This is a genomic window from Spirillospora sp. CA-128828 (assembly GCF_050945415.1).
Classification (GTDB): Bacteria; Actinomycetota; Actinomycetes; order Streptosporangiales; family Streptosporangiaceae; genus Spirillospora.
In genome coordinates this window covers 111,278-164,189 of sequence record NZ_CP191986.1, presented here as the reverse complement: position 1 = coordinate 164,189, position 52,912 = coordinate 111,278, and the positions used below count along the sequence as shown (strand labels likewise).

Annotated in this window: 60 protein-coding genes and 1 riboswitch (2 of these 61 cut by a window edge); of the genes, 26 read left to right on the top strand and 34 right to left on the bottom strand. The window is 71.1% G+C overall.

Going from position 1 to position 52,912, the window contains the following annotated elements; genetic code table 11:
* On the bottom strand, window positions 1–622 hold the 5' portion of the coding sequence (locus ACQPXG_RS00865) for a response regulator (RefSeq protein ID WP_433465652.1). Its footprint begins 110 nt before the window's first position; 622 of the gene's 732 nt are visible here — the first part of the coding sequence; it begins with the start codon at window positions 620–622; its stop codon lies off the left edge, out of view.
* Window positions 623–766: 144 nt separating this feature from the next.
* On the opposite strand from ACQPXG_RS00865, the gene ACQPXG_RS00860 reads away from it, so the two are divergent.
* From ACQPXG_RS00860 to ACQPXG_RS00850, 3 genes are all read left to right on the top strand, one after another.
* Entirely contained in the window at window positions 767–1,426 is a 660-nt protein-coding gene (locus tag ACQPXG_RS00860) for a hypothetical protein (RefSeq protein WP_433465651.1), read from the top strand.
* Window positions 1,427–1,477: 51 nt separating this feature from the next.
* Window positions 1,478–1,648 (top strand): hypothetical protein, encoded by a 171-nt coding sequence (locus tag ACQPXG_RS00855; protein WP_433465650.1) that lies wholly within the window; start codon window positions 1,478–1,480, stop codon window positions 1,646–1,648.
* An 87-nt stretch (window positions 1,649–1,735) separates the two neighbouring features.
* On the top strand, window positions 1,736–3,292 hold the full coding sequence (locus tag ACQPXG_RS00850; protein WP_433465649.1) for a long-chain-fatty-acid--CoA ligase: 1,557 nt from the start codon (window positions 1,736–1,738) through the stop codon (window positions 3,290–3,292).
* A gap of 14 nt (window positions 3,293–3,306) precedes the next feature.
* Here the strand turns inward: ACQPXG_RS00850 and ACQPXG_RS00845 are convergent, their stop codons facing one another.
* Entirely contained in the window at window positions 3,307–4,185 is an 879-nt protein-coding gene (locus ACQPXG_RS00845; protein ID WP_433465648.1) for an endonuclease/exonuclease/phosphatase family protein, read from the bottom strand.
* A gap of 238 nt (window positions 4,186–4,423) precedes the next feature.
* Between ACQPXG_RS00845 and ACQPXG_RS00840 the strand changes: the two genes are divergently transcribed.
* On the top strand, window positions 4,424–5,620 hold the full coding sequence (locus ACQPXG_RS00840; protein WP_433465647.1) for an RNA-guided endonuclease InsQ/TnpB family protein: 1,197 nt from the start codon (window positions 4,424–4,426) through the stop codon (window positions 5,618–5,620).
* A gap of 98 nt (window positions 5,621–5,718) precedes the next feature.
* Here the strand turns inward: ACQPXG_RS00840 and ACQPXG_RS00835 are convergent, their stop codons facing one another.
* From ACQPXG_RS00835 to ACQPXG_RS00820, 4 genes are all read right to left on the bottom strand, one after another.
* Window positions 5,719–6,264: an EF-Tu/IF-2/RF-3 family GTPase gene (locus ACQPXG_RS00835; RefSeq protein WP_433465646.1), complete on the bottom strand. Its 546-nt coding sequence runs from the start codon at window positions 6,262–6,264 to the stop codon at window positions 5,719–5,721.
* A gap of 26 nt (window positions 6,265–6,290) precedes the next feature.
* Window positions 6,291–7,211, bottom strand: coding sequence for a CU044_5270 family protein (locus ACQPXG_RS00830; protein WP_433465645.1), 921 nt, complete (start codon window positions 7,209–7,211; stop codon window positions 6,291–6,293).
* A complete protein-coding gene (locus tag ACQPXG_RS00825) occupies window positions 7,204–7,809 on the bottom strand; it encodes an RNA polymerase sigma factor (protein WP_433465644.1) in 606 nt (201 codons plus the stop codon). The genes ACQPXG_RS00830 and ACQPXG_RS00825 overlap by 8 nt, the downstream gene beginning before the upstream one ends.
* Before the next feature lie 69 nt (window positions 7,810–7,878).
* Window positions 7,879–9,105, bottom strand: coding sequence for an MFS transporter (locus ACQPXG_RS00820; RefSeq protein ID WP_433465643.1), 1,227 nt, complete (start codon window positions 9,103–9,105; stop codon window positions 7,879–7,881).
* Between the two features lie 55 nt (window positions 9,106–9,160).
* Between ACQPXG_RS00820 and ACQPXG_RS00815 the strand changes: the two genes are divergently transcribed.
* On the top strand, window positions 9,161–10,372 hold the full coding sequence (locus tag ACQPXG_RS00815; RefSeq protein WP_433465642.1) for an arginine deiminase: 1,212 nt from the start codon (window positions 9,161–9,163) through the stop codon (window positions 10,370–10,372).
* 163 nt (window positions 10,373–10,535) lie between these two features.
* Here ACQPXG_RS00815 and ACQPXG_RS00810 read toward each other — a convergent pair whose 3' ends face one another.
* The 4 genes from ACQPXG_RS00810 to ACQPXG_RS00795 all read right to left on the bottom strand — a co-directional run bounded on the left by ACQPXG_RS00810 (window position 10,536) and on the right by ACQPXG_RS00795 (window position 15,390).
* Complete coding sequence (locus ACQPXG_RS00810; RefSeq protein WP_433465641.1) at window positions 10,536–11,081, bottom strand: ATP-binding protein; 546 nt, start codon at window positions 11,079–11,081, stop codon at window positions 10,536–10,538.
* 370 nt (window positions 11,082–11,451) lie between these two features.
* Window positions 11,452–13,458: a PAS domain-containing protein gene (locus ACQPXG_RS00805; protein ID WP_433465640.1), complete on the bottom strand. Its 2,007-nt coding sequence runs from the start codon at window positions 13,456–13,458 to the stop codon at window positions 11,452–11,454.
* 77 nt (window positions 13,459–13,535) lie between these two features.
* Window positions 13,536–14,882, bottom strand: a complete 1,347-nt coding sequence (locus ACQPXG_RS00800; RefSeq protein WP_433465639.1) for a purine-cytosine permease family protein — start codon at window positions 14,880–14,882, stop codon at window positions 13,536–13,538.
* Window positions 14,875–14,991, bottom strand: a riboswitch (TPP riboswitch). It overlaps the preceding gene by 8 nt.
* A gap of 63 nt (window positions 14,992–15,054) precedes the next feature.
* On the bottom strand, window positions 15,055–15,390 hold the full coding sequence (locus ACQPXG_RS00795; RefSeq protein ID WP_433465638.1) for a rhodanese-like domain-containing protein: 336 nt from the start codon (window positions 15,388–15,390) through the stop codon (window positions 15,055–15,057).
* Between the two features lie 46 nt (window positions 15,391–15,436).
* On the opposite strand from ACQPXG_RS00795, the gene ACQPXG_RS00790 reads away from it, so the two are divergent.
* Entirely contained in the window at window positions 15,437–15,898 is a 462-nt protein-coding gene (locus ACQPXG_RS00790) for an SSI family serine proteinase inhibitor (RefSeq protein WP_433465637.1), read from the top strand.
* An 81-nt stretch (window positions 15,899–15,979) separates the two neighbouring features.
* Here the strand turns inward: ACQPXG_RS00790 and ACQPXG_RS00785 are convergent, their stop codons facing one another.
* Together ACQPXG_RS00785 and ACQPXG_RS00780 are read right to left on the bottom strand one after the other, a co-directional pair.
* Window positions 15,980–16,843, bottom strand: a complete 864-nt coding sequence (locus ACQPXG_RS00785) for a hypothetical protein (protein WP_433465636.1) — start codon at window positions 16,841–16,843, stop codon at window positions 15,980–15,982.
* A 52-nt stretch (window positions 16,844–16,895) separates the two neighbouring features.
* Entirely contained in the window at window positions 16,896–17,759 is an 864-nt protein-coding gene (locus ACQPXG_RS00780) for an Fpg/Nei family DNA glycosylase (RefSeq protein ID WP_433465635.1), read from the bottom strand.
* 194 nt (window positions 17,760–17,953) lie between these two features.
* Here ACQPXG_RS00780 and ACQPXG_RS00775 point away from each other — a divergent pair, with 194 nt between their 5' ends.
* The 3 genes from ACQPXG_RS00775 to ACQPXG_RS00765 all read left to right on the top strand — a co-directional run bounded on the left by ACQPXG_RS00775 (window position 17,954) and on the right by ACQPXG_RS00765 (window position 21,501).
* Window positions 17,954–18,160, top strand: coding sequence for a heavy-metal-associated domain-containing protein (locus ACQPXG_RS00775; protein ID WP_433465634.1), 207 nt, complete (start codon window positions 17,954–17,956; stop codon window positions 18,158–18,160).
* A gap of 63 nt (window positions 18,161–18,223) precedes the next feature.
* A complete protein-coding gene (locus ACQPXG_RS00770; RefSeq protein WP_433465633.1) occupies window positions 18,224–19,180 on the top strand; it encodes a hypothetical protein in 957 nt (318 codons plus the stop codon).
* Between the two features lie 32 nt (window positions 19,181–19,212).
* On the top strand, window positions 19,213–21,501 hold the full coding sequence (locus ACQPXG_RS00765) for a heavy metal translocating P-type ATPase (RefSeq protein WP_433465632.1): 2,289 nt from the start codon (window positions 19,213–19,215) through the stop codon (window positions 21,499–21,501).
* Window positions 21,502–21,553: 52 nt separating this feature from the next.
* Here ACQPXG_RS00765 and ACQPXG_RS00760 read toward each other — a convergent pair whose 3' ends face one another.
* Complete coding sequence (locus tag ACQPXG_RS00760; protein ID WP_433465631.1) at window positions 21,554–22,972, bottom strand: purine-cytosine permease family protein; 1,419 nt, start codon at window positions 22,970–22,972, stop codon at window positions 21,554–21,556.
* A 102-nt stretch (window positions 22,973–23,074) separates the two neighbouring features.
* Between ACQPXG_RS00760 and ACQPXG_RS00755 the strand changes: the two genes are divergently transcribed.
* A complete protein-coding gene (locus tag ACQPXG_RS00755) occupies window positions 23,075–24,631 on the top strand; it encodes a PucR family transcriptional regulator (protein WP_433465630.1) in 1,557 nt (518 codons plus the stop codon).
* 17 nt (window positions 24,632–24,648) lie between these two features.
* On the opposite strand, the gene ACQPXG_RS00750 is transcribed toward ACQPXG_RS00755, so the two are convergent.
* The 6 genes from ACQPXG_RS00750 to ACQPXG_RS00725 form a co-directional block, all read right to left on the bottom strand.
* A complete protein-coding gene (locus ACQPXG_RS00750; RefSeq protein WP_433465629.1) occupies window positions 24,649–25,515 on the bottom strand; it encodes a polysaccharide deacetylase family protein in 867 nt (288 codons plus the stop codon).
* A gap of 45 nt (window positions 25,516–25,560) precedes the next feature.
* Window positions 25,561–26,688 (bottom strand): alkene reductase, encoded by a 1,128-nt coding sequence (locus tag ACQPXG_RS00745; RefSeq protein ID WP_433465628.1) that lies wholly within the window; start codon window positions 26,686–26,688, stop codon window positions 25,561–25,563.
* Between the two features lie 40 nt (window positions 26,689–26,728).
* Window positions 26,729–27,325 carry a DUF1989 domain-containing protein gene (locus ACQPXG_RS00740; RefSeq protein WP_433465627.1) on the bottom strand — a complete coding sequence of 199 codons (597 nt, stop codon included), beginning with the start codon at window positions 27,323–27,325 and terminating at the stop codon, window positions 26,729–26,731.
* A gap of 112 nt (window positions 27,326–27,437) precedes the next feature.
* Window positions 27,438–28,046 carry a TenA family protein gene (locus tag ACQPXG_RS00735; protein WP_433465626.1) on the bottom strand — a complete coding sequence of 203 codons (609 nt, stop codon included), beginning with the start codon at window positions 28,044–28,046 and terminating at the stop codon, window positions 27,438–27,440.
* Window positions 28,047–28,222: 176 nt separating this feature from the next.
* Window positions 28,223–30,400 (bottom strand): bifunctional polysaccharide deacetylase/glycosyltransferase family 2 protein, encoded by a 2,178-nt coding sequence (locus ACQPXG_RS00730; RefSeq protein WP_433465625.1) that lies wholly within the window; start codon window positions 30,398–30,400, stop codon window positions 28,223–28,225.
* A gap of 2 nt (window positions 30,401–30,402) precedes the next feature.
* Complete coding sequence (locus ACQPXG_RS00725; RefSeq protein WP_433465624.1) at window positions 30,403–30,912, bottom strand: hypothetical protein; 510 nt, start codon at window positions 30,910–30,912, stop codon at window positions 30,403–30,405.
* A 115-nt stretch (window positions 30,913–31,027) separates the two neighbouring features.
* Between ACQPXG_RS00725 and ACQPXG_RS00720 the strand changes: the two genes are divergently transcribed.
* Together ACQPXG_RS00720 and ACQPXG_RS00715 are read left to right on the top strand one after the other, a co-directional pair.
* On the top strand, window positions 31,028–31,669 hold the full coding sequence (locus ACQPXG_RS00720; RefSeq protein ID WP_433465623.1) for an RNA polymerase sigma factor: 642 nt from the start codon (window positions 31,028–31,030) through the stop codon (window positions 31,667–31,669).
* Window positions 31,666–32,274: a hypothetical protein gene (locus ACQPXG_RS00715; RefSeq protein ID WP_433465622.1), complete on the top strand. Its 609-nt coding sequence runs from the start codon at window positions 31,666–31,668 to the stop codon at window positions 32,272–32,274. Before ACQPXG_RS00720 ends, ACQPXG_RS00715 begins: the two co-directional genes overlap by 4 nt.
* Before the next feature lie 6 nt (window positions 32,275–32,280).
* Here ACQPXG_RS00715 and ACQPXG_RS00710 read toward each other — a convergent pair whose 3' ends face one another.
* From ACQPXG_RS00710 to ACQPXG_RS00700, 3 genes are all read right to left on the bottom strand, one after another.
* The gene (locus tag ACQPXG_RS00710) at window positions 32,281–33,210 is read right to left on the bottom strand and encodes a DUF5996 family protein (protein WP_433465621.1); all 930 of its coding nucleotides are present in this window, start codon (window positions 33,208–33,210) and stop codon (window positions 32,281–32,283) included.
* Window positions 33,211–33,314: 104 nt separating this feature from the next.
* Complete coding sequence (locus ACQPXG_RS00705) at window positions 33,315–34,121, bottom strand: transporter substrate-binding domain-containing protein (protein ID WP_433465620.1); 807 nt, start codon at window positions 34,119–34,121, stop codon at window positions 33,315–33,317.
* A gap of 113 nt (window positions 34,122–34,234) precedes the next feature.
* A complete protein-coding gene (locus tag ACQPXG_RS00700) occupies window positions 34,235–34,819 on the bottom strand; it encodes a TetR/AcrR family transcriptional regulator (protein WP_433465619.1) in 585 nt (194 codons plus the stop codon).
* A 137-nt stretch (window positions 34,820–34,956) separates the two neighbouring features.
* Between ACQPXG_RS00700 and ACQPXG_RS00695 the strand changes: the two genes are divergently transcribed.
* Window positions 34,957–36,765, top strand: a complete 1,809-nt coding sequence (locus tag ACQPXG_RS00695) for a cellulase family glycosylhydrolase (RefSeq protein WP_433465618.1) — start codon at window positions 34,957–34,959, stop codon at window positions 36,763–36,765.
* A gap of 93 nt (window positions 36,766–36,858) precedes the next feature.
* Entirely contained in the window at window positions 36,859–37,419 is a 561-nt protein-coding gene (locus ACQPXG_RS00690) for a dihydrofolate reductase family protein (RefSeq protein ID WP_433465617.1), read from the top strand.
* A 7-nt stretch (window positions 37,420–37,426) separates the two neighbouring features.
* Here the strand turns inward: ACQPXG_RS00690 and ACQPXG_RS00685 are convergent, their stop codons facing one another.
* On the bottom strand, window positions 37,427–37,837 hold the full coding sequence (locus ACQPXG_RS00685; RefSeq protein ID WP_433465616.1) for a phosphoribosyl-AMP cyclohydrolase: 411 nt from the start codon (window positions 37,835–37,837) through the stop codon (window positions 37,427–37,429).
* A 55-nt stretch (window positions 37,838–37,892) separates the two neighbouring features.
* Complete coding sequence (locus ACQPXG_RS00680; protein ID WP_433465615.1) at window positions 37,893–38,675, bottom strand: helix-turn-helix domain-containing protein; 783 nt, start codon at window positions 38,673–38,675, stop codon at window positions 37,893–37,895.
* An 86-nt stretch (window positions 38,676–38,761) separates the two neighbouring features.
* Between ACQPXG_RS00680 and ACQPXG_RS00675 the strand changes: the two genes are divergently transcribed.
* Both ACQPXG_RS00675 and ACQPXG_RS00670 read left to right on the top strand, forming a co-directional pair.
* Window positions 38,762–39,196 carry a hypothetical protein gene (locus tag ACQPXG_RS00675; RefSeq protein WP_433465614.1) on the top strand — a complete coding sequence of 145 codons (435 nt, stop codon included), beginning with the start codon at window positions 38,762–38,764 and terminating at the stop codon, window positions 39,194–39,196.
* Window positions 39,196–39,555, top strand: a complete 360-nt coding sequence (locus tag ACQPXG_RS00670) for a hypothetical protein (RefSeq protein WP_433465613.1) — start codon at window positions 39,196–39,198, stop codon at window positions 39,553–39,555. The genes ACQPXG_RS00675 and ACQPXG_RS00670 overlap by 1 nt, the downstream gene beginning before the upstream one ends.
* 25 nt (window positions 39,556–39,580) lie before the next feature.
* On the opposite strand, the gene ACQPXG_RS00665 is transcribed toward ACQPXG_RS00670, so the two are convergent.
* Window positions 39,581–39,952, bottom strand: a complete 372-nt coding sequence (locus ACQPXG_RS00665) for a hypothetical protein (RefSeq protein ID WP_433465612.1) — start codon at window positions 39,950–39,952, stop codon at window positions 39,581–39,583.
* A gap of 77 nt (window positions 39,953–40,029) precedes the next feature.
* Window positions 40,030–40,608: a TetR/AcrR family transcriptional regulator gene (locus ACQPXG_RS00660; RefSeq protein WP_433465611.1), complete on the bottom strand. Its 579-nt coding sequence runs from the start codon at window positions 40,606–40,608 to the stop codon at window positions 40,030–40,032.
* A gap of 87 nt (window positions 40,609–40,695) precedes the next feature.
* On the opposite strand from ACQPXG_RS00660, the gene ACQPXG_RS00655 reads away from it, so the two are divergent.
* The 3 genes from ACQPXG_RS00655 (at window position 40,696) to ACQPXG_RS00645 (ending at window position 43,832) form a co-directional block, all read left to right on the top strand.
* Window positions 40,696–42,087: an MFS transporter gene (locus tag ACQPXG_RS00655; RefSeq protein WP_433465610.1), complete on the top strand. Its 1,392-nt coding sequence runs from the start codon at window positions 40,696–40,698 to the stop codon at window positions 42,085–42,087.
* Between the two features lie 20 nt (window positions 42,088–42,107).
* Window positions 42,108–42,737 carry a hypothetical protein gene (locus ACQPXG_RS00650; protein WP_433465609.1) on the top strand — a complete coding sequence of 210 codons (630 nt, stop codon included), beginning with the start codon at window positions 42,108–42,110 and terminating at the stop codon, window positions 42,735–42,737.
* Between the two features lie 81 nt (window positions 42,738–42,818).
* Window positions 42,819–43,832 carry an MDR family NADP-dependent oxidoreductase gene (locus tag ACQPXG_RS00645; protein ID WP_433465608.1) on the top strand — a complete coding sequence of 338 codons (1,014 nt, stop codon included), beginning with the start codon at window positions 42,819–42,821 and terminating at the stop codon, window positions 43,830–43,832.
* A 28-nt stretch (window positions 43,833–43,860) separates the two neighbouring features.
* On the opposite strand, the gene ACQPXG_RS00640 is transcribed toward ACQPXG_RS00645, so the two are convergent.
* Complete coding sequence (locus ACQPXG_RS00640; protein ID WP_433465607.1) at window positions 43,861–45,066, bottom strand: IS110 family transposase; 1,206 nt, start codon at window positions 45,064–45,066, stop codon at window positions 43,861–43,863.
* A gap of 206 nt (window positions 45,067–45,272) precedes the next feature.
* Between ACQPXG_RS00640 and ACQPXG_RS00635 the strand changes: the two genes are divergently transcribed.
* Together ACQPXG_RS00635 and ACQPXG_RS00630 are read left to right on the top strand one after the other, a co-directional pair.
* Window positions 45,273–45,644 (top strand): MerR family transcriptional regulator, encoded by a 372-nt coding sequence (locus ACQPXG_RS00635; protein WP_433465606.1) that lies wholly within the window; start codon window positions 45,273–45,275, stop codon window positions 45,642–45,644.
* Complete coding sequence (locus tag ACQPXG_RS00630) at window positions 45,641–46,135, top strand: GNAT family N-acetyltransferase (protein ID WP_433465605.1); 495 nt, start codon at window positions 45,641–45,643, stop codon at window positions 46,133–46,135. The genes ACQPXG_RS00635 and ACQPXG_RS00630 overlap by 4 nt, the downstream gene beginning before the upstream one ends.
* On the opposite strand, the gene ACQPXG_RS00625 is transcribed toward ACQPXG_RS00630, so the two are convergent.
* A complete protein-coding gene (locus ACQPXG_RS00625) occupies window positions 46,121–46,654 on the bottom strand; it encodes a GNAT family N-acetyltransferase (RefSeq protein WP_433465604.1) in 534 nt (177 codons plus the stop codon). The genes ACQPXG_RS00630 and ACQPXG_RS00625 overlap by 15 nt on opposite strands.
* Window positions 46,655–46,842: 188 nt before the next feature.
* Between ACQPXG_RS00625 and ACQPXG_RS00620 the strand changes: the two genes are divergently transcribed.
* Window positions 46,843–47,280: a nuclear transport factor 2 family protein gene (locus tag ACQPXG_RS00620; protein ID WP_433465603.1), complete on the top strand. Its 438-nt coding sequence runs from the start codon at window positions 46,843–46,845 to the stop codon at window positions 47,278–47,280.
* On the opposite strand, the gene ACQPXG_RS00615 is transcribed toward ACQPXG_RS00620, so the two are convergent.
* Genes ACQPXG_RS00615 through ACQPXG_RS00605 form a run of 3 tightly spaced genes read right to left on the bottom strand, consistent with a single transcriptional unit; the run spans window position 47,281 to window position 48,776 of the window.
* Complete coding sequence (locus tag ACQPXG_RS00615) at window positions 47,281–47,721, bottom strand: hypothetical protein (protein WP_433465602.1); 441 nt, start codon at window positions 47,719–47,721, stop codon at window positions 47,281–47,283. It lies immediately after the preceding gene.
* A gap of 3 nt (window positions 47,722–47,724) precedes the next feature.
* The gene (locus ACQPXG_RS00610) at window positions 47,725–47,937 is read right to left on the bottom strand and encodes a DUF397 domain-containing protein (RefSeq protein ID WP_433465601.1); all 213 of its coding nucleotides are present in this window, start codon (window positions 47,935–47,937) and stop codon (window positions 47,725–47,727) included.
* Window positions 47,934–48,776: a helix-turn-helix domain-containing protein gene (locus ACQPXG_RS00605; protein ID WP_433465600.1), complete on the bottom strand. Its 843-nt coding sequence runs from the start codon at window positions 48,774–48,776 to the stop codon at window positions 47,934–47,936. The genes ACQPXG_RS00610 and ACQPXG_RS00605 overlap by 4 nt, the downstream gene beginning before the upstream one ends.
* Before the next feature lie 244 nt (window positions 48,777–49,020).
* Here ACQPXG_RS00605 and ACQPXG_RS00600 point away from each other — a divergent pair, with 244 nt between their 5' ends.
* The 4 genes from ACQPXG_RS00600 to ACQPXG_RS00585 all read left to right on the top strand — a co-directional run bounded on the left by ACQPXG_RS00600 (window position 49,021) and on the right by ACQPXG_RS00585 (window position 52,364).
* Window positions 49,021–49,425 (top strand): ATP-binding protein, encoded by a 405-nt coding sequence (locus ACQPXG_RS00600; RefSeq protein WP_433465599.1) that lies wholly within the window; start codon window positions 49,021–49,023, stop codon window positions 49,423–49,425.
* 9 nt (window positions 49,426–49,434) lie between these two features.
* Entirely contained in the window at window positions 49,435–50,241 is an 807-nt protein-coding gene (locus ACQPXG_RS00595; RefSeq protein WP_433465598.1) for an ATP-grasp domain-containing protein, read from the top strand.
* Between the two features lie 91 nt (window positions 50,242–50,332).
* Window positions 50,333–50,905, top strand: coding sequence for an NADPH-dependent FMN reductase (locus ACQPXG_RS00590; protein WP_433465597.1), 573 nt, complete (start codon window positions 50,333–50,335; stop codon window positions 50,903–50,905).
* 1 nt (window position 50,906) lies between these two features.
* The gene (locus ACQPXG_RS00585; RefSeq protein WP_433465596.1) at window positions 50,907–52,364 is read left to right on the top strand and encodes a DHA2 family efflux MFS transporter permease subunit; all 1,458 of its coding nucleotides are present in this window, start codon (window positions 50,907–50,909) and stop codon (window positions 52,362–52,364) included.
* An 83-nt stretch (window positions 52,365–52,447) separates the two neighbouring features.
* On the opposite strand, the gene ACQPXG_RS00580 is transcribed toward ACQPXG_RS00585, so the two are convergent.
* The 3 genes from ACQPXG_RS00580 to ACQPXG_RS00570 form a co-directional block, all read right to left on the bottom strand.
* A complete protein-coding gene (locus ACQPXG_RS00580) occupies window positions 52,448–52,564 on the bottom strand; it encodes a hypothetical protein (protein WP_433465595.1) in 117 nt (38 codons plus the stop codon).
* Window positions 52,561–52,695 carry a hypothetical protein gene (locus ACQPXG_RS00575; protein ID WP_433465594.1) on the bottom strand — a complete coding sequence of 45 codons (135 nt, stop codon included), beginning with the start codon at window positions 52,693–52,695 and terminating at the stop codon, window positions 52,561–52,563. Before ACQPXG_RS00575 ends, ACQPXG_RS00580 begins: the two co-directional genes overlap by 4 nt.
* Before the next feature lie 74 nt (window positions 52,696–52,769).
* Window positions 52,770–52,912, bottom strand: partial view of an SDR family NAD(P)-dependent oxidoreductase gene (locus ACQPXG_RS00570; protein WP_433465593.1) — the final stretch only. It continues 664 nt past the right edge of the window; only the last 143 of its 807 coding nucleotides appear in the window; the start codon falls outside the window, past its right edge; the stop codon is at window positions 52,770–52,772.

The following is a 52,912-nucleotide window of genomic DNA, read 5'->3' as shown; positions in this document are numbered from 1 at the left end:
GGACGGTCACCGTGGACGAGTCGCCGAACGTCCAGTCCCAGACGCGTTCCAGCAGCTCGTCGCGGGTGAACGCCTGCCGGGGATGGCGCAGCAGGAACGCCAGCAGGTCGAACTCGCGGGACGTGAGCGCCAGCCGCTCCCCGGGCCCGCCGGGGCGGCGGCGATGCGCCTCGTGCGCGCCGACGTCCACGATCAGGTCGCCGTCGCGGAGCGGCCCGGACGGACCGGCCGGGACGAGCGCGCCCCGCGCCCGCCGCAGCACCGACCGGACCCGCAGCGCGAGCTCGCGCGGGCTGAACGGCTTCGTCACGTAGTCGTCGGCTCCTGTCTCCAGCCCGATGAGCCGGTCCGTCTCAGCGCCGAGCGCCGTCAGCATGACGATCGGGACGGTCGAGGTCTCGCGGAGCCGCCGGCACACCTCCAGGCCGTCCATCCCGGGCAGCATCAGGTCGAGGACGACCAGGTCGGGCGGCTGGTCGACCGCCTTGCGGAGGGCGGCCCGGCCGTCCGCGACACAGACGACCTCGTGCCCGTCACGGGCAAGGTAGCGGGCGACGACCTCGGCCACCGTGGGGTCGTCGTCGACCACCAGGATGCGGCCGGCGTGGGTCACGGAGTTCACCCCTCTCACGCTAAGCCGCCGAGGGCCCGCTGCTCCCGTCCCGTCATCACCCTGTAAGAAGTGACATGGCGTTGTAAGAAGTGACACGTCGTTCCGGGGGCCGGGCGACCTGCGTGATCGGACGAACGTCGCTTTAATAGCCCAATGGCGCAAACACGCACCGCGACCTCCAGTGGCGGGGTCATCGCACTCATCCTCATCGGCGGCGCGCTTGCCACCGGTGTCGCCGCCGTCTTCATCACCGCGCGGGCGTGGGTGTCGCCCACCATGGTCGGCTTCCGGACGTCCACGGCCTTCTTCCTGATCGCGTGCCTGTTCACCGGCCTCGTCCTCGGGGCCGCGGTGCTGCTCACCCGGCCTCGCGGGCCGCTCGCGCCGATCCTGGCGGCGGTCTCCGCGTTCGTCGCGATGGAGGTCGGAGTGCGGATCGGCGTGATCATCGGCGTCACGCTCTCCCTGCGGGGCGCGCCGGACGGCTTGATCACGGACGTGCTGAAGCCCGCCTTCACGCGGTTCCAGGCGTACGAGCTGCTCGCGTGCGCGGTGGCGGGCGGGCTCGCGACACTGCGCGTCCTGACGGCCAAGACCGGCGGCGCCGCCTCCCAGCAATGGAGCCCGCCGGGCGGGTCGTTCGGCGGGCCCGGCGGGCCGCCGTTCCCCGCGCAGCAGCCCGCTCCCGGGCAGCTCCCGTTCCCCGGGCAGCAGCCCGCGCCGTACCAGCCGCCCGGCCCCGCCCCTGGCCCGGGTCAGGGTCCGGCCCCTGGGGGGCCTCAGGGTGCGCCTCCGCCGCACGGCGGGGCCTAGGTCGTTCCCGAGAGTGATGACCCCGGCGGGGCGAACGCCTACCGTGGAGACATGGCTAAGACGATCCTGACCATCCTCGGTGTGATCCTCGCGATCTGGCTGGGGGTCACCGTGATCGGCGCGATCTTCTCGATGCTGAAGATGTTCTTCTTCATCGGACTCATCGCCGTCGTGGTGGTACTCGCCGTGACCGCGGTCTCCAAGATGTCGAAAAGCCGCTAGGCGAGCGCCCGGTTCCCCTTGCCGCCGCGTCGCGGGTGACCGCATGATGCCGGGACAACCAGGCGGTCATCGGCGAAGGGGCCCATCGTGCCAGGTCTTGACGGAGTGCTGCGCGAACGCGCGCTTGCGAATCCCGATCGCGTCGCGTACATCGCGGGCGACCAGGAGATCACCTACCGCGACTTCGACCGGCGCGTGGACCGCGTCGCCGTGGCCCTGTCCGCCGCCGGTGTAGGGCCCGGCGACCGGGTCGCGATCCTCGACAAGAACTCCCTCGAATACGCCGAACTGCTCTTCGGCGCCGCCCGGATCGGCGCCGCCCAGGTCCCGGTGAACTACCGGCTGGCGCCCGACGAGGTCGCCTACATCGTCAACAACGCGCAGGCCAAGGTCTTCGTCGTCGGCCCCGAGTTCGTCCCCGTCCTGGACGCGATCGCCGGAAAGCTGGAGCACACCGCGCACACGGCGGTCATCGACCCCCCCGGCCCCGCCTACCAGGACTACACCGCCTGGATCGACGCCGCGCCCGACTCCACGTCCGAGTACGAACCCGACACGGGGGACGTGTTCGTCCAGCTGTACTCGTCCGGCACGACGGGCCTGCCCAAGGGCGTCATGCTGACGCACGACAACTTCCTCGCGTCGCTCTCGGCGACCAACGACAAGTGGGGCATCGAGGAGTCGTCCATCCTCATGGTCGCGATGCCGATGTACCACGTCGCCGGCAACGTGCTCACGATCTCCGTCATCTACAACGGCCTCACCGGCGTCCTCACGCGCGAACCCGACCCGACGGCGATCGCGCGGGGGATCGAGCGGCACCGGGTCACGCACATCTTCCTCGTCCCGGTGCTGCTGCAGTTCATGCCGCTGATCCCCGAGGTCACCGCCTGCGACCTGTCGAGCCTCAGGCTCATGCTGTACGGCGCGTCCCCGATCAGCGAGGACGTCCTGCGCGGCGCCATGGCGATGCTGCCGGACGCCGGCTTCATGCAGGTGTACGGGCTGACGGAGGTCACCGGCGCTATCACGATGCTGCCCGCCGAGGACCACGACCCGGACGGCCCGGACGCACACCGGCTGCGCAGCGCCGGGCTGCCCAACCCCACCACCACCCTCAAGATCGTCGACCCGGGCACCCAGGAGGAGGTCCCCGCCGGCCAGGTCGGTGAGATCCTCTGCCGGACCCCGCAGAACATGAAGGGCTACTGGGGCATGCCGGAGGCGACCGCGACCGCCCTCTCCGCGGACAACTGGTTCCGGACGGGCGACGCCGGCTACCTCGACGAGGACGGCTACCTCTACATCCACGACCGCGTCAAGGACATGATCATCTCCGGCGGAGAGAACATCTACCCCGCCGAGGTCGAGAACGTCCTGATGGGCCACCCGGACGTCGGCGACTGCGCCGTCATCGGGGTCCCGGACGAGAAGTGGGGCGAGACCCCGAAGGCGATCGTCGTCGCGTCCGGCGACGTCACCGACCAGGAGATCATCGACTACTGCCGGGAACGCCTCGCCCACTTCAAGTGCCCCACCACGGTCGAGCGGCGCGCCGAGATCCCGCGCAACCCGACCGGCAAGATCCTCAAGCGCGAACTCCGCGCCCCCTACTGGCAGGGGAAAGACCGCGCAGTGCACTAGGCGGTCGTGGGCGGTTACTGGTAGCGGACCACCGCTGAGAGGGGGCGGTGGTCGGAGGTCTTGGTGGGGGCGGGGGGGACGCTGCAGGAGACGGCGGCCGACTTGGTGATGAAGAGGTAGTCGGTCTTCTCGACCGCGGTGCCCTGCCAGTTCTGCCGGGTCATCGCGCCGACCCGGGACGAGCCGGACTGGTCGCATTCCGCGTACGCCGTGTAGAGGGGGTCGAGCGACGGGCTCTCCGGGCGGTCGGCGAGGTCTCCGCCGACGAGGACGCGTCCGGAGCCGGCGAGCGTCGTCAGGACGCCGGCCTCCTTGCGGCGCCACTGGCCGTCCTCGGACGTGCCGAGCTGGGTGACGCAGACGCGGGTCGCCCAGGACTGGACCTCGCCGCACAGGGCGATGCGCGCCTGGCCGGCTGGAGCGGGAAGCTTGGTCTGCCGGTGCTCGGTGAGCGGCGCGTCGGTGCCGATGGCCACGCCGAGGTCGCCCTGCCCCTGCGCACAGGCCGGATTGCCGGGGGACGGAGCGAACGCCCATGTCCACTTGGCCAGCGTCTTCTTGAAGGTGCGGACCTGTCCCTCGCAGACCTCCTGGAGAAGGACGGCGTTCGTGCTGACCTTGCGCCCCCCGACCTCGGTCACCCGCATCCGCTGGGCGATCTCCTTCGCGAGCCGGTCGGGCGCCGCCCCGGACGGGCAGCCGGGGCCGGCGCAGACGTTCCAGCTCATCGCGTTGATCGTCACGGCGGCGGGGCGCGGGGCGGCACCGTCGGCGTGGGCGGGTCCTCCGCCGCCCGGCAGGCCCTCGATACTGGCGCCGGTGGCGGCAGCGGCCACGACCGCGGCGGCCGCACAGACCGAGAGCAGGGGAATCAGGGCGCGGGGGGATCGCACACGTTCTCCAGATTGGGGGGAATCTGCGGGGGGTGACGTCGGAATCTCACCACATCAAGATCGTGTCCGCCAGCCGTTCGCGACCGCTCGATCACCTGGGCCGGAAGAAATCAGCTGTTGCCTTCGGCGTTGAGGCCCCGTCCGTCAGGACGGGAAGGAAACGCGGCACAGTGCCGCACGATGTTCTCCGGGTTTGTCGATCCGGGGTTTGTCGGAGGCGGCCGGTAGCTTTCCGGACATGACCCGCTACCGTCTGCAGCCGTCACCTGTGCAGGAACAGGCGCTGCTGGAGCATTGCGGGCACGCCCGGTTCGTGTGGAACCTGTGCATCGAGCAGCATGCCTGCTGGCGGCCAGGCCGCGGGTCGGCGCCGGGGTTCGCCGCGCAGTGCCGCCAGCTCACCCAGGCGCGGGCGGAGTTCGCTTGGCTGCAGGCGGGGTCGGTGACGGTGCAGCAGCAAGCGCTCAAGGACTTCCACCAAGCCATGGCCCACTTCTTCGCCGGTACCCACCGGCGCCCCACCTGGCGCAAGGCCGGACGGCATGAGGGGTTCCGGATCGTGGCGGTCAAGCCCGGCGACGTGCGGCGAGTGTCGCGGCGGGTCGGCCAGGTGAAGATCCCGAAGGTGGGGTGGGTGCGGTTCCGCTTGTCCCGGCCCGTCCCCGACACCGCCAGATCATTCCGGGTCACCCGGGACCGGGCGGGGCGCTGGCATGGCGCGTTCGCCGCGATCCCCGACCCCATCCCCGCACCCGGCACGGGCAAGGCCGTGGGGGTGGACCGCGGCGTGGCTGTGGCCGCGGCGTTGTCGACCGGGGACCTGCTGCAGGTGCCCGGCCTGCGGGAGACCGAGCGGGCCCGGCTGGGACGGCTGCTGCGCAGACTCGCCCACGCCCAGCGTGGCTCCAAGCGGCGCGCCAGGATCAAGGCCGCAATCGCCCGACTGAAAGCCCGCGAGACCGACCGGCGCAAAGACTGGATCGAGAAGACCTCCACCGACCTGGCCCGCCAGTTCGACGTGATCGGCGTCGAGGACCTCAACATCAGGGGCATGACCCGTTCGGCACGCGGGACGGTGCAGGCGCCGGGCCGCAACGTGGCTCAGAAGGCCGGGCTGAACCGGGGCATCCTGGCGGCCGGGTGGGGCGGCTTGGTGCGGCGGCTGGAGGACAAGGCGCCCGGCCGCGTGGTGAAGATCGATCCGCGTAACACCTCGCGGACCTGTAACGCCTGCGGGCATGCCGCCGGGGAGAGCCGCAAGAGCCAAGCGGTCTTCTCGTGCGTGGCCTGCGGGCATCGGGTCAACGCCGACGTGAACGCCGCCTGCAACATTCGCGATACGGCCGCAGGGCATGCGGTCGCTGCACGGGGAGGCCCGCCGCTGGGCAGGCCTGTGAACCGTGAACCCCGACACGACCTGCCCCTCACGGGGTAGACGATCGCAGTTGGAATCCCCCTCGTTCACTGCTTCACGAGGGGGAGGATGTCAACCGAGCAAGGGTAAGGGCCCCGGCGGATGCCGGAGCCCTCTCCTCAATCGAGCAGCGCGGTGACGGTGCCGGCGCCGACCGTCCGGCCGCCCTCGCGGATCGCGAAGCCGAGCCCCTCGGTCATCGCGACCGGCTTGCCCAGCTCCACCGCCATCTCGACGGAGTCGCCGGGCAGCGCCATGCCGCCCTCACCGAGGTCGATGCCGCCGACCACGTCCGTCGTGCGGAAGTGGAACTGCGGCCGGTAGCCGTGGAAGAACGGCCTGGACCGCCCGCCCTCACCGGCGGTCAGCACCCGGACCCGGGCCCGGAACCGCAGATGCGGCCGGATCGCGCCCGGCGCGCTGATCACCTGCCCGCGCCTGACCTGGTCCCGCTTGACGCCGCGCAGCAGCATCGCGGTGTTGTCGCCGGCCTCGGCGTGGTCCATCGTCTGCCCGAACGTCTCCAGCCCCGTCGCGACGGAGCCGAACGTGTCGCCGAGCCCGACGACCTCGACGGCGTCCCCGAGCCGGACCGCGCCCTGCGCCACGACCCCGGTCACGACGGTGCCGCGCCCGGTGATCGTGAGGACGCTCTCGACCGGCATGAGGAACGGTCACCGGCTCTCCGGGGTCAGCAACCGGAGGGGGTCGCGCCAGGGCCGGGGGTGGGGGCGTCGTCGACGATCCCGGTGTTCAGGAGGGCGCTGGACCCCGTCGTGGTGCCCGGCGGTCCGAACGGGTGGCCCTTTCCGGCGATGACGGTGCGACCGCCCAGGTAACGGTGGGACGCGCGGTCGAAGATGATCTCGTCGCGGATGCCGTCCTGGACGCGGCCGATCGCGACACCGTGGCGTCCTACGGCGTCGACGGCGTCGTCCCGCAGCCGGACGCCGGGGATCTCGGCGATCGCCCGGTAGAGCGCCGCGCGCACCCGGGGCGCGGCGGGCTCGCCGATCAGGTCGGACGCCGCCGCCCATTGCCGGTCGCCCCGGCCGCCCTCGCCCTGATCCGCCAGGAGGTCGAGCAGGGCTCCGGTGTCGGTGGGCAGGGCGTCGAGGTAAGGACGGTCGATCGGCGGCACCGCCGGGCAGGGGACCATCACGTCCTCGCCCTCGGGCCGGAGCACCTCCCCCGGACGCGGCCGGATCGAGTTCTTCGAGATGACGAGACCGCTCCCCTTACCGCCCACGGACAGCCAACTCTGGATGCGGACCTCGTACCAGCGGCCCACGCCGCCGACCCGCTGCCGCGACACGCCCTCCTGGTAGACGAACTGGTCGGGACGCGGCGCCGTGTCCTCCGCCGCCCGGTCGGCGGCCTGGTCCAGGACGGCGGCCACGTTGGCCATTCGCCCGCCGTCGTGCTGGTTCACCAGGAACGTGGCCACCACGCCGGCGCAGGCCGCGGCGGCGACGCCGGACAGCAGCAGCGGACGCCGGCGCCGGACGGGGGCGGCGTGGGCCCGCCGCCGCCAGCGGTTCTCGGCCCCGGTCACATCGATGTCCAGGGGGACCTCGGAGCGCAGCCGCTCCACCAGCTTCAGCTCATCCATCGTGGTCCTCCTTGGCGAGGGCGTCGCGCAGCTTGCGGCGGATTCTGTTCATGCGGGACCGGACCGTCCCGGCGGGGACGGCGAGAGCTTCGGCGACCTCGTCATAGGTCAGCCCGGCCCATGTCACCAGCAGCAGCACCTCCCGCTGCGCGGCGGGCAGCCCGGCGATCGCTCCCGCCAGCACCCGGGACCGGGCGCCCGCGTGGACGCGGTCCTCGACCGTGTCGGTGAACGGCTCGGTGACCGGGTCGACGCCGCTCCGGGCGAGCGCGCGCAGGGCGCGCAGCTCGGCGCGGCGGTGCCGCCGGATCAGGTTGGTCGCGATCCCGTAGAGCCACGGCCGCGCGTCCGGGCGCGACACGTCGTAGCGGGGACGCCGGTCGAACGCGACCAGGAAGGTCTCGGCGACGATGTCCTCCGCGGCGTCCCGGCCGAGGCGCCGCGTCACGTAGCGCATGATCTCCTGGGCGTGCCGGCGGAACAGGACGGCGAACCTCTCGGGGTCGGTCCGGGACGCGGCGATCAGTGACGCGTCGGTGGGGTCCTCATCCGTGGCGGGCATGGGCGGGGTCGGCGAGGAGCGGCTCGTTGTCGGCATGCGCGGGCCTCTCGGTCGTGGACGTGTCACCTCCTCTTGCCCGATGGGGCGGCCGCGGGTCCATCGGGTTCACGAGCCGTCCCCGGCCGGGCCCCCGGTCGCCGGGACCCGCAGCAGGAGGAGGCCGGCGAACGCGCCGGCGAACTGGAACGCCGCGATCGCCAGCACCAGCCCGACGGGCCCGAGCGGGCCGGCGAACGCGGCGGTCAGCGCGGCGCCGAGCGCGGACGCGCCGATCTTGAGGCTGCCGCCCGTGGTGTTGACCTGGCCGAGCCGGTCCGGTGGCGCCTCGCGCTGCCGGAGCATCAGCGTGGCCGCGAACACCGGCCCCTCCGCGATTCCCGCCGCGACGGACGCCGCCGTCGCCCACGGCAGGGACGGCGTCACCGCGAGGGCGGCGAGCGACGCCCCGAACGCGACGAGCCCGGCGATCATGACCGGTTCGGCATGCTTCGGCGTCAGCCACCGGCTGGACGCGAGGGACCCGGCCAGCGAGCCGACCGCCATCGCCACGAGCAGCCGTCCGCCCGCGCTCGGCGGCGCGCCGATGTGCTCGGCGAGCAGCACCACCGTGACCGCGACCCCGCCGAACCCCGTCCACGCGAGCGTCGTCGCCACGGTCAGCGCCCGCAGCACCCGTCCTTCGGCCAGCACCACCAGCCCGCCCGTGATCACCGAGAGCGTCCCGGACAGCCCGGGCCGCGCCCGCGGCCCGGACTCCGCGCTCGCGGACGGGGACGGGAAGGGGAGAAGCGGGAGGGTCAGGAGCCCGACGACGCCCACGGCGACCACCGCGGTGCCGGCGTACTGGCCGCCGGCGAGCGAGGCCAGGCCGGCGGCGAGGCCGGGGCCCGCGATCCCGGCGAGGTTGTAGCTGGACGCCTCCAGGCCGTACGCCCGCGAAAGCCGCCCCTCCGGGACGAACCGCGGCAGCAGGCTGGTCAGCGCGACCACGATCGGCTCGGTGCAGCCGATCACCGCGGCGACGCACAGCGCCAGAGCGAGCGGCGACCGTCCCGCCATCGTCAGCAGCAGCGCGGTCGCGGCGGCGTAGCAGGCGGCGAGCGCCACGGCGACCCGGCGGGGCCGTCCGACCCGGTCCAGCGCGTTCCCGATCACCGGGCCGCTCAGCACGTACGGCAGCGTCATCGCGGTCTGCAGGAATCCGGCCGTCGCGGCATGACCCGTCCGCGCCTGGACGGTCAGGACCAGCGCGGTGGCGACGCCCTCGGCGGACACGCGCAGCATCGTCGCCGACGTGAGGTGGAGCGGCAGCGCCGCCGTCCTGCCGATCACGTTGGCATGGTGGCACAGCCGCGGGCCGGAAGATCCGGACGCCTAGACTCGGAGGGTGACGGCAGCGAAGACAACGCACGAGCACCGGGTCACCAGCGAGGTCGGACGGTTGCGGACCGTCCTCCTGCACCGTCCGGGGGCGGAGCTGAAGCGGCTCACCCCGCGCAACAGCGACAAGCTGTTGTTCGACGCGATCCCGTGGGCGGGCCGCGCGCAGGAGGAGCACGACGCGTTCGCCGAGGCGCTGCGGTCGCGCGGCGTCGAGGTCCTGTACGTCACGGAGTTGCTGCAGGACGCCCTGGAGTACGAGGCCGCACGCGAACAGGCGATCGCGGACGCCATCGTCGACCTCCGCCTGGGCGACCAGCTCCGCCGCGTCGTCGAGGACTATCTGCGCGACCAGGATCCCGAGGACCTCGCGCACACGCTCATCGCCGGACTGGCGCACGAGGAGCTGAAGTCGGGGCACGGCCTCGTCTACCGGCTGATGGACAGGCTCGACTTCATCGTCGACCCGCTGCCGGGCCTTCTGTTCACCCGCGACAACAGCACGTGGATCGGCGGCCGCGTGGCGGTGACGAGCCTCGCGATGGAGGCGCGCCGCCGTGAGTCGGCCCTCACCGGCCTGGTCTACGCCCACCATCCGCGGTTCGCCGGGGTGCAGCCGGTGTACACGCCGTCCCTCGAACACCTTGAGGGCGGCGACGTCCTGCTCCTCTGCCCGGGCGTGGTCGCCGTCGGTACCGGCGAGCGGACGACCCCGGCGGGCGTCGAGCGGCTGGCCCGCCAGGTGATCGGCGCCGGCCTCGCCCATACCGTTCTGGCCGTCCCGATCGCGCAGGAACGGGCGACCATGCACCTGGACACGGTCTGCACGATGGTCGACGTCGACACCGTCGTCATGTATCCGCCGGTGGCGCACTCCCTGACCGCCTACACGGTCACGCTGGACGACGGCGACCTCAGCGTCACCGACCGCCGCCCCTTCCTAGAAGCCGCCGCCGACGCGATGGGCCTGGAGCGCCTCAAGGTCATCGACACGGGCCTGGACCCGGTCACCGCCGAACGCGAGCAGTGGGACGACGGCAACAACACCCTCGCGGTGGCGCCCCGCCTCTGCGTCGCCTACGAACGCAACATCGAGACGAACGCCCAGCTGGAGGCGTCCGGCATCGAGGTCATCCGGATCAGCGGCAGCGAGCTGGGCACGGGGCGCGGCGGCCCCCGCTGTATGTCCTGCCCCATCCTCCGCGACGAGCCCGCCTGAACACGGGCCCGCCTGAACACGGGTACGCGAAGGGCCGTGGCGCCTTGCGGCGGCCACGGCCCTGGACGTTAGCGCTCGGGCGGTGTCGACGGGGGCACGACAGCGCCCGAGCTTGGTGAGGACCATACAAGGTCGGGCGGGGTTCCTTCCAGGCAGGGTCCCTCTACGCCGGGTATGCCCTACTTGGAGCCACTTCACTCCTGGTTCCGCCACACAGGTCTTCGCCGGGTTCGTCCAGCAGGTCGGGAAAGCTGGAGAGATCGGGGACGACGGCATGCGCACCGGTGGGGGCGACCATCCCGTTTCCGCCCGGCGCCCGGGGGGCCCGGACGATGGCCCAGACCGTGGTGGCGCCTTCCTCGTGGCGCACCCCCCATCCTTCGGACAGGGCCTCGACGATGCCGAGCCCGCGTCCGCCGAGCGAGGACAGCGTCCCGGGGCCGCGCCGCGGCTCGGTCATCGCGCCGCCGTCGCTGACCTCGAGTTCGAGGAGGTCGCCGCGGCGCCGCCAGCAGACCCTGACCTGACCGGAGGGCAGCGGCCGCGCGTGCCGGAGGGCGTTGCTGATGAGTTCGCTGACGATGACGCTCGCGTCGTCCACGACGGACTCGTAGACGCCGGAGCCGGCCAGTTCCGAGCCGAGGCGCCTGCGGGCGACCGCGACGCTGGACGGTGCGTGTGGCAGCAGTACGACGCTCGACGCCCTCACCTCCCCCTGGTTCCGCTCACTCGGACGAACCCCGTCATCGCTCTTCCGGTACGACCGGAATGCCCTGATGGTCGCGGCCGGAAACCCGAACGATTCAGTTCACCACCTGCACAACGAGTCACCGTACGTCCGGTCACGGTGATCACCCCCGGATCGGAATCTCGTCACCAACGGCAACCATCAAAGGATCTATCCAGCCAACGGCGCATTTACTCCTCACGCGCGCGTTTCGTCCGTCACACCCTTGGGACACCGTACTTTCCCGCACGTAACCAGCGTGCCACCCGTCGAGATCACCGAAAGCCCTGGTCACGCAGCTCTCACCGGGCCGCCCGGGACGGAGTGTCCTCACGGTAAGTAACCGTCCGGATCAGGGCGCGGCCCGCAACACGAGGCGCATGCACGTGCCTTCGCCCGCCCACGCGCCATCTGCGGGTCCGTGACGCTCCGTAACCGAAAGCGGTCGAGTGGTTCGTTCCATATCACCCAGATCAACACTGGGCGTCCCTTTAGACGGACTTTGGGGGGTTTCAATGTGAGATATCGCACGCTGCGCGGGATGCGCGGAGATGGTGCCGCCCTGCGCCTCGGTCAGCCGTTTGACGATGTACAGGCCGAGCCCGATGCCGCCGAACCGCCGGCGGTCCCCGGCGTCGCCCTGCACGAACCGCTCGAAGATCCGCTCATGGTCGCCGAGCGGGATGCCGATCCCCTCGTCGGAGACGGTGACGACGATGCCGGACGCCTCCCAGCGGGCCCGGACGCCGACCGTCCCGCCGTCCGGCGAGTACTTGAACGCGTTCTCCAGCAGCTGCCCGAGGACGATGTCGGTCGCCATCGCGTCCCCCCGGCAGGACGGCAGGGCCGGCTCGACGTCCAGCTCGACGCGGTGCAGCGGCGACAGGGACCGGAATCCGGCGACGACGCCCTCCAGCACCCGGGTCAGGTCGAACGACTCGATCGTCACGGTCAGCTCGTCCGCGCCCGCGCGGGAGCCGAGCAGCAGATGCTCGACGAGGCGCCCGAGCGACTGGGCGCGCTCGGCGATGGTGGCGACGGCGGCGCGGCGGTCGGTGTCGGCCATCTCGTCCCACCGGTTGACCAGCGTGGACGCGAACCCCTGCACGACCGTGATCGGGGTGCGCAGCTCGTGGCTGGTGGTGGCGAGGAACAGGTCCTTCGCCTCCTCCAGCGCCTTGGCCTCCGACACGTCGCGGAAGTCGACGACCAGCTCGCCGGTCTCCTCGATCTCGGCGGCCAGCACGTTCAGCCAGGTGCCCGACTCCAGCCGGAACGTCAGCTCCTCGCCGAGCGCCGGCATGTCGAACGGCAGCGGACGGCCGATCGCATCCTCCGGCGGGATGCCGGTGAGGGTGTGCGCGGAGTGGTTCCAGTGCCGGACGACGAGGTCGTGGTCGAGCACCGCGATGCCGTCGGCGCTGGAGTCGATCACGGCGCGCTCGTGCGCGCGCTGCCGCACGACCTCCGCGTACGCGACCGCGTTGCCGACCGCGACCCCGGCGTGCCCGGCGAGCAGTTCCAGCAGCTCCAGCTCGGTATGCCCGACCTTCCGACCGGAGAACAGGGCGTACAGCGCGCCGTACGGCCGGTTCTGCAGGTACGACAGGCCGAGCGCGATCGTGTGCAGACCGGACAGTTCAGACCAGATCAGGTCGCCGAGGCGCCGCTCGCCGGTGGCGAGCTTGACGGTCTTGCCCGACCGCAGCAGCTCCCCGACGAGGCTCGGCCGCAGCTCGGCGGACGTGCCGCGCATCCGCTCCGGCAGCCCGGACATGCTGACCAGCCGCAGCCGCTCGCCCTCGATCCGCACGAACCCGCCCGCGTCGGCGCCGGTCAGCTCGATCAGCGCGGCGGTGATCCGGTCGAGCACGACGGCGAGGTCGAGCTCGGCGCCCAGGTCGGCGACGATGTCGTTCAGCCGCCGGACGAGCCGGGCCCGCTCGGTCATGTGGTGCTGGACGATCTCGTCGTCGTCGACCGGGTGGTACACCCCGACCCAGCCGAGCAGCGTGCCGTCCGGGTCCTTCAGCAGGCTCGTGTCGATGCGCACGTCGATGAGCCGGCCGTCGCGGTGGAACCGGCGGGTCGCGATCGAGATCTGCCCGCCCTCGCCCTCGCCGGCGCGGCGGGTGAGGAGCCGTTCGTGGACGGCGTTCTGCTCGGCCTTCAGCTCGTCCGGGACGATCGGCGGGACGCGTCCGATCATCTCCCGGGCGGGCCAGCCGAACATGCGCTCGGCCGCCGGGTTCCACACGGTCACCCGGTGCTTCTGGTCGACGGCCACGATCGCGTCGGCGGCGCTCTCGATGACGGCCCGCGCGATCGGATCGTGGACGTGTTCGTACACGTCTGTCATCGTGCCACCGGACTCCGGCCCACGGCGGGGCAACTTGCGCCGAAACTTGCTCAGCGACCCTTCAACGAACCCAAACCTTACCGTTTGGTAAGCCTGCCGATGAGGGCGGCCGCCACCCCGGCGACCAGGAACGACAGCAGCGAGGCGCTCATCCAGGTCTGCGGCGTGAAGTGCAGCGCGTCCTGGACGTCGTGCCAGAGGCCCGCCCAGCGGCCGACCGTGCCGGGGTTGACGAGCTGGTAGACGACGAACCCGATCGCCCAGGCCGCGATCATCCCCCAGCGGGACGGGGCCGTGCGCGAGACGTCCCAGCCGTCCCGCGTCCGGCGGCCGAGGAAGAAGTCGGCGGCGAGGACGCCGAGCATCGGCACGAACACCGACCCGATCAGCGACAGGAAGCCCGCGTAGTCGCCGATGTCCAGGACCAGCGCGAGGACGGTGATGCCGGCGCCGAGCACGACGCTCAGCACCCGGCGGTCGGCGCGCGGGAAGAGGTTCTGGATCGACACGGCGGTGGAGTAGGTGTCGGCGAACGACTGGTCCGCCTCCCGCAGCACGAACACGGCGAAGAACACCACGCCGAGCGCGGGGCCGAGGAACGGGTCGAAGATCTTGGTCGAGTCGCCCGCGACCAGCGCCAGCGCCAGCAGGCCGAGGACATAGGCGACGATCTGCGTGACGGAGTAGCCCGCGGCCGCGGCGCCGAAGGCCCCGCGCTCGGTCCGCGCGTGCCGGGTGTAGTCGGCGGCGACCGGCACCCAGGAGATCGACACGGCGAGGGCGGCGTCCGCCCCGACCCAGAAGCCGTCCCACGAGCCCTGCGAGAGGTCGGGCAGCGGCTGCCGGACGAGCTCCACGTAGAAGTACACGAGCGCGATCGCCACCGCGACCGTCACGTAGCGGCGCAGCACCCGCACCGAGCCGAGCGGCCAGATCGTCAGCACGGTCGTGACCGCCCCGGCGGCGATCACGTAGCCCCAGCGCGGGACGCCGTCCCACAGCTCGCGGGCCGCGTCCGCGATGACGATCAGCTCGAACGTCCCCCAGCCGACGAGCTGCGCGATGTTCAGGACCGTGGGCGCGTACGACAGCCGCGCGCCGAACAGTCCGCGCAGCAGCACCATCGCGGGCTGGCCGGTGCGGGCGCCGGGGACGGCGGCGAGGCCGAGCATCAGCCCGCCGAGCGCGGTTCCGACGGCCATCGCGACGATGCCGGCCATGATCGAGATGGTCGGCCTGCCATCGGCGTCCGGCGCGAGGACGGTGTAGGCGCCGGAGAAGGCCAGGAGGCTGACGCCGAGGTTGGCCCAGAAGGCGCTCTGGTCCCAGAAACCGAGGACCTTGGGGGCGGGTTCGTCGAGGGTGAAGGGGACCTCGTTGCGGGGCCGCTCGTCCTGAGGGCGCTTCTCGACGTCGGACGTCACGGGACACACTCCCTACGCCGGCATTACCCGGACAGGTTCATGCGGTCGGCGACGCCTTGGAGGCCGCCCTCTCAGCCCGGCTGTGGCCCGAGCTCCCGCGGGTATCGGTCAGGCCCGATCGTACAACCGCCCGACACGCGCTAAAAGGGGCAATCACCTCATAGGTTGCGGATCACGCGACGTACGGCGGGCCGTCGCCGGCGCCCTCCATCGGACGCCCCGCCTCCGCCCAGCCCTTCATGCCGCCGTCGACGTTCCGCGCCAGCCAGCCCGCCTGGTTCAGCGCCACGGTCACCTGCGCGGACCGGGCCCCGGACCGGCAGATCACGAAAACCTCCTGGTCACGCGGGACCTCCCCGGCACGATCGCCGAGCTGGCCCATGGCGATGTGGACGGCCGCGGGCGCGTGACCCGCGTCCCACTCGTCCTGCTCCCGGACGTCCAGCAGGTAGCCGTCCTGCGGGACGTCGGCGGCGACCACGGCGGGCACGTCTTCCCCGAAATTCATCACACCCCCATGGAACCGCGCGAAGCCCCCCTGCGTCGAATCACGCATGCGGTATCGGACGCTCCTTTTCGCGGCGCCCGGGCTGGCCATGCTCCTGTCTCTGGCCGCCTGCGGCGACGAACAGGCAAACGGAAACCCCGCCGACAAGCCCTCGGGCACGACGTCCGTGCAGCCGTCCGGCACGCCGGCGGACTCACTCACCGTTCAGGTCAAGGCTTCGAAGGAGGCTCCCGCCAAGACCTGGAAGCTCACCTGCGCACCGCCGGGCGGCACACATCCCAAGGCCTCCGACGCGTGCGCGGCCCTGACCAAGGTCAAGGAACCCTTCAAACCCGTCCCCAAGGACCAGATGTGCACCAAGATCTACGGCGGCCCTGAGGTCGCCACGGTCACGGGCACCTGGCAGGGCAAGCGGATCGACACGGAGTTCACCCGGGCCGACGGCTGCCAGCTGCACCGCTGGAGCGAGATCGGCCCGCTCTTCGGCAACGTCCCCAAGGTCCGCTGAAACCCTCTGACCGAGCCATCCCCGTTCCGGCTCGGTGCAGGGACGAACAGGCCCCGGCCGTCCGGCCGGGGCCTGTTCGCGTCACAGCCAGCCGCCGATGCTGCGGTTCTGGGAGACGGCGGTGTCGAAGGCCAGCGGGCAGGCCAGCACGAGCGTGCGCATCGGCTCCTGCAACTGGACGTGCATGCGCAGCACGTACCGGTCGGCGCCGGTGAACACCTGCGACAGGAACTCGCCCATCCCTTCGAAACCGCGCTGGATCCGGGCGAGCTCCTGCTGCTGCCAGTCGGTGACCCGGCCGCTCAGCAGCTCGTAGTAGCCGATCTGCTGTTCCTGCGGGGTGAGGATCTCCCAGCCGCGCATCGCCCGCTTGCGCAGGTACCCGATCAGACCGCCCCGGGGAGCGAGCACCTGCATGGTGGGCGTCCCCATGAACCCGTAGGGCTTGTAGAAGTGGAAGTACGGCATGCCGTCCGGGCGGAAGATCGACAGTTTGCGTTCGGCCTTCGTCTGGCTGCCCTGGTTCATCACGCGCAGCGCCTTCTTGGCACCGCTCACGCCTTCCTCGCGGACGTACGCGGCGGGCTGCCCCTGCGGACTCCAGATCGTGTAGTTCGCCTCGGTCGAGAAGAACTGCGCAGGCTGGTCGTAGACGAGGATCGGCGAGCCGTACAGATCCGCGGGCTGCTGCGGGGGCTGCGGCTGCGGCGGTGCGGGATAGCCCGGCTGCGGGACGACCGGCGGAGCATGACCGCCGTGCTGCGGTGGATACCCCTGCGGGGCATAGCCCGGCGGCGGCCCGGCCGGGGCGTACGGCGGTGCGGGGACGCCGCCCGGCGCGGGCGGCCCGTAGCCCTGGCCCGGCGGCCCGTAGCCGGGTGCGTGCGGGCCGGGCCGTGGGGGGTAAGGGGGGTAGCCCATGGCGGCTCCAAGCGAGGCGGTCATCCCGATTTCCTCGCGACACGATACGCCGCCCCCGCCCGGGTTCCGGCGCGAATTACTTGAGCAGCCGGGACATGCGGCGGTCGGCGAGGGGCTTGCCGCCGGTCTGGCAGGTGGGGCAGTACTGAAGCGCCGAGTCGGCGAACGACACCTCGCGGATCGTGTCGCCGCACACCGGGCATTTCTGGCCCGCTTTCCCGTGCACCCGCAGCCCCGTCTTCTTCTCGCCCTTGAGGTCCTGGGCTTCGAGGCCGCGTGAACGCTCGACCGCGTCCCGGAGCGTGCCGACGATCGCCTCGTGGAGGACGGCGACATCGTCCTCGGTGAGCGACGCGGCGAGCTTGAACGGGGACATCTTCGCCACGTGCAGCACCTCGTCCGAGTAGGCGTTGCCGATGCCCGCGATCACCTGCTGGTCGCGCAGCAGGCCCTTGATCCGGCTGCGCTTCCCGTCGACGATCCCCGCCAGCGCCTCGACGGTGAACGCGTCGTCCAGCGGGTCGGGACCGAGCGACGCCACGCCGGGCACGTCGTCCGGGTCGCGGACGACATAGACGGCGAGGCCCTTCTTGGTTCCGGCCTCGGTGAGGTCGAAGCCCGAGCCGTCGTCCAGGTGGACGCGCAGGGCGAGCGGGTTCTTGCCCCCCGGCCGGACGGGTTTCGACGGAATCTCGTCCCGCCAGCGCAGCCAGCCGGCGCGGGCGAGGTGGATCACCAGGTGCAGCCCGTCGACGTCCAGGTCGAGGAACTTGCCGTGCCGGGCCGCGCCGGTGACGGTCAGCCCGCCCAGCGCGGTCACCGGCGGGTCGTACGTCTTCAGCGCGGAGATGGCGAGAACATCGACGCGGGCGACGACATGGCCGACCACGCGCTCCCGCAGGAACCCCGCCAGCGCCTCCACCTCAGGTAGCTCAGGCATGGCTTCAGTATCGGCGAAGAGCCGCGCCGCCGGAACGTCGTCCACAGCCCTGTGGAAGCCTGTGGAAAACCTTGGGCACTGTGACCGGGATCTCGGAATCGGCAGATACCCCCCAGGGGTTGTCAGAGGCATCCGGTTATGGCAGCATGAGCCTTACCAGATACCCCCCAGGGGTAAAAGCGAAGGAGATGCCGATGAGCACCGCCACCTACACCGTCACCGGGATGACCTGCGGCCACTGCGTGAGCTCGGTGACCGAGGAGGTCGAGCAGATCGCCGGCGTGACCGGCGTCGACGTCGACCTCCAGACCGGCGAGGTCACCGTCACCAGCGAGGCCCCGCTCGACGACGCCCGGGTCAAGGACGCCGTCGAAGAGGCCGGATACCAGCTGACGACCTGAGCGGTGCGTGCCCCGCCGGCCGGGCGGGGTGCGTCCCTCGAACATCGAGTGGAGTGAATCGGCATGAACAGCGCGACCAAGCTGGGGGCCTACGCGGTGGGCCTGGCGGTCGTCTTCGGCGGCGCCGCGGGGATCGGCAAGGTCATCGGCCCCGTCGGCGGCACCGCGGAGATGGCGTCCCACGACGGCGGCGGCGGCCACGGCGGCGGCCACGGCGGCGGCGGGCACGACGGCTCGGCGTCCCACGCACCGGGCGGCCTGCAAGTGTCCGAGGACGGCTACACGCTGACCCCGGAACGGACGACCGTCGCCCCCGGCAAGAAGACGGACTTCCGGTTCACCATCAACGGACCGGACGGCAGGCCCGTCACGGCGTTCCGGCCCCTGCACGGCAAGCGGCTGCACCTGATCCTCGCGCGGCGCGACCTGTCCGGCTTCCAGCACCTGCACCCGACGCTGCTGGGCGGCGGCGTCTGGACGGTGCCGATCACGCTGGCGAAGCCCGGCGTGTACCGGTTCTTCACCGACATCCAGCCGGACGGCGCGAAGCGGCAGCTCACGCTGGGAACCGACGTCTTCGCCCCCGGCGACCTGCGGCCCGCGCCGCTGCCGAAGCCGGAGCAGGTCGCGAAGGTGGACGGCTACGAGGTCACGCTGGCCGGCGGCCTCACCCCCGGCAAGTCCACCGAACTCACCCTCACAGTGAGCAAGGACGGCAAACCGATCACCGACCTGCAGCCGTACCTGGAGGCGTACGGGCATCTGGTCGCGCTGCGGCAGGGCGACCTCGCCTACCTCCACGTCCACCCGGACGGGGAGCCCGGTGACGGCAAGACGAGGCCGGCGCCCGGCATCACGTTCTTCGCCGAGGCGCCCAGCTCCGGCGCATACCGTCTCTACCTGGACTTCAAGCACGACGGCAAGGTCCGCACGGCCGAGTTCACGGTGCACGCCGGGGACGCTCGGGTACCCGTCCAGGAACCCGGGCCGGGCCACGACGACCGCCCGCACACCCACTGACCGTCCCATACGATCGAAGCAGAGGAGGAGCGATGAGCACGGACGCGATGTCCGAGCGTATCGAGCTGGCGATCGGCGGGATGACGTGCGCGTCGTGCGCCAATCGCATCGAGCGGAAGCTCAACAAGATGGACGGCGTGACCGCGACGGTCAACTACGCCACCGAGAAGGCCCGCGTCGAGTTCCCCCAGGGGGTGTCCCCGGGCGAGCTGATCGCCACGGTCGAGAAGGCCGGCTACAGCGCCGAGCTGCCCGCCCCGCCCAAGGCCCGGGAGTCCGAGGGCGGGGAGAGCACCCCGGAGCCGGACGACGATCTGCAACCGCTGCGGCAGCGGCTGATCACCGCGGTCGTGCTGTCCGTCCCGGTCATCGCGATGGCGATGATCCCGGCGATCCAGTTCGAGGCGTGGCAGTGGCTGTCGCTGACGCTGGCCGCCCCGGTCGTCGTGTACGCGGGCTGGCCGTTCCACCGCGCCGCGGCGGTCAACCTGCGGCACGGCGCGGCGACCATGGACACGCTGATCTCCCTGGGCACCCTCGCCGCGTTCGCCTGGTCGCTGTGGGCGCTGTTCTTCGGCACCGCCGGCGAGCTGGGCGTCAAGCACGGGTTCGAGTTCTCGATGACCCGCTCGGACGGGTCGATGAACATCTACCTCGAAGCCGCCTCCGGCGTGATCATGTTCATCCTGGCCGGCCGGTACTTCGAGACGCGGTCCAAGCGCCGCGCCGGCGCCGCGCTGCGGGCCCTGCTTGAGCTCGGTGCCAAGGACGTCTCGGTGGTCCGGAACGGCCCTGCCGGCACATCCGTGGAGGAGCGCGTCCCCGTCGACCGGCTCTCGGCCGGGGACCTGTTCGTCGTCCGTCCCGGCGAGAAGATCGCCACGGACGGGACGGTCGAGGAGGGCTCGTCCGCCGTGGACGCGTCGATGCTGACCGGCGAGTCGGTGCCGGTCGAGGTCGGGCCCGGCGACGCCGTGGTCGGCGCGACCGTGAACGCGGGCGGGCGGCTGCTGGTACGCGCCACCAGGGTCGGCTCCGACACCCAGCTCGCGCAGATGGCGCGCCTGGTGGAGGACGCGCAGACCGGCAAGGCCCAGGTGCAGCGGCTCGCCGATCGCATCTCGGGGATCTTCGTCCCGGTCGTGATCGCGCTCGCGCTCGGCACGCTCGGCTTCTGGATCGGCACCGGCGAGCCCCTCGCGGGCGCGTTCACCGCCGCGGTCGCCGTCCTGATCATCGCCTGCCCGTGCGCTCTCGGCCTGGCCACCCCGACCGCCCTCATGGTCGGCACGGGACGCGGCGCGCAGCTCGGCATCCTGATCAAGGGTCCGGAGGTGCTGGAGTCCACCCGCCGGGTCGACACGGTCGTCCTGGACAAGACGGGCACCGTCACCACCGGGCGGATGGCCCTGGTGGACGTCATCACCACCGATGGCGTCTCCGAGGACGAGGTTCTCCGCCTGGCGGGCGCGCTGGAGAACGCCTCCGAGCACCCCATCGCCCAGGCGATCGCCAAGGGCGCGGTGGAGCGGGTCGGCGATCTCGGCACGGTGGAGGACTTCGCCAACATCGAGGGCCTCGGCGTTCAGGGAATGGTGGACGGCCACGGCGTCCTGGCGGGACGTCCGCAGTTGCTCGCCGAGTGGTCGCAGCACCTCACGACCGACCTCGAACGCGCCATGGAGAAGGCCCAGGCGCTCGGCCACACCGCCGTCGCGGTCGGCTGGGACGGCGAGGCCCGCGCGGTGATCACGGTCGCCGACCAGGTCAAGCCCACCTCTCGTGAGGCGATCGCGCAGCTCACGACCCTCGGGCTGCGTCCCGTCCTGCTGACCGGCGACAACGAGACGGTGGCCCGCACGGTCGCCGGCTCGGTCGGCATCGAGGAGGTCATCGCCGAGGTCCTGCCGCAGGAGAAGGTGGACGTCGTCAAGCGCCTGCAGTCCGAGGGACGGACCGTGGCGATGGTCGGCGACGGTGTCAACGACGCCGCCGCGCTCGCCCAGGCCGACCTGGGCCTGGCGATGGGCACCGGGACCGACGTGGCGATCGAGGCGTCCGACCTGACCCTGGTGCGCGGCGACCTGCGCGCCGCGGCGGACGCGATCCGGCTGTCGCGCCGCACGCTCGGCACCATCAAGGGCAACCTGTTCTGGGCCTTCGCCTACAACGTGGCGGCGATCCCCCTGGCGGCGTCCGGTCTGCTCACGCCGATGATCGCCGGCGGCGCGATGGCGTTCTCCTCGGTCTTCGTGGTCAGCAACAGCCTCCGCCTGCGCGGCTTCAAGCCGCTGACGTCCACCGAGCCGGGTACCCGCTGACACGTCCGCACGACTGCGCGGCCCCGCCCCGGGGCCGCGCAGTTCTTCCTTCTCAGGCCACCGTCTCCGCCACCAGGACGGCGGCCCGCCGCCGCGCCCGGACGGCCAGCGCGTAGTAAAGCCCGCCCGCGACCAGTCCGCCCGACAGCCAGGAGAAGTCGGTGTGGCCCAGCGCCCGCGCGAGCGGCCCCTGCAACGCCGGCACCATGCCGAACTGCCACGCCCACCCCGCCACCAGTCCCAGCCCCAGGCTGACCAGCGCCGCGCCGTTCACGCCACCGCTCCGGTAGAGGGCGGCCACGTCGATCCGGCCGCGCCGCAGGACGAAGAAGTCCACCAGCACGATGGCCGCCCACGGGCTGATCCACACCAGGATCGACACCATCCAGTGGTCGAAGGCCCGGGCGAAGCTGTCGGCCTGCACGAACACCACCAGCACCGCGGAGGCCACCGCCCCGGCGACCAGCGTGACCTTCCAGCGGGCGACCCGGATGCCGACCGAGAGCGCGGCCAGCGAACACGAGTACAGGTTCAGGATGTTGGTCGCCACCGGCCCGTGCATGACGAGCAGCAGGACTGGTATCGCCATCACTCCGAACGCGCCGGTCACCAGACTCGACGGGTCGCTGCCGCCGCCCGCGCTGGCCAGGCAGGCGCCCAGCGCGGCGAGCCAGACCGTCGGAACGTACATGCCGAGGGCGGTGGACCAGAACACCGCCCGGTCCGAGGCCTCCGTGCGCACGAAGCGGCTGTAGTCGGCCGAGTACGGCAACCAGGTGATGCCCCAGCCGATGCCGATGGCGGTGAGCAGCTGGGTGACGGCGGTGACCTTGTCGCCGGTCGTCGCGGCGGCGGCGCCCGTCCAGTCCGGCTCGGCCTGGCTCAGCGCCAGCATCGTCATGACCGCCATCGCCAGCACGGTGGCCGGCACGGTGTACTTCTCGAAGGTGCGGATGGCGTAGAACCCGTACAGCGCCAGCCCCAGCTGGACGGCCATGATGAGCCCGGCCACCAGGTACCTCGTCCCGGAGCCGCCGTGCACGCCCAGTTCCGCGAGGATCTCGATCACCAGGTCGAGCACCACCCAGGTGTTGACCCCGACCCAGCCCATGGTGAGCAGGCCCTGGACCAGGCCGGGGACGAGGGCGCCGCGCCGGCCGAACGGCCCGCGGCCGAGGACCATCTGGTTGACGCCGGTGCGGTGGCCCATCACGTTGAACAGCCCGAAGACCGCGCAGCCCACGACGTTGCCGAGCGCGACGACCACGAGGGTCTCCAGCAGGCTCAGGCCCAGGGTGACTCCGAGCGCCCCGAGCACCCAGTTGATCGGCGCGATGTTGGCCCCGGACCAGATCCAGAACTGCTGCCATGGCGTGGAGTCTCGGGAGGAGGCGGGGATGGGCTCGATGCCGTGCTCGTCGAAGCGGACCGCCTCGGACTGGCCCCTGGGTGCCGTTTCGTTAATGGACATGGTTCCTCCGTCCGTGATGTGACACACACAAACACCCGGAACAGCCGATAGAAAGTGGAGAAACCTCTACTGATCGTTCATCCGTCTGTATAGATTCACAGCATGTTCACTCTGCGGTCCCTGCTGGGGGACGAAGCTCTGGAGCTGCGGATCCTCGTCTCCGGCCCGCGGGGAGCGCTGGACGAACCGGTCTCCTGGGTCCACAACACCGAGCTGCCGGACCCTTCGCCCTACGTGCGCCGGTCCGAGCTTGTGCTGACCAACGGCCTGTGGGCCGACCAGATCGGCGCCGCCGAGTTCGTGGCGAACGTCAAGCGCGCGCAGGCGGCGGGCATCGTGTTCGGCCTGCGCCAGGAGCGTCCCACCACACCGGACGAGCTGGTCGGCGCGTGCCGGGACGCCGGCGTGCCGCTCCTGGAGATCGCGGTGACGGTGCCGTTCACCGCGATCTCCGAGGCGGTCGCCACCCGCTACGCCGAGGAGCGGCAGAGCGCGCTCGTCGGCATGGTCCGCCGTGGGGAGGCGCTGGCCACGGCGATCTCCAGGGGCGCGGGCGCGTCCGGTGTCCTGCGGGTGCTGCGCCGCGACCACGAACTCCCGCTCGCGGTGGTCGACCGGATGGGCCGGCCGCTCGCCTCGGCGGGCGCCCGGCTGGACGCCGGGCAGCTGCAGACGGTGGCCGCCGGCCTGGCGCGCCGCCCGCCGCCCCTCGAACTGGACCTCGGCACCGCCGGAAGGGCGACGCTGTACCTGGTGGGCGCGGTCGGCGACGCGGACGCGGCACTGGTCTGCCTGCGCCCGGTGGGCGACCTCACGCGGATGGAGCAGGACGCGCTCGACCAGGCGGCCCGCTTCCTCAGCCTGGAGGTCGCGAAGCAGCAGGCGATGCAGGCGATCGAGCTGCGGTTCGCCGGCGAACTGCTGGAGATGGTGCTGTCGGGCGGCAGCCGCGCCGCCGAGGTCCCGGGGCGGCTGCGCGCGTTCGGCGTGGACGCCGACGGCCCGCTGGCGGTGTGGACGCTGGCGTTCGCCGGCGCCGAGGCCACCATGCCCGGGCTGGCCGAGGCGGCCGGCGAGTTCTTCGCCTCCGCCGGCGTCCCCGTGGTGGTGGCGGGCGGGTCGCAGGACGTGGTCGCCGTGCTGTCGTGGCGGCATGGCGGGGAGGAGGCGGCGCCCCTCGCGGAGCGGCTGGTCTCCGCCGTGGCGGAACGCTTCCCCGGCCGCCGGCCCGTCGTGGGCCTCGGCGGGGTCGTCGGCGAGCCGGCCGGGCTGCGCGAGGCCCTCGTCCGGTCGCGGGAGGTGTGCAGGACGCTGCGGCGGGGCCACCCCGGTAGCGCCGTCCGGTCGTTCGCCGAACTGGGCACCCACCGGCTGCTGCTCAGCATGCAGGACGCCGACGCCCTGCGCCCGCTGGTCGACGGCGTGCTCGCGCCGGTGCGCCGGCACGACGCCGGCCGCGGGGGTGAGCTGGAGGCCACGCTGCGCGCCTTCCTGGACCACGACGGGCACTGGTCGGCCACCGCCGCGGCCCTGCACGTCCACGTCAACACGCTGCGCAACCGGCTCAGCAAGATCACCGAACTGACCGGCCGCGACGTGGCCCGCACCGCCGACCGCGTCGACCTCTTCCTGGCCCTGCAGGCCGCCGACATGACGTGACCACCCGCCGGGCGGGCTCAGTCCGGATGGACGTCCGGGTCCACCCTGGGCGGCTCGTGCGGGCGCAGGCGCGTTTCCGGGTCGGCCGAGGCCGCCTCGGCCACGTCCCTGCAGCGGGCGAACGACACGTCCCCGCACTCGCGGGCGTACTCGATGAACGACCGCAGGGCGAGGGCGCGGCCGGGGCGTCCGGACAGGAAGGGATGCGCGCACAGGTTGAAAAGGCACCCGTACTCGCGCATACCGTCCAGTTCCGCGCGCCAGAGCTCCAGGACCTTGCGCGGTGACTCGATGACCGATCCGATGTCCGGTGCGGGCAAGTAGGCGTACTGCTCCCAGTCGTCCAGCGACCAGTGCACCGGCAGCTCGACGATCTCACCGGACCCGGTGCCGACCCGGTACGGCCGGTCGTCGCCCATCAGGGACGAGTCGTACCGCAGCCCGTACTCGGCCACCAGCTCCGTCGTGAGCCAGGACGCCTCCCAGAGCGCGGCACGGAACCCGGTGATCTCGATGCCCTGCCCGGCGAACACCTCCAGGGCCCGCAGGAAGTCCGCGCGCTCCTCCTCCGGCCCCAGGGACGTCGGCGGCCGGTGCGCATAGGAATGGTGCGCCACCTCGTGGCCCCGTTCGACGATCGAGGCGGCCAGGCCGGGGCGCCGTTCGGCGACCCAGCCCGGCACGAAGAACGTCGCCGGAACCTCCGTCGCGTCCAGGAGGTCCAGGATGCGGGGCAGCCCCACGTCCGGCCCGTAGGACTGGTGCGACATCGTGCTCGCGTGCCGGGCGTAGCGCCCGCCGTGCGCGAGTATCGGCGTCTCGGCGTCCACATCGAAGGTCAGTGTCACCACGGCGGCCGCCCCGCCGTGCCAGCTCCCGCTCATGCCCCCATCCTCCGCCCGCGGCCGCTCCGCGCCCGCGGGTCCCGGTCAGGCCGGCGCATCGGCCGGTCGATGGCGGCGGACGTTGTCCAGGGTGACCATCGGCTCCAGAATCGAATGGTCGAAGCGCTCCTGTGCCCGCCCCTCGGCCAGGCGGCGCGGGAGGTCGGGGTTGACGAGGGCGCCCCTGGCCACGGACACGAGGTCGGTGTGACCGTCCCCGAGGACCTGGGCCGACAGGTCCGCGTCGTGCATCCCGCCGTTGGCGATCACCGGGAGGCCGCTCACCCGGCGGGCCAGGCCGGTGATGGTGAGACCGCCGTCCAACCGCGCGGTCTCGATCCAGTTCCGGCCCTCGCTGGCGATGTGCAGATAGGACGCGCCCGCCTCCGCCAGCGCGGTGAAGATCACCTCAGCGTCGTGCGGGCCGCCGGGCCAGCGGTACCGGAAGTCGTTCACCTTGGTCTGCGAGAGCCGCACCCCGACGCACCAGTCTGGTCCGACCTCGGCGCGGATCGCCATGACGACCTCGGCCGTCAGGCGCACACGGTTCGCGACCGGCCCGCCGTAGGAGTCCTCGCGCAGGTTGGTGTAGTCGGTGATGAACTGGTCCAGGAGGTAGCCGTTGGCCGCATGGACCTCCGCACCGTCGAACCCGGCGTCCCTGGCGTTCACCGCCGAGGCGACGAATCCCGCGACGGCCGATTCGATGTCCGCCGGGCTCATCTCCCTGGGCGTCGGCCACGGGCCGTTCCCGCCGTACTCGGGCATCTTCACACCCTGCGGCCGCACCGCCGACGGTCCGGCGGTGTCATCGCGGTGCGGGTTTCCCTGTGACAACGCACCGGCGTGCATCAACTGCGCCACGATCGGCGCCCCTGCCCCGTGCACGCCTTCTGTGACGTCGCGCCACGCCGCCACGTGCCGCCCCGACACCAGGCCAGGCTGGTTGAGGTAACCCTGGCTGTAGGCGGCGTCGGTGTAGATGCCCTCGGTGATGACCAGCCCGAACCCGCCTCGCGCGAACTCGGCGTAGTAGTCGGCCATCTCCGGTGTCGCCGTGCCGTCGGACTCGGCCGACACCCGCGTCATCGGCGCCACGACCAGCCGGTTGGCCGTCCGCAGATCGCCGACGCGCCCCGGCTCCAACGCGGGATGGTTCCTGGAAACGCTCATCTGTCCTTCTCCCAACTGGTGCTTGCTCTCGGCCGGCGTGTCAGAGCACGGCGATCGCCAGCGACGTCGGTTCGCCGCCGTTGATGCCGACCTGGTCCTGCGGGCACGCCGACACCGCGACCACGCAGTCCATGACCGCCTCGAACGTGATCGAGTCCCCGGGCCGGCTCTCGGCCGGCAGCCACCGCAGCCGCCCCTGCTCCTCCACCGGAATCCGCATGAACAGGTTGACCGGCTGCGGTGTGGCGGTGACGTCCAGCCCCAGCTCCGCCAACGCCTCGTCCAGGTTCCGGGCGCACGAGCGGTGTTCCGGCACTCCCAGCGCCGCATAGCGGGCCGGGTCGCAGGCGGCGATCAGCATGTCGTGCGATCCCGGCGAATCGTCACCGGCCAGGGCCAGGATCGGCCGCCGGCGGTCGGTGACGAACGCCTCGCCCACTTCCGGGAAAAGCCGGCTCGTCACGCTGCGGGTGTGCATGGCGCTCAGCCGTTCGCGCGGATCGTCCGCGGCGAAGGCGAACAGGTCACCGACCTGCCCGCCCTCCAGGTCCACCACACGCACTCGCCGTCCGGCGGGCACCCGGACCGCCCGTCCTTCCCTCGCGGGCACCACGGTGCGCCCTGCTGTCAACTCCATGCCGGGAAGCACACCATCACCGAAGGCACCCAGACCATGGATGTTTCTCTACCGTCGCGCAAATCAATTGGACGTTCGCACGTCCGGCCTGGCGAGAGCTCAGGGGCAGCTCTCAGGTCGGGACGTCCCAGAAGGCCAGTTCGTGGCGCATGCCCTCCAGGAAGAGCCGTTCGGCGGTCGCGGGGGCGGCGTCCGACTCGTCGATCATCTGGGCTATGCGGGTGGTCAGATCGGCGAAGGCCGGGTCGGCGTAGGTGTCGATCCAGCGGCGGTAGCGCGGGTCGGACGGGGGGTCCTCGGCGAGGAGGCGGCCGAGGGTGGAGTAGCCCCACATGCAGGGGTAGAGGGCGGCGAGGCCGTCGGCGTACACGGCGGCGCTGTCCAGCAGGAAGGACGTGTAGGCGGCGCAGGCCGGGCCCTTCTTCGCACCGTCCAGGTCGGCGGCGAAGCTCGAAGAGAGCGAGCGGTGGAGTTCGAGTTCGTCGTGGAAGGTGGCGTGGGCCAGGTCGACGAGGTCTCCGAGATGGGCGGCGGGGGCCTGCCAGGCGAGGCGCGAGAAGACGCGTACGTAGTCGTGCAGGAAGAGGTAGTCCTGTTCCAGCCATGAGCGGAACACGGCTTCGTCCAGGTCGCCTTGAGCAATGCCCTGCACGGTGGGGTGTTCGAGCTGCTCGTCGACCAGCGGACGGCCGAGTTGCTCCAGATGCGCGGCGAGACTCATGTCCGCCAGTCTGCCGGTGAAACGACCAGACCCCGCCGGGTCGTGCGACCCGGCGGGGTCCTGGTCTTGCACCGGTGTGCGGGTCGCCTCTCGGCGAAAGGCACAACACGGCTCCAGCCGAACGGTATTCCGTGAAGGCGAAAGGTGAGGCCCGGGGACACCAGGCACACCGGCTGTCATGTGTAACCGACGGGCCCCCGGGATTGTTCCCGGCCCTCGAAACCGGCGAAGGTCCCCGTCCGCCGGACGGTGTGCCACCCCAGGCGCGCCCCCATCAGCGCGGTGACGATGGACTGGACGACCACCAGATACATCAGCTGCCGGTAGACGAACTGCTGGAGCGGCAGTGTCCACAGGGGACGGACGGTCTCACCGTCCAGCCACAGGGCGTAGGCGCCTGCGGCGGCCTGGGCGGCGACGAACAGCATCCAGGTGACGATGGGCACCAGCGGGTTGAGGAAGACCAGCCCGAACAGCGCGAACAGGTCGATGGCCGGTGCGAACAGGGGAAGCAGCACCTGGAACACCGTCAGGTAGGGCAGGCAGCGGCGTCCGAACCGTCCCGAGCCGCCGCGGTCGATGACGGAACGGCGGTGTTTCCACATCGCCTGCAACGTCCCGTAGCACCAGCGGTAGCGCTGCCTCCACAGCTGCCTGAGCGATGCGGGCGCCTCCGTCCAGGCCAGGGCCTTCTCCTCGTAGACGACGCGCATGCCTGTGCGGCATATCGCCATCGTGAGGTCGGTGTCCTCGGCGAGCGTGTCTCCGGGGACTCCGCCCACCTTGTCCAGAGCCGCCCTCCGGAACGCGCCGATCGCGCCGGGGACGGTCGGCATGCATTGGAGGACGTCGAACATCCGCCGGTCGAGGTTGAAGCCGATGACGTACTCGATGTGCTGCCAGCGTCCGAGGATGCCGCCGCGGTTGGCGACCTTGGTGTTGCCGCTGACCGCTCCCACGTCCGGGTCCGCGAACGGCGCGACGACATGCCGGATGGTGTCGCGCTGGAAGACGGTGTCGCCGTCCACGAGGACGACGATGTCGGACCGGGCCACGGCCAGGCCGGCGTTGAGCGCGCTGGGTTTGCCGCCGTTCGGCTTGCGGATCAGATGGACGCCCGGCAGGGCGAGCGAATCGACGATCGCCGCCGTACGGTCGCTGGAGCCGTCGTCCACCACGATCACTTCGACGGTGCCCGGATAGTCGGTGTCCACGAGCGACGCCACCGTCGCCCCGATGCCGGCCTCCTCGTTGTAGGCGGGGACGATCACGGACACGGGTGGAAACGGATCCGGCGGCAGTCCGCCCGGGGGCGGCGCCGGTCTCTTGGCGTGCCGCCGCCGACGCGCCGGCCTTCTGACCCGGCGCATGTGGACGTGCGCGAAGACCAGGAGCAGCACGAGCCTCAGCACATAGAGGATCCCGGCGACCGCGAACAGCACGCTCATGGTTCCGGTGAGCGCCGACGCGGTGCGCTGGGCGGTGACCAGCGTCCAGCCGACGGCCCTCTCGTGCGCGGGTACGGCGACTTCCGCCGACGGCATGCCCAGCGCCTGCGTGAGCGTGGTGAAGCGGTAGCCCTGCGGCTGGAGCCGGTCGAGGATCTGCTCGACGGCCGCGACCGTCTCAGACCTGTCGCCGCCCGAGTCGTGCAGCATCACGACGGCGCCCTCGCCGCGCCTGTCCGCCGCCAGCGCCCGCTGGACGATCTTCGCGGCGCCGGGACGCGCCCAGTCCTCGGTGTCGCGGTCGGTGAGGACCACGACGTATCCGTCCTCGCCCGCCCGCCTGGCCGCCTGCCACTCCGGTGCCGTCAGGCCGTCCGGACGGGACGAGTACGGCATCCGCATCAGCCTCGTGTGGACGCCCGCCGCGCCCGCAAGCGCCCGCTGCGTGAGGTCGAGTTCGAGTCGTCCCCGCCACGCCGGGGCGGTCGCGAGGTCGACGTGGGTGTAGGTGTGCGAGCCGATCTCGTTGCCCTCGTCCAGGATGCGGCGGGTCAGCGCGGGGTTCTCGGCCACGTGCGCGCCGATGGTGAAGAACGTCGCGCGGGCCTTGTGGCGGCGCAGGACGTCCAGCAGGCGCGGCGTCCACTCGGGGGCGGGACCGTCGTCGAACGTCAGCGCGATCGTCTTCGCGGGCATGCGGCGGCTCTGCGGGGTGCCGCCGGCGAGATTGACGACGGGTCCGCCGGAGGCGACCTGGGACGGGGCCGGTGCGGGGCGCCCGGACTCGTCGCGTGCCGCCTCACCGACGGCGCCGTTCGCGAATCCGTCGAGCAGAAGGAGGACGGTCAGCACCAGGCCGCCCAGCAGAAGCAGCACCCAATGGGCCCGCGGCTCGCTGCGTCGCACGGTCAGCGGTTCTTCTTCTTGCGCCCCCATGCGGGCGGGTCCGCCTGCGACTTGCCCGGGTGAGCGGTGGTGATGGTCGTCGACGGCGCGGTCGGAGTGGACGACGGCCCGAGCGCCGCAGGCGGAGCCGGGGCCTCGGCCCCGGTGGTGGGTCGAGGCTTCGCGGCGGAGGGCGGCCGGCCGGTCTTGCCGGCCGGGACCCTGGGAGGGCTCACTTTCACCCGCGGATGGGCGGACGGCCCGCTCCACGGCGTCAACGGCACATCCGCGCCCGTCGTCATACCGAGGCCGAGCGCACCCAGGAACACGATCAGCAGTGCGCCCGCGAGCAAGCCCAGCCGGCGTCCGACCCGGGCGCGCCACCCGGTGGCGTCGACGAAGACCGGCGCCGCCTCCAGCTCGGCGGTCGGCTCCGAGACGGGCTCCGTGGACGGCACGGCCAATGGCCCGCCCACCGGCGGGATGCCGGTGACGAGTAGTTCGTCCCGGTCATGCGAGGCATTGCCGATCATCTTCGTCCGTCATCTCGTACGGGTGGGCGAACGGCCCGGGTCAGGCGTTCACTGGTTCAGCGCAGGCCCCCGCGTACATGTCACATCAAATGGAAAATGCCTGCACAATGGCGCGGTGGACGAGGACGAGCTCGACCGGGCCCTGCGTGCGGCGCAGGACGGCGACGAGGAGTCCTTTCGCATGCTCTACCGGGACGTCCAGCCCCGCCTGATCCGCTTCGCCGGGGCCCTCGTCGGCGGGGACGCGGAGGACGTGACGTCGGAGGCGTGGCTGCAGATCGCCCGGGACCTCCCCTCGTTCCGCGGCGACCTCGACGGCTTCCGCGGCTGGACCGCGACGATCACCCGGCACCGCGCGCTCGACCATCTGCGCCGCAGATCCCGGCGCCCGGGCTCCGATCTGCCCGCCGAAGAACTCGTCACGATGGCCGCCGACGCCGACACAGAGCTGGACGCGCTGGACGGCATCGCCACCGAGCAGGCTCTGGGGCTGATCGCCGAACTGCCCCGCGACCAGGCCGAGGCGGTGCTGCTGCGCGTCGTCGTGGGCCTGGACGCCAAGTCCGCGGGCAAGGTTCTCGGCAAACGCTCCGGTGCCGTCCGGACCGCCGCGTACCGCGGCCTGCGGCGCCTCGCCGAGCGCCTGCCGGCGTCCCGCACGGGCCTCGGCGACGCCCCCGGCGAGTCCGTCGTGGACACCAGGCCCCTCGTGCGGGGTGACAAAAGCGGCGGTTCCGGCGCTGAAGGGGTGACATGAGCGACGACACCGAGGCCGGACGGCTCAACCCGCGCACCGCCGAGCGTCTGCTCCGCGGTGCGGACGGTCATGCTGAGCTGCACGCACTGCTCTCCGCCGCCGCCGCCCCAGGCCGCCCGCAGGAGCTCGCGGGTGAGGACGCCGCCGTCGCCGCCTTCCTGGCCGCCCCACGTCCTGCCCGCCATCCCTGGGGCAAGGCGCTGCGCAGGTTTCTGACGGCCAAGGTCGCCGTCGCGGTGGCGGGCGGCTCGATCCTGCTGTCCGGAGGTGTGGCCTACGGGACAGGGCACTTCCCGGGCCAGAACCCGGCCCCCGGGCCGTCCCGCGAGCACAAGGGCAGCAACGGCGACAACAGCCCGGCGACCCATTTCCCACGGGGACCCGGCGCAACACCCGCTCCCACTCCGTCCGGCACGCCGGGCAAGTCGAAGCAGCACGGCAAGTCGAACAAGCCGAGCCGGGGGAAGAAGACCCCGAAGGCCAAGAAGACCCCGAAACCGGAGAAGACCCCGAAACCCGAGAAGGTCAAGAAGGTCAAGAAGGTTCCGAAACCCAAGAAGACCAAGTCCCCCAAGCCCAAGAAGACCAAGAACGGCCGGACGTAGGACCCGTCACCCGGTCTTGTAAGTCCATCTCGCCGGGTCGGCTTCCAGGGCGGGACGGTCCCAGTGCGCAAGGTCGGCGGCCGCCTCGTACGTGGCCTGCAGGAATTCGAGCAGGGCCCGGTCGGGGTCGGGAGCCTTCCGCACGGCCTCGTAGGGCAGCAGGAACTGGCCGTTCTCCAGGCTGTAGAACGCGCCGGGCGGACCCGCGGGCCTTGCGGCGAACCCCTCCGGCTCGGGATAGGCGTAGGCGTAGAAGGCGCCCTCCTCGCCTCCGCCCGGCCAGAATCCGCAGCTGCTGAGTTCCTGCGAATAGCCCTCGACCATCACCCAGTCGCCGCAGTTCGGGGCACCTCCGGGATGCTCGGGCGCGTCCCGCCCGGAGAACCGCGTGCAGGCGAGGTCCGTGGCGCCCCAGAAGAGATGCACCGGACTGACCTTGCCGACGAACCGGGACCTGAACTCGCCCATCACCCGCGCCGCCTGAAGAAGCTGCTGCCAGAACAGATACGCCGACTCGGCGTCATACGAGGCGTGCTGATCGTCCTCCGCGAAGGGGAGCGCCGGATCGACCTCGTTCGGATGCCCCTGGATGCGCGTCTCGATCCCGAGCTCGTCCAAGGCGCGCATGGTGCGGGCGTAGAACTCGGACACGGGCATGGGCTCCAGCCCGAATTCCCGTGTGCCGCCGTCGCTGGCGCGCATGGTCAGCCGGTGGTCGGCGAAGTCGAACTCGATGTCGAACGCTCCCGCGCCATAAGGGATGGCGGACGTCGTCAGCCCGCGCGGGGTGACGTAGAGCGTCACCTGCCACCAGTGATTCACCAGCGGCGCGTGCGCGAGGCGGATCTTGCCGACGATCTGCGTCCACATGTGCAGCGTGTCGCGAGTGTCCTGCCAGTCGGCGACCCGCAACCGCGGCCACGCGTGTCGATCCACCGCCGCCCCCGTCCAGTCGTCCCTCCGGAACACCCACCGTCATGCCCCCGGATCCACACCGCCGAACATGATGGAACAGAATATTCCGTTCTACTTGGGCGCGCTCAGAGGCAGCCTTCGAACTGCGGGACCTCCAGGTCCGACAAGTCGAGGCCGGACGTGCCGAACCATTTGCGCATGAGCGTTGCCATCGTCCCGTCCTGGTACATCTGGGTGATGGCCTTGTTGAGGGCCTCGCAGCCGTCGGGGTCGCCCTTCCGGATCGCGATGCCCGTCCGGCGCTCACCGAACCTGGAGTTCAGCAGGCGGAACCCGGCGCCCTGCCGCGCCTTCAACCCGGCCAGGATCGTGTCGTTCGTCGTGATCGCGTCGATCCTGCCGTCGCCCAGCATCGTCATGCACTCGTCATAGGAGCGCGCCGCGACCGGCACGGCCGGGACCTGCCGCTCCACGGTCACCGCCTCGGCCGCGCCCGATCCGGTGACGGCGCAGATCTTCCGCCCCTTCAGATCACGTACTCCGCGCACGCGACGCTCGTCGTCCCGGATGAGGATGTCCTGGTAGGAGAGGAGATACGGGCCGGCGAACGCGAGCCGCTGCGCCCACTCGGGCTCCAGCCAGAACGTCAGCACCATGTCGACGTCGCCGTCGCGGAGGAGCCGCTCACGGTCCCGCGCGAGCGCCGGAGCGAACCGGACCTTCTTTCCCATCCGCGCGGCCAGGTAGCGGGACACGTCCACGTCCAGGCCCTCGAACGTCCCGTCCGGGCGCCTGAACCCGATGCCCGGCAGGTCCGGCCGGACGCCCGCGACCAGCGTCTCCTCACCGAGGAGGGACGTCCCGCCGCCGCTCGCGCACCCGCTCGCCGCGAGACCGGCCACCAGCGCCGCCGCCGCGATCAGTCGCCGCATCCTCCGGCACCCCCGGCTTCCTCGGCGCGGCCCTGTCCGTCGAGCAGGGGCGCCCACACCAAGATCGCAGCCCACCGGACCGCCCCTCCACCCCCATGGCCGCATCCGGACCGTCAGCCGTGGCCACCCGTGACGAGGGCGGCGAGGGCTGCGGCGAACCGGTCGGGGGCGACGTCGGCCGGCGGACGGCCGAAGAAGTCCCGGGACAGCTGGTATCCGGTCAGGGCGGACACCACGACCGCGAGCAGCGCGTGCGGATCGTCGTGCCCGGGTCCGGACGGCAGGTCGCGGGTCAGGTGCCCCGCCTCCTCGGCGATGCCCTGATCCACGAGCACGCTGCGGATCCGGCGGGTCAGGTCGGGGAACCTCCCGTGCTCGCGGGCCAGCAGGTTGATCAGCGGCCTGACCCGGGTCAGGTAGTCCAGCTGCTGGACGAGCCGGCGGGTCAGCGCCTCCCGGGGGTCGGCGACGGGCCCGCGCTCGAAGTCCTCGCGGTACCGCTGGGCCCGGGCCAGCTCACGCTCCAGGACCTCCCTGAAGACCTCCTCCTTGGAGCGGAAATGCCGGTAGAAGCTGCCGCTGCCAGGGGAGAGCCCTGCCAGTTCCTCGATGTCGGTGACGGTGGTTCCGCCGAAACCGTGCTGCTGTATCAGCTCCAGGGCGGCGTCCAGAATGCGCTCGCGCGTGGTGGAAGGCACGGATGCAAGATAGTTCTTGCGGATGCAAGAAGGTTCTTGCACACTGCTGGGCGAAGGCCCCCGCCCCGAAAGGCCGCGCCATGTCAGCGACGCGCGTATCGTCCGTCCGGTTTCTGAGAGTCGCCCTTGTCGCATCGGTGGTCGCGGCGGGTACGGCGGTCATCGCCGCGCCCCCGGCCCAGGCGACCCTGGTGGTGTCCCCGAAACAGCGGAACTGGGTGCTCCGGGACGACGCGGGGCGAGAGATCACGCTGCGCGGCTTCAACGTCTCCGGAAGCACGAAGCTTTACGAGAACGACCTCCTGCCGTTCCGCAGCACGGCGGACGCCGCCCGATCCGCGCAGGCGATGCGCGATCTGACCGGCGCCAACGCCATCCGTTTCCTGATCAGCTGGGAAGGGGTCCAGCCGGCCCCGGACCGGATCGACCACGCTTATCTCGACCGCGCCATCGCGCAGATCAGGGCGTTCACGGATCGCGGAATCCGCGTCCTGCTGGACTACCACCAGGACCTTTACTCCTCGCACCTGTTCAACGCCGGCAGCTGGTACACCGGGGACGGCGCTCCCAAGTGGGTGATCGAGGCGGGGGATTATCCGAAGGAGTCCTGCGGCATCTGCCTCCTGTGGGGCCAGAACATGCAGAACAACGCCGCCGTGCGCAAGGCGGCCTACGACTTCTGGCGCAACCGCGTCCTCACCACGGCGGCGGGGGCGGTCGGTGTCCAGGACGCATATCTGGCCCAGGCCAAGGAAACCATGGCCTACCTCAAGCAGAAACTCCCCCAGCCGGCCTTCGAGAACATCGTCGGTCTCGACCCGTTCAACGAGCCCTTCGACGGCGGCCTGGACGGCAAGACCGGCCTGGACTGGGAGAAGACCTACCTGATGCCCTTCTACCAGCGTGTCCGTACCGCGATGGACGAGGCGGGCTGGACTTCGAAACCCGCATTCGCGGAGCCGCTGGTCTTCTGGAACACCGGCTTCTTCGAAGAGGGCGGCATGACGTCGGTCGGGCAACTGGGCACCCGGATGGTGTTCAACAGCCACTACTACGACGGCGCCCGCATGACCGTTGATCCGTCACCCGCCGCCGACGGAACCTACGACGCCGCGATGAACGAGATCCGGCAGCGCGCCACCGCGCTCGGAACCTCGCCGTTCGTCTCCGAGTTCGGCAACAAGATGACCGAGGACCGTACCCCGTGGATGATCCGCGCCATGTACCAGGCCATGGACTACGGCGTTCCCGGAAAGAACTGGTGGAACACACCGGCGGACGGCGGCCAGGTCCTCTCCGCCATTCAATGGCAGTGGGACATCTACAGCGGACGGCACCACGAACTGATGAACGGAAACCCCGACAAGGTGCAGACCAGCGGTGACGGCTGGAACGACGAGGACCATTCGGCCGTGGCCACCGACGACGCGGGCAAGGTCGCCCTCCGGCTGGACCGGCGCGTCCTCGACCGGCTCTATCCGTCGGCGGTGAACGGCGACACGCTCGCCTTCGCCTTCGAGGACCTCGCCCGCTCCGGATACGGCGGCGACGGCCGCCAGCAGGCGTGGCTCACCGTCCCCTCCGGCATGCCCGGGCTCTCGGCTCTGGTCCAGGACAGGCAGTACGGCGTCCTGGTGTGGCGGGAATCGGCCGCGGGCGCCCCCACCGACCTGCACCTGCCGCAGTCCTTCGCGCCGTCCGCCACCGCCGTCGTCAGCGACATCGCCACCCTCAACGGGGTCCCTGCATCAGGCCCCATCGCGGCGACGTCCGAGTCCGGTTCGTCCACCGCGAAGCGGCTGCTGATCGGCGCACGATCGGCCGGCGCCGTCCACGTCGCCCTCGTCGTCAACACCGCGACCGGAACACCGGTCACCGACGCTCAGCTCGCCGCGGCCCGCACCGAGCTCTCCGCCTGGACGACCCAGCACTTCCCGGCCAACTGACCGCGGAACCGTAAACATGCCGTAAACGAGTTCGGCCAAGCTTCGGGTACAGCAAGTCGATGCGGGCGACCGCAGACCCGAGGAGAAGAGATCATGCGTAGGTTCAAGCTCCAGGTGCAGGTCAGCGTGGACGGGTACATGGCCGGCCCGAACGGCGAGATGGACTGGCTGACGTTCCCGTGGACGGACGACATCGCCGCCTACATCGATGCGCTCACCAAGCAGGTCGACTGCATCGTGCTCGGCCGCAAGCTCGCCGAGGGCTTCATCCCGGCGTGGGCGGCCGGCCCCGAGGGGGAGACCCAGGAGTCCATCGACCAGATGAACGACACGCCCAAGGTCGTGATCACCGACAGCCTCGCCGAGTCGCCCTGGCCGAACGCGGAGGTCGCCGGCGGCGACCTCACCGAGACCATCGAAAGCCTCAAGGCGCGGCCGGGCGGAGACATGATCGCCTATGGCGGCGGCACGCTCGTCCGCGACCTGATCGGCCGCGGACTGCTCGACGAGCTGCACCTGTTCGTCAACCCGACCGCGATCGGTGCCGGAATGCCGGTGTTCCCGAAGGGCGCCTACCAGCGGCTGAACCTCGTCGGCTCGCGCTCGTTCGAGTGCGGCATCACCGCCCTGCACTTCGAGCCGAAGCGCTCCTGACCGAGCGTCACTGCAGGATGTGGCGGAGCGTCTCGCCGTCGGCGACCGAGCGGTAGTAGCAGGTGGGGCGCGCCTCTCCGGAGGGGAGGTTCGTGTGGCAGGCGCCGCCGGTCGTCCGGTTGACGAGGTAGAGGAGGGAGTTCTGCTCGCAGTTGACGCGGACGTCGACCAGTTCGAGGACGTCACCCGAGGTCGCGCCCTTGCGCCACAGCTCGTTGCGGGACGTGGACCACAGGACGGCGATCCGCTCGTCCAGCGTCGCCTTGAGGGCCTGGTCGTTCGCGTATCCGATGAACAGGATGTCGCCGCTGCCCGCGTCCTGCAGGACGACCGGGACGACCCGCGCCCCGGTCGCCGCGACGCCCGCCAGCTTGTCGAAGTCCAGAGTGAGCCGGGTGCCTTCTTCGAGTTCGTTCACCCCGCCATCCTGCCTGGTGAACCGGCCCGGCGTCGTGCTCGGCCCCCCGTGACGGTCAACTCCGTCCGCGGAGGATCGCCGCCGTGGTCTCGTCCGCGGGCAGGAACGCTTCGAGACGCAACTCGGAGAGGGTCACGTCGACGGCGGTGGCGAACGACGTCAGCGTGGTGATCAGGCGCAGCTCGCCCTCCGGGGCCCGCAAACGCAGCGGCACGGCGAAGCCGAGGTGATCCTCTGGCGACTCCACATCGGGAAGGTAGCCGTCCAGCTCGTCGACGAACTCGGCCAGGCGCGGGTCGGGGCTGTGCCGTCCCTGGGCGCGCAGGCTGCCGGTGATGTGGCGGCCCCATTCGGCCAGGTTCTCGACCCTGCGGGCCATGCCGTCCGGATGGAGGGCCAGGCGTAGCACGTTGACCGGCGGTTCCAGCAGAGCGGGCGCGGCGCCTTCGGTGAGGACACCGAACGCCGGGTTGGCGGCGACAAGTTCCCCATAGGGCCGGACGACCACCGCGGGGTAGGGCATGTGCCCTTCGAGGATGCGGTCCAGCGCCTCGCGCACCGGGCCGAGTTCGGGCGCGTCGAGGCTCGACTCGGCGTAGACCGGCGCGTAGCCGGCGGCGAGCAGGAGTTCGTTGCGCTCCCGCAACGGCAGTTCCAGTGACTCGGCGAGCCGCACCACCATCGCGCGTCCGGGACGCGACCGCCCCTGTTCGAGGAAGCTCAGATGGCGCTGGGTGGTGTCGGCCCTGATGGCCAGGTCGAGCTGGCTGAAGCGGCGGCGCGTGCGCCAGTCCCGCAGGTCACGGGCGAACCGGCCCGGTCGCGCCACCACTGTCATGCCCTCATTCATACCGAACGCGCGCGGCGGCGCGATTCCCTGCGGGGAATCGCGGTCCCGCAGGGCGGGATCGCAGACTGCTGCGCATGAGCAACCCACTCGATGTGAAGCGACTGGCCGACCGTTATCTCGCCCAGTGGAACGAGCCCGACCCGGAGACACGCAGCGCGCTCGTCCGCGAGCTGTGGACGTCCGACGCGGTGCACGTGCTGGTCGACCCTCCGCAGGAGATCCGGGACGCCGCCGCGGCGCTCGCCGTCCCCGCGCCGCCGCTGGAAGCCCACGGCCACGACGCCCTGGACGCCCGCGTGACCAGGGCGTACGAGATGTTCGTCGCGGCGGGCGAGCACGTCTTCGAGATCGTCGGGGAGCCGTCCGTCCTGCTCGCCGGCGTGCTCGGCATCCGCTGGTCGATGGTGACGACCGGCGGGCGCGAGACGGTCGGCGGCGGCTTCGACGTCCTCTCCGTGGACGACGGCGGCCGGATCCGCACCGACCACCAGTTCATCGGGGCGACCTGATGCGCTTCACCAGGATCGCCCGCACGGCCGACGGCGGCTCGGCGTTCGAGGACGGCGAGTTCCCGCTCGAAGACCGGGAGGTCGCCGACGGGGTGCCCGCGATGGCGGTCGGCGGGATGCCGTCGCACGGCGGCGTCCAGTACCTGCGCAGCGCCGCCTTCGACAGCGTCCCGCACCCGGCGCCGCGCGAGCAGTGGGTGGTGATGCTGCGCGGCGTGATCGAGGTGACGGTCAGCGACGGCGGCCGGCGTCGCTTCGGCCCCGGCGACCTGGTGCTCGCCGCCGACACCACCGGCACGGGCCACGTCACGGCCGGTGTGGGCGACCCGCCGTTCGAGGCGCTGTTCATCCCGGTCTGACCTGGTGGTCTTGGGCGGACGTCCGTCAGGACGACGGGGCGTCCGCCTTCAGGGCCAGGGCGCCGACGGCCGCGTAGCCGCCGGTGATCGCCGCCAGGCCCGCCGCCGGTCCGCGCGGCACGTCCCCGCGGATCACGTGCGCGACCCCGGCGGCGGTGTCGAAGACGTCCACCATCAGGCAGAGCTTCCGCCAGCGCCGCCGTGCCGCCGGGTCGCTGAGCAGGTAGCCGAGACCGAGCGCGACGGCCCTGCTCCCGAAGATCCGGATCATGTACCTGAGCTCCGGGGTGTCACGGTCGCCGATGCCCGCGATCTTCACGTTGAGCCCGGGCGCGGCCAGCGCCAGCGCTCCCCAGACGACGCGGCCGCCCGCCAAGGTTTCCAGTGCGCGTTCCATGCAGCCGACACTTCCACCGCGCACCGGCGCGGCTCGATTACCTCGCAGGTAAAGCGCCGCCGGTCCGGGAGCGCGCGTCAGGCGGCCAGGATCGCCCGCACCGTCGCCGTCACGACGCGTCCGGTCTCCTCGATCTCCATGCGCTCGGCGCGGTTCTCCTCCGCGGCGCCGTGCAGGACGTACTGGATGACGTTGACCAGCCACGTGATCGGCAGGTCGGCGCGGAAGGCTCCTTCGTCCTGACCCCGGCGGATGAGGTTCTCCAGGCGGTCCGCGTGACTGCCGTGCAGTTCGCGGACGCGTCCGGCGGGGAGAGCGCCCTGGGCCGCCGTCAGCAGCGCAGCAGACTCGGCCACGAGGGACCAGCTGGATTCGAGCAGCCGTGTCAGCGCGTCCTGCGCGTCGCCGGTGAGGTCGACGCCCGACAGCACCTCCTCGCCGTCGCGCAGCGCGTCGGCCAGGGCCGCCTCGACCAGCTCCGCCCGGTTGCGGAAGTGGCCGTAGAGGGTCATCCGCCCCACGCCGGCGGCCTTGGCGATGTCGTCGATGCTCGCGTTCGGATCTCGGCTGAGGCTTTCGCGGGCCGCGGAGACGATGCGGGCGATGCTGCGCTCGGCGTCTGCGCGCCGGCGCCGGCCGGGAGAGGCGGAAGGCATGACCCCACATCTTAACTCGTACTCCGATGTACGTGTTACTCTCCAATAAATCGTACATCGTAGTACGAGTTAAGGAGGAGAGTCGTCATGACGGACAAGCTCCACGAGCCGTCCGGACGGACCCCGGCACATCCGCTGAGATGGCGCATCCTGGGGTTCCTCGGCGTGGCCCAGCTGATGCTGATCGTCGACGTCACCGTCGTCGCCATCGCGCTGCCGCACATCGAGGCCGATCTGGACCTGAGCCGGCAGGCCATGACCTGGACGGTCAGCGCCTACACCCTGACGTTCGGCGGGCTCATGCTGATCGGCGGGCGGACCGCCGACCTGATCGGCGCCAAGCGCGTGGTCCTCGCCGGCCTGCTGATCTTCACGGCCGCCTCGCTGGCGACCGGGCTGGCCGGGTCGGGCGGCATGCTGCTGGGCGGGCGCGTCGCGCAGGGGCTCGGCGCCGCGCTGCTGTCCCCGTCCGCCCTGTCCCTGGTGGTCGGCCTGTTCGAGGGGGACGAGCGGAACCGGGCGCTCGGCGTCTGGTCCGCGCTCGGCGGTGGCGGCGCGGCCCTCGGCGTCCTGCTGGGAGGCGCCCTGACGGCCGGGCCCGGCTGGCCGTGGGTGTTCTACGTCAACGTCCCGATCGGGCTGGTGATCGTCGTGGCGCTGGCCCGGATGCTGCCGCGCCAGGACGTGCCCGGCCCGCGTCCCCGGCTCGACCTGCTCGGCGCGCTGCTCGTCACCGCCTCGTCAGGCGCGCTGATCTACGCGTTCATCCGGGCCGGGGACGACGGCTGGCTGACGTCCGCGACCGGCTGGCTGGTGCTGCTCGCGGCGGCCGGCTACCTGGCGTTCGTGACCAGGCAGAAGACCGCGAGATCACCCATGATGGACATCTCGCTGCTGGTGCGGCGCCCGGTGGCCACCGGCACGTTCCTGATCCTGATGGCGACGGCGCTGATGATCGCGGTGTTCTTCCTCGGCACCTTCTACTTCCAGCACGCGGAGGGGTACGGCGCGCTGCGCACCGGCCTGCTGTTCCTCCCGGTCGCCGTCGCGACGATGGCGGGCGCCGGCCTCACCGGCCGGGCGATCGGCACGGCGGGGCCGCGCAGGCTCGCCGTCGCCGGGCTCGTCACCGCCGCGATCGGGATGGCCGTGCCGACCCTGTCGATGCAGCCGGTGACGGTCGTGGTGGGCACCGCGATCGCGGGCGCGGGCACCGGCGCGATGTTCGTCGTCGCGTCGGCGACGGCGCTCGGCCAGGTGGCGCCGCACGAATCCGGTATCGCCTCCGGCATCGTCAGCACGTTCCACGAGTTCGGCGCGTCCATCGGCGCCGCCGTCATCTCCAGCGTCGCCGCGGCCAGCCTCACCGGCGACACGCTCGACGGCTTCTCGGACGGCTTCGTCCTGGCCGCGGTCGCCGCCGCGGTGGGCGCACTCGCGTCGGCCGCCCTGACCCCCGGCCGCCCGGCCACGGCCTGACCGCCCCGTATCATCCACCGGTGACCTCGGAAACCGGACGGCCGGTGGCGAATTCCCTGAAATGGGCGCTCGTCGTGCCGGTGGTGCTCACGTTCGCCGGCTGGGTGGCCCAGTACCCGTACGGACTCATCGTCCTCGGCGTCATCATCGGCGTCGGGACGGTGTTCCTCACCATCGCCGTCGTCGGCTCGTCATGGGGACGGGCCGGCGCGGCGGTCATGGTCGCCATCACCGGATTCGCGCTGCCGATCTTCGCCGGACCGGCCCTGTACCTCGTCTACATGGAGAACCTGGGACAACCGGCACCCGCCGTCGTCGCCAAGGTCGAGAAGCGGGACGCAAAGCGGGGCGCCAGCTGGTTCTGCACGGTGGTGGAGACCACGGGGAAGCACACCGTCCACCGCATCTCTCAGCAGGAGAACTGCTTCGGCCAGATCAAGGCGCTCCAGCGGGTCACGCTGCGCAAGGATCCGCTGGACCTGCTCGACCCGCGCCTCCCCGACCGCCCCGGCGATGACGACACCCGCCTATCTGTCCTGTTGTCCGCGACTCTGTTCCTGGCGAACACGGCCGCACTCCTCTACGGAGGTCTACGCCGGCGCACCCCCACCCGGTCCGCCAAGAAGCAGCAGGAGAAGGCTGGGGCTTGACCTTGACCCATGGGTCAAGGGTTAGCGTCGCGACGCCCTCCCGGGTCCCCTTCCCGGGCTCGACTCCTAAGGAGCGTCCAGATGCCGCCCTCGCCCTCCACCTCTCGTGCGATTCGGCTCACCGCCCTGCCGGACGGGCTGCCGAGGCCCGAGCACTTCGCCGTCGTGGAGGAGCCGACCCCGGTGCCGGACGAAGGCGAAGTGCTGGTCAGGAACCGCTTCTTCCACGTCTTCCCCTCCTTGCGCACCTTGATCGGCGGCGGTGTGAAGGGCACACCGTTCCCGCCGCTCCGTCCGGGCGACACGCTGTTCGGGCCGGCGATCGGCGAGGTCGTCTCCGCGCCGCCGGACGCCGGACTGCGGCCGGGTGACCTGGTCCGGCACTGGATGGGCTGGCGCGAGTACGCCGTCACGCCCGCCGAGCAGTGCACGCCCCTGGACGACACGCTGCCCGACCCTGTCGCCCATCTCAGCCAGGCGGCCCTCGCGTACACGGCACTGACACGTGACGCGCGGGTCCGCCCCGGCGACACCGTGTTCGTCTCCGGCGGCGCCGGCGGGGTCGGTTCCCTGGTCGGTCAGATCGCCGGACGTCTCGGCGCGGAACGGGTCGTCGGCAGCACCGGGTCCGCGGACAAGGCGGCGCGTCTGGTGTCCGAGCTGGGTTACGACGCGGCCCTCGTCCGGGACGCGGGTCCCATCGCCGAACAGCTGGCGGAGGCGGCACCCGACGGCATCGACGTCTTCGTGGACAACGTCGGCGGCGAGCAGCTTCGGGCCGCGATCGGCGCGGCCCGTCCCGGTGCGCGGTTCGTCCTCGTCGGGACGCTGGCCGGGCAGTTGTCGCCGCACCTCACCGGCACCACCGCCCCGGTCGAGATCGACACGTTCCAGCTGGTCGCCAAGCGCATCGAGATGCGCGGGTTCGGCGGTCTGGACGGCACCGCGGAGTGGGCCGAGCGCTTCGGCGGCTGGCTGCGTTCCGGCGACGTGACCTTCCCGCACGTGCGCGTCCCGGGCATCGACCGCGCCCCGCAGGCGTTGCACGAACTGATCAGCGGACGGCACCTCGGAACGGTCGTCGTCGAGCTGTAGAGGTCCGGAAGGAGTCTCAATGAGGATGTCAAGCGGCTTGTGTGACGGGCGGTATGGGGGTGAACCTGCGTCCGTCACGCAGCAGGGCCCACAGGACGTCGACGCGGCGGCGGGCCAGCGCGATGACGGCCTGGGTGTGTTTGAGGCCCTGGCCTCGTTTCTTGAGGTAGAAGTCGCGGTTGGGTCCGGGGCGGGTGATGCTGGACTGGGCGGACATGTAGAACACCCGCCGCAGCCGTCGGCTGTAGCGGGTGGGCCGGTGCAGTCTGCCGGTCCGGCGGCCCGAATCACGTGGGACGGGCACGAGTCCGGCCGCCGAGGCGAGCCGTCCGGCGTCGGCGTAGGCGGCCAGATCACCGGCCGCGACGACGAACTCGGCGCCCAGGATCGGGCCGATGCCGGGCATCGACTCGATGATCTGAGCCTGCGGGTGGCCGCGGAAGGTCTCGGTGATCTGGGCGTCGAGGCGTTTGAGGCGGTCGTCCAGGGCGAGCAGCTGCGTGGCGAGGTCGGCGACGATCTGGGCCGCGACGGTCTCGCCGGGCAGGATGGTGTGCTGGGCGCTCGCGGCCGCCATCGCGGTCGCGGCCACCTGGGCGGCGCCTCGGACGCCGCGTTTGCGCAGCCATGCCTCCAGCCGGGCCGGGCCGCGGCGGCGCAGCGCGGCCGGGGTCTGGTATCCGGTCAGCAGCACCAGCGCACCCTTGTGGGCCGAGTAGTCGAACGCGCGCTCCAGGGCCGGGAACACCCCGGTCAGCACGTCCCGCAGCCGGTTGATCAGGCGGACCCGGTCGGCGACCAGGTCGGTCCGGTGCGTGGTCAAAAGCGCCAGGTCGGCGGCGAGCTGGGCGGGCACGTCGATCACGGTGAGGTCGCGGCGCAGCCGGGAGGTCTCGGCGATCACGTAGGCGTCGCGGGCGTCGGTCTTGGCCTCGCCGGTGTAGGCGCCCGACATCCGGTGCACGGTCCGGCCGGGCACGTACACCGGCTCGGCGCCGTGCGCGGCCAGCAGCGCCAGCAGCAGCGCCGAGGACGTCCCGGCGATGTCCACCGCCCACCCGACGGTCTCGGCCAGGGCGAACGCCTCACCGATCGCGTCCAGGATCGCCGACTCGTCGTTGGCGATCTTCTTCGACCACACCTGCGCGCCGGTCTCATCGACCGCTGCCGCCCAATGGTGCACCTTGCCGGCGTCCACACCGACCCACACCCGAGCCCGTTCTGGCTGTTGCACGCCCGTTCCTCACCTCGACACCGACAGCGTCCGGCCCGAGGAACACCCCGCCGTCATCTCCGTAAACAGCGACCGATCCGCACATCTCAATCAGAGGCCGGGGCGCCCCGGAAAGCCGGGCGGCCACTCCTTCCGAGCCACAACAGGCAAGAACCGATCAGCCACACCCGGCCCTCCCGGGCCGCCTCACAACTTACGGAGAACGGATGCGGATCGGCGACGCCGCGGCGGCGGCGGGGACGACCCCGCGGGCCCTGCGCTTCTACGAGCAGCGGGGCCTGCTGCCCCCGCCGTCCCGAACCCGGAGCGGACAGCGCCGGTACGGCCCGGAAGAGGTGGCCCGCGTGCTGACCATCCGCCGGCTGCTGTCCCTGGGCCTGACCATCGAGGACCTCCGCGGCTGCGCCGACCGGCTCCACCTCCTGGACGGCGACACCCTGCCGCCCCACGACGGGCCGGCGTGCCCGCGGACCGGCATCGCCCACCGCCGCCTCGCCGTCCTGGACGCCGAGATCGCCCGGCTGACGACCCTGCGCGACCAGCTCGCCACCCAGCTCGGTGTCCCCGCCGACCGATGACCGTCCTCGGACTGCGCCCGGCCACGCCCGCCGACGACGAGTTCTGCTTCGAGCTGCACAAGGCCGCCATGGGCGCCTACGTCACCGCGATCTGGGGCTGGGACGAGCAGGTCCAGCGCGGCTACCACTCGCGCGCGTTCGACCCGGGCCACTGGCAGATCGTCACCGCGGACGGCGCCGACGTCGGGATGCTCGCCGTCGACCACCATCCCACCGAGATCTACGTGGGCCGGATCGAACTCCTCCCCGCCCACCAGGGTCGCGGGATCGGCACCGAGCTCATCACCACCCTGCTCGACCATGCCGGCCGGCAGGGCAAGGCCCTGGTCCTGGACGTCCTGACCGTCAACCACCGCGCCCGTGCCCCTCTACCAGCGTCTCGGCCTGCGGGAGGTGGCCCGGCACGGCGACGGCCAGATCAAGATCAGGATGTGCTCGACCCCGCCACCACCGGCCGCCGACCAGTGACCCAGCTCCTAACCAGGACGTGATCCCAGGTCGAGCATCATGTCGAGCGACCTGAATCCGTCCGGGCCGGTGAAAGAGCCGATGTGCCGGAAGCCGTTCTTCTCATAGAAGCGGATGGCTCGGGTGTTGTCGGCGAGGACGCCGCCCCACAGGATGATCCTCGTCCGACCGAGCTTTCGGACGACGTCCGTGATGAGCGGGAAGGCCAGCGTCCCCACCCGGTACCCCTGGAACGCGTCGGCCAGGGTGGGGCCGAATCGGCAGTCGGTCGCTTCGGTGAGTTGGACGCCTGCCGCACGGTAACGCGCCACATCTCCTGCCACGATCGCGAGGCTGAGTTCGAAGAGGCCGACGATCATGGCAGAGTCCGTGGCTTCGAGCACCAGGCGCAGCTTGTCGTAGCGCGCGATCGCGTCACACAGCGCCCTGGCCGCCGCGATGTCGTACCCCTCGAAAGTGCTGAACCGCCGTGACTCGGCCGAAAGCCCTCGCAGGAACGCGGTGAGCCCTTCCGTGTCGGCGCGGACGAGTGGCCGGAGCACGGTCTCCGGACCATCACACAGGCTCAGCCGGTATGTCAGAACCTGCGGAGCCTCAGCGATCTCCCCAAGCGTGAGCACTCCGACACCTTCTCAGTTGCTGCGATTACGTCGCAGGTAATCGCCGCTGGGTAGGTGGTGCTGTCAAGGTTGGCTCGTCCGACCCGGTTGTGGATCTTAGGAGGCCGGCCATGTCCGCTATTGCCACGCCCACCAGCACGCGAGCAGTGGTGGAGGAGTTGCTGCGCCGGATCGGTGAAGGCGACCCGGAACAGATTGCTGCGATGTACGCCAAGCACAGCGACTGGAAGCTGGACTGGCCTCAAACCGAGCACGGCCGTGCCGTAACACCCTGGATCCGGCACCGGTCGAGCCGTGCTGATGCCGCTGCCCACTTCCGGGAAATCGCCGAGCATCACGTTCCTGAGAAGGCCGACACTCAGGTGGAGCGCATTCTGGTGAACGGTGATGACGCGGTGGTGCTGGGGGAAATCCGGCAGACGGCCCGGTCCACCGGACGCGCTTATCGCGCCCGGTTCGCCCTGCACCTCACGGTCGAGAGCGGCCTCATCACCCGCCACCACGTCTACGAAGACAGCCTCGCCGTTGCCCAAGCCTTCACGCACTGATCAGCAACGGCGGCCTGGGGCGGGAAACTGGGCGATGTACCGCAGAGCCCGCTCCCATGGGTCGAATGCGAACAGCCGCAGGGGGCGGTGGTGGTGGCGCACGCAAAACGTGTCGAGATCCGTGTGGATCGGACGCGGCCGGAGGTCGCTCAGCGGTTCGGCGGCGCGTGTGACCCTCAGGAGTTCGGACTGCAGGGTCCACCCGTCGTGGTCGAAGGCCCAGGTGCCATCCGTGACGTAGACGTGGCCGGGGTCCCTCGCCTCGCGTGGCCAGAGCCCGACGAGCTGGAACCCGGCATCCGGATAGGTCCTCATGAACGCGTACGCGAGGATGTGGCAAGCTCCAGCGGCGAAAAACGCCACGTCATCCCGGTTCCACGAGAGCAGTTGATCCTGCCGCTCGGCCTCGGTACGCCTGAACCACGCGCTCGGACGGTACATGCCTTAGCACGAGATACGGCGTCGCCCGGGTGTCTCGTCCTTGAGCCGGGTGAGCAACACACCCCACGCCTCCAGACTCAGCACGAGGCGCGGCCCATCTGGGTCGGTCGAGTCACGAACCCCGACCATGCCATCGCGTCCGGCAGGCAACAGTGCGCACTCAACGCACGTCTGCGGCTCGGCGCTACTGTGGCTGCTCTTGCGCCAATGGATCACTTGGTGTTCTCCTCGATCACGTCGGTCTGGAGATCCCGTATGGCCTGTTCAATCCGCTCACGGGTCTCGTCTTGGGATAGAGCGATCCGGCACAACTCCGCCTGGATGTCTCTGTAAGGTGCTACCTCTTCGTCCTCCTCCAAGAAGATGCTTCGCCGTAGCCCATCGATGATCACGATGGCAAAGTCTCCAGGCTCAACGTCCAGGATTCCGAACGACCCGTCAACGCCGGGGTTACGGGTGGCGGTGAATGGCAAGATCTGGAGCTCGATGTTCGGACGTTCCATCTGCTCAAGCAGGTGCGTCAATTGGGCGCTCATGATCTCTCGCCCACCCATCTGCTGACACACCGCGGCTTCACCGATCACGGCCTTGAGAGTCAGGGGGCAGGGCCCGTTGATCGCGTCCTGGCGGGCCATTCTGTAGGCGACCGCATGGTTGATGTCACGCCCGGCGTTGCTCGGGACGGAGGTCATCACGGCGCGGGCGTACTCCGGGGTCTGGAGGAGTCCATGGATGAGGTCGCCGTGGTACGTGAAGAGCTCGGATCCATCCTGCTCCAGGAGAACGTACTCGCTGTAGTTCGCACCGATCTCCAGCTGTTTGTGGCGTCTGATCCAGTCGCGGGAGCGGCCGCCGGTGGCCAGGCCGACGAGGGCGGATCTCAGGTCGTCGCCCTCCTCGTAGCCGTAGGACATGAGGATGTAGTCGACCTCGTGGGCCCGGGCTACGACCTGGGCGTTCTCCATCCTGCTTAGGGCACTCTTGGACATCATCACGAGAGCCGCCGCCTCTTCCAGGGTCAGGCCGCGTTCTTCACGGATCTTGCGTAGCTGCACACCGAGTCGCCGTCGGCGAACGGTCGGGGGTCGTCTCGCCATAACACCGAGTGTGATGTCGTCGCAACGATCTGTCACCTATCTTGGCGGAAGGGGGAAATCCCGCTTTCTCTGAATCCCGGAATGCTCGTCTCCCTCTCTCAGGGGAGACGGTTGTGGGGGCTCACCTGGCGTTTCATGCTTGCGGGCGTCGGTTACCGGAGGGAGTGAGGCAATGACGCGGTGTGAGGCCGGGGCAGATGACATGCAGTTGCTCGGGACGATCACGATGCCCGGGGTGGCGAGGTCCGCGCAGGCGGCTCGGGCCTTCGTGCGCGGGATCGCGCCGCAGGTGGAAGCCGAGGCCATGGCCGACATCGTGCTCTGCGTGGACGAGCTGGTGGCCAACGCCGTCGAGCACACCGCGACCGGCACGGGCGGTCAGGTCACCGTCGTGGTGAGCGCCCGCGACGACGTCCTGCGCGTGACCGTCCTTGACCAGGGCGGCGCCCGGGAGCAGCCCCGCGTGCGCACCGATCTCTGCGCGGAGGATGGTCGCGGCCTGCTTCTCGTCGATGCCCTTTCCAAGAGCTGGGGCTCGCACCCCGCGTTGAACGGCTCCGCCGTGTGGGCGGAATTTCATGCGGTAAGTGGCTTGCCCGCCGTTTAGTCTTGGCCGATGCCGCTTCTCGTGCTTTCGCCGCGCTACACGTCCGACTCGAAGGTGCTGCGGGCTGCGGCAGGACGGCTCGGGTGGAAGACCGAGCGGCTCGGCGGGTGGCGGGCACCCGCGCACATGCGGGGGCAGGACGTGGCCCTTTACGGGGAGCCCACGTTCGTGGAGGTCATCGCTTCACAGGTCGGTGTCGCACTTCTCGATGTGCCGTCCGGCTGGTTGCCGGGGCTTCCTGAACGGCATCGGCGCAGGAGTATCGACGTGTCGACGCTCGGCGAGGTACGGCAGAGCCTTTCTGAGCCCGCGTTCGTGAAGCCCGCAGATGGGCGCAAGGCGTTCGAGGGCAAGGTGCACCACTCGCCAGACGAACTTCCTGGCGAGGACGTCCTGCCCGACGAAACTCCGGTGTTCGTCAGCGAACCCGTCCTGTGGGACGTTGAATTCCGCTGCCACGTCCTGGAAGGCCAGGTCGTGACCATGTCCCCCTACCTGCTGGACAGCGAACTCGCCCTTACCGAAGACGGCCATTGGCACGCCCCAGAGCAAGACGTCCACGAGGCACGGGAGTACGCCGCGCACGTCCTCAAAGAGGTGCCCGTCCCACCGGGAACCGTTCTTGATGTGGGACGCATCCACGATCGGGGCTGGGCAGTCGTGGAAGCCAACGCCGCCTGGGGTGCGGGCCTCTACGGATGCGACCCCGAACAGGTCCTCCGCGTGCTGGACCGGTCGTGCCTCGACCGCAGGCACATTGCGCCGGACGACCGTGACTGGGTCGTCGAGGAGGTCGCCGTCGACATGGACAGGTAGGGCACCCCAGTCATCTGACTGATGAGCGGGCCTCCTCGGTCTCCGTAGCTTCGACCACGTCAACGAGCTGCGATCTAACGAGGAGAGACCGATGACCGAGGCACCGCTCCGCATGGCGATCATCATCGGGAGCACGCGGGAGGGACGGTTCGGGCCGACCGTGGCGACCTGGTTCGCCGAGCAGGCCCGGCAGCGGGACGACCTGGTCGTGGACGTGGTCGACGTGGCGGAGGAGCCGCCGCCGGCGGCGCTGGGCGCTGAGACGTCCGAGAGGTTCGCGGGCGTCAGCGAGAAGCTCGGCCAGGCGGACGCCTACACCGTGGTGACCTGCGAGTACAACCACAGCTTCCCCGGCACGCTGAAGAACCTGATCGACACGCACTTCTACGAGTGGCGCGCGAAGCCGGTCGCGTTCGTGTCGTACGGCGGGCTCGCGGGCGGGCTGCGGTCGGTCGAGCATCTGCGGGGCGTCTTCGCCGAGCTGCACGCGGTCACCATGCGCGACACCGTGAGCTTCCACCACCCGTGGAACTGGTTCGGCAAGGACGGCCGGCCGAGCGATCCCGAGGGCGCCGCGGCGGCGGCCAAGGGGATGCTCGACCAGCTCACCTGGTGGGGGCACGCGCTGCGCGACGCGCGGACCGTCCGTCCGTACGGGGCCTGAGATGACGGTGACAGCGGAGGCCCCGCCGCAGGTCGGAACGAGGCCGATGGCGATCGTGCTCGTGCTCGTCCTCGGGTCGATCATGATCACGCTGGACACGACCGTCGTCACCGTCGCCGTCAACCGGCTGTCGCAGGACTTCCACGCGCCGCTCGGCACGATCCAGTGGGTGGTGACGGGGTACTCGCTGGCGCTCGGCGCGGTGATCCCGTCCAGCGCGTGGGCGGTCGGGCGGTTCGGCGCCCGCCGGCTGTACCTCGGCGCGATCGTGGCGTTCGCCGCCGGGTCGGTGCTCGCCGGGCTGGCGTGGAACATCGAGTCGCTGATCGTCTTCCGGGTCGTGCAGGGTTTCAGCGGCGGGCTGGTGATGCCCGTCGGCATGACGATCCTGCTGCGCGCCGCCGGGCCCGACGGGCTCGGACGGCTGATGAGCACGCTCGGCCTCGCGATCCTCGTCGGCCCGCTCGCGGGCCCGGTCCTCGGCGGCTGGCTGATCGACGAGGTGTCGTGGCGGTGGATGTTCTTCGTGAACCCGCCCGTCGCGATCGCGGTGGTGGTGCTCGCCTCCCGGCTGTTCCCCCGCGACGTCCGGGCCGAGCCGAAGCCGCTGGACCTCCCGGGCTTGCTGACGCTCTCGCCCGGCATCGCCGCGCTGCTCTACGGCGTGACGACCGGCGGCGACCGCGGCGGCTTCGGCTCGGCGGGCGTCCTGGTGCCGCTGCTCGCGGGCGGCGGGCTGATCGCCGCGTTCGTCGTCCGGGCGCTGACGGCCCGGCACCCGCTGATCGACCTGCGCCCGTTCCGCGACCGGACGTTCGCCGCCGCCACCGGCACGCTGACCCTGTTCGCGTCCGGCTATTTCGGGACGATGCTGCTCCTCCCGCTGTATCTGCAGGTCGTGCGGGGCGAGAGCGCGACGATGGCCGGGGTGCTCGGCATTCCGTTCGCGCTCGGCTCGGGGACGGCGATGCAGGTCGCGGGCCGGATCATCGACCGGGTGCCGCCCGGGCGGCTCGTCCCGGTGTCGATCGTGACCGCCCTCACTGGGTTCGTGTTGTTCACCGTCCAGCTCAGCGCGGACGCCTCGTACTGGGGGCTGTGCGCGACGATGCTGCTGATGGGCGCTGGCGGCGGCGCGACGATGATGCCGGCGATGACGGCGGCGACCCGCGGCCTGCCGCACGACCGTGTCCCGGCGGCGAGCGCGACCGTCAACCTGATCAACACGATGTCCGGTGCGATCGGGATGGCGGTGACGTCGGTCGTGCTGTCCACGCTGATGAGCGACCTGGTGCCGGACGGCGAGGGCGGCGCGCTCCAGGCCGTCCACAGGCTGGGGACGGAGGAGATCGCCGGGCCCCTGGCGGACGCGTTCCAGGACACCTACATGTTCGCGATCGGACTGCTGGCCCTGGCGTTGATCCCTGCATTGCTGCTGCCGCGCCGTCCCACGACATGACGCAGGCGTCCCCCGGCCCGGAGGCCGGGGGCGCGTGCGGGAGAGCCCGGGGGTCGCCGGCCGGCCCGCGGGGTCTCGCGTCCTCAGCCGGAGGGCGGCAGCCCGTGGCCGGTGTTCTGCACGGCCACGGGCAGCCCGTGCTCGGCCGCATACCGGACGGCGGCCCGCACGTCGTCCGCGTCCACCGCACCGACGATCACGCTGGGGCGGTGCGGACCGGCCGTCTGGAACCCGTCCGCTCGTCGTCGTAACCCTCATCGCCGGGCCTGTAGACCGGCCCCTGGACCGTGTCCGGCATGGCGACCCCCTCTTGGACGTTCTGGCTGTTCACTCCCCATCCTGGCCAGCGAACGGCCAGAAGTCCAAGAGATGGATCTTCTACAACTCAGCAGCGATGCTTATGGCTCAGACCTCCTTGAGGAAGCCGGAGTCGACCGCGAAGTCGGCGCCCGTCGTGCTCGCGGACCGCGGTGACGCGAGCAGCACGACCACGTCCGCGACCTCCTGCGGCTCGGAGAGGCGGCCGGTGGTGAGGCTCATCATCTCCG

Excerpts from the sequence above, each read along its gene's own strand:
- ACQPXG_RS00780 (WP_433465635.1), bottom strand. The coding sequence starts at position 17,759 with ATGCCTGAGCTACCTGAGGTGGAGGCGCTGGCGGGGTTCCTGCGGGAG.
- ACQPXG_RS00675 (WP_433465614.1), top strand. The coding sequence starts at position 38,762 with ATGAGCAACCCACTCGATGTGAAGCGACTGGCCGACCGTTATCTCGCC.
- ACQPXG_RS00745 (WP_433465628.1), bottom strand. The coding sequence starts at position 26,688 with ATGAGCGTTTCCAGGAACCATCCCGCGTTGGAGCCGGGGCGCGTCGGC.
- ACQPXG_RS00725 (WP_433465624.1), bottom strand. The coding sequence starts at position 30,912 with ATGATCGGCAATGCCTCGCATGACCGGGACGAACTACTCGTCACCGGC.
- ACQPXG_RS00595 (WP_433465598.1), top strand. The coding sequence starts at position 49,435 with ATGCCGCTTCTCGTGCTTTCGCCGCGCTACACGTCCGACTCGAAGGTG.
- ACQPXG_RS00615 (WP_433465602.1), bottom strand. The coding sequence starts at position 47,721 with ATGTACCGTCCGAGCGCGTGGTTCAGGCGTACCGAGGCCGAGCGGCAG.
- ACQPXG_RS00785 (WP_433465636.1), bottom strand. The coding sequence starts at position 16,843 with ATGACCGCCTCGCTTGGAGCCGCCATGGGCTACCCCCCTTACCCCCCA.
- ACQPXG_RS00655 (WP_433465610.1), top strand. The coding sequence starts at position 40,696 with ATGACGGACAAGCTCCACGAGCCGTCCGGACGGACCCCGGCACATCCG.
- ACQPXG_RS00705 (WP_433465620.1), bottom strand. The coding sequence starts at position 34,121 with ATGCGGCGACTGATCGCGGCGGCGGCGCTGGTGGCCGGTCTCGCGGCG.
- ACQPXG_RS00855 (WP_433465650.1), top strand. The coding sequence starts at position 1,478 with ATGGCTAAGACGATCCTGACCATCCTCGGTGTGATCCTCGCGATCTGG.
- ACQPXG_RS00690 (WP_433465617.1), top strand. The coding sequence starts at position 36,859 with ATGCGTAGGTTCAAGCTCCAGGTGCAGGTCAGCGTGGACGGGTACATG.
- ACQPXG_RS00860 (WP_433465651.1), top strand. The coding sequence starts at position 767 with ATGGCGCAAACACGCACCGCGACCTCCAGTGGCGGGGTCATCGCACTC.
- ACQPXG_RS00840 (WP_433465647.1), top strand. The coding sequence starts at position 4,424 with ATGACCCGCTACCGTCTGCAGCCGTCACCTGTGCAGGAACAGGCGCTG.
- ACQPXG_RS00735 (WP_433465626.1), bottom strand. The coding sequence starts at position 28,046 with ATGAGTCTCGCCGCGCATCTGGAGCAACTCGGCCGTCCGCTGGTCGAC.
- ACQPXG_RS00760 (WP_433465631.1), bottom strand. The coding sequence starts at position 22,972 with ATGTCCATTAACGAAACGGCACCCAGGGGCCAGTCCGAGGCGGTCCGC.
- ACQPXG_RS00790 (WP_433465637.1), top strand. The coding sequence starts at position 15,437 with ATGCGGTATCGGACGCTCCTTTTCGCGGCGCCCGGGCTGGCCATGCTC.
- ACQPXG_RS00630 (WP_433465605.1), top strand. The coding sequence starts at position 45,641 with ATGACCGTCCTCGGACTGCGCCCGGCCACGCCCGCCGACGACGAGTTC.
- ACQPXG_RS00825 (WP_433465644.1), bottom strand. The coding sequence starts at position 7,809 with ATGCCGACAACGAGCCGCTCCTCGCCGACCCCGCCCATGCCCGCCACG.
- ACQPXG_RS00775 (WP_433465634.1), top strand. The coding sequence starts at position 17,954 with ATGAGCACCGCCACCTACACCGTCACCGGGATGACCTGCGGCCACTGC.
- ACQPXG_RS00590 (WP_433465597.1), top strand. The coding sequence starts at position 50,333 with ATGACCGAGGCACCGCTCCGCATGGCGATCATCATCGGGAGCACGCGG.
- ACQPXG_RS00765 (WP_433465632.1), top strand. The coding sequence starts at position 19,213 with ATGAGCACGGACGCGATGTCCGAGCGTATCGAGCTGGCGATCGGCGGG.
- ACQPXG_RS00750 (WP_433465629.1), bottom strand. The coding sequence starts at position 25,515 with ATGAGCGGGAGCTGGCACGGCGGGGCGGCCGCCGTGGTGACACTGACC.
- ACQPXG_RS00660 (WP_433465611.1), bottom strand. The coding sequence starts at position 40,608 with ATGCCTTCCGCCTCTCCCGGCCGGCGCCGGCGCGCAGACGCCGAGCGC.
- ACQPXG_RS00635 (WP_433465606.1), top strand. The coding sequence starts at position 45,273 with ATGCGGATCGGCGACGCCGCGGCGGCGGCGGGGACGACCCCGCGGGCC.
- ACQPXG_RS00715 (WP_433465622.1), top strand. The coding sequence starts at position 31,666 with ATGAGCGACGACACCGAGGCCGGACGGCTCAACCCGCGCACCGCCGAG.
- ACQPXG_RS00770 (WP_433465633.1), top strand. The coding sequence starts at position 18,224 with ATGAACAGCGCGACCAAGCTGGGGGCCTACGCGGTGGGCCTGGCGGTC.
- ACQPXG_RS00670 (WP_433465613.1), top strand. The coding sequence starts at position 39,196 with ATGCGCTTCACCAGGATCGCCCGCACGGCCGACGGCGGCTCGGCGTTC.
- ACQPXG_RS00600 (WP_433465599.1), top strand. The coding sequence starts at position 49,021 with ATGCAGTTGCTCGGGACGATCACGATGCCCGGGGTGGCGAGGTCCGCG.
- ACQPXG_RS00755 (WP_433465630.1), top strand. The coding sequence starts at position 23,075 with ATGTTCACTCTGCGGTCCCTGCTGGGGGACGAAGCTCTGGAGCTGCGG.
- ACQPXG_RS00620 (WP_433465603.1), top strand. The coding sequence starts at position 46,843 with ATGTCCGCTATTGCCACGCCCACCAGCACGCGAGCAGTGGTGGAGGAG.
- ACQPXG_RS00805 (WP_433465640.1), bottom strand. The coding sequence starts at position 13,458 with ATGACAGACGTGTACGAACACGTCCACGATCCGATCGCGCGGGCCGTC.
- ACQPXG_RS00585 (WP_433465596.1), top strand. The coding sequence starts at position 50,907 with ATGACGGTGACAGCGGAGGCCCCGCCGCAGGTCGGAACGAGGCCGATG.
- ACQPXG_RS00830 (WP_433465645.1), bottom strand. The coding sequence starts at position 7,211 with ATGGATGAGCTGAAGCTGGTGGAGCGGCTGCGCTCCGAGGTCCCCCTG.
- ACQPXG_RS00740 (WP_433465627.1), bottom strand. The coding sequence starts at position 27,325 with ATGGAGTTGACAGCAGGGCGCACCGTGGTGCCCGCGAGGGAAGGACGG.
- ACQPXG_RS00645 (WP_433465608.1), top strand. The coding sequence starts at position 42,819 with ATGCCGCCCTCGCCCTCCACCTCTCGTGCGATTCGGCTCACCGCCCTG.
- ACQPXG_RS00665 (WP_433465612.1), bottom strand. The coding sequence starts at position 39,952 with ATGGAACGCGCACTGGAAACCTTGGCGGGCGGCCGCGTCGTCTGGGGA.
- ACQPXG_RS00835 (WP_433465646.1), bottom strand. The coding sequence starts at position 6,264 with ATGCCGGTCGAGAGCGTCCTCACGATCACCGGGCGCGGCACCGTCGTG.
- ACQPXG_RS00795 (WP_433465638.1), bottom strand. The coding sequence starts at position 15,390 with ATGAATTTCGGGGAAGACGTGCCCGCCGTGGTCGCCGCCGACGTCCCG.
- ACQPXG_RS00680 (WP_433465615.1), bottom strand. The coding sequence starts at position 38,675 with ATGACAGTGGTGGCGCGACCGGGCCGGTTCGCCCGTGACCTGCGGGAC.